This window comes from Chryseobacterium sp. ERMR1:04 (genome assembly GCF_001297705.1).
Lineage (GTDB): Bacteria > Bacteroidota > Bacteroidia > Flavobacteriales > Weeksellaceae > Chryseobacterium.
Genome location: NZ_LIRF01000009.1, coordinates 1 through 57,671 on the forward strand (window position 1 = coordinate 1; position 57,671 = coordinate 57,671).

Below are 57,671 nucleotides of genomic sequence, written 5' to 3' on the forward strand. Positions count from 1 at the left end.
TGCAGGACTTAACCTAACACCTCACGGCACGAGCTGACGACAACCATGCAGCACCTTGAAAATTGTCCGAAGAAAAGTCTATTTCTAAACCTGTCAATTCCCATTTAAGCCTTGGTAAGGTTCCTCGCGTATCATCGAATTAAACCACATAATCCACCGCTTGTGCGGGCCCCCGTCAATTCCTTTGAGTTTCATTCTTGCGAACGTACTCCCCAGGTGGCTAACTTATCACTTTCGCTTAGTCTCTGAAGCTTAAAGCCCCAAAAACGAGTTAGCATCGTTTACGGCGTGGACTACCAGGGTATCTAATCCTGTTCGCTCCCCACGCTTTCGTCCATCAGCGTCAGTTAAGACATGGTAACCTGCCTTCGCAATTGGTGTTCTAAGTAATATCTATGCATTTCACCGCTACACTACTTATTCCAGCTACCTCTACCTTACTCAAGGCTCGCAGTATCAATGGCAGTTTCATAGTTAAGCTATGAGATTTCACCACTGACTTACGAGCCCGCCTACGGACCCTTTAAACCCAATAAATCCGGATAACGCTTGCACCCTCCGTATTACCGCGGCTGCTGGCACGGAGTTAGCCGGTGCTTATTCGTATAGTACCTTCAGCTTTCCACACGTGGAAAGGTTTATCCCTATACAAAAGAAGTTTACAACCCATAGGGCCGTCGTCCTTCACGCGGGATGGCTGGATCAGGCTCTCACCCATTGTCCAATATTCCTCACTGCTGCCTCCCGTAGGAGTCTGGTCCGTGTCTCAGTACCAGTGTGGGGGATCACCCTCTCAGGCCCCCTAAAGATCATTGACTTGGTGAGCCGTTACCTCACCAACTATCTAATCTTGCGCGTGCCCATCTCTATCCACCGGAGTTTTCAATATCAAGTGATGCCACTTAATATGTTATGGGGTATTAATCTTCCTTTCGAAAGGCTATCCCCCAGATAAAGGCAGGTTGCACACGTGTTCCGCACCCGTACGCCGCTCTCTCTGTCCCGAAAGACAAATACCGCTCGGCTTGCATGTGTTAGGCCTCCCGCTAGCGTTCATCCTGAGCCAGGATCAAACTCTCCATTGTATGTTTGTCTGACTCACTCAAAGTTATTAACGTTCTAGTCTTTTCCTTACTTGGTTGTTATATCTATTTTTCAATGATCTTCTTATATCTTACGCTTTTTACTATACCTAATTTTCTGTCGTTTTCAGTATAGATTTGCGTGTGCAAAAGTAAAACTTTATTTCTAATTGACAAAGCGTTTTCTAACTTAATTTAGTGTCTTGTAAATAACCCTAACCTCGTTTTCAACACTCCTTATCTTCTACTCCTCTGCTCCCGTTTTACCGGACTGCAAAGATACAAATCTTTTTAACTTTTACAACTCTTTCTAAGAAAAAGTTTAAGTTATTTTTTGATTCGTTTTTGTTGTGTAGATTTTGTCTTACTGTCTTCTGCGCTACCGATCAACATATCGTTTTTCAGTGGGGCAAAAGTACTCTCTTTTTACCCACCATTCCAAACTTTATTAACTTAATGTGGAGATAATTGGTTTTTTGTGGAGAAGTAAGTGAGCTAAATAATTGATTTTATTTACTTTACATAGTACGTGGTAGTTATCCACATTGTTCGATTGGGGTTTTGAATATGTTATAAGACTGCTTTAGACTGCTTAAAATGTATTTGGGAAGTGTTCCTATTATATATAAGGTATAAAAAACCTCATAGGTTTTTGAAACCTATGAGGTTTGGGTTGGGGCTTAGATGTGAGGCCTCAAGGAATTACTGTTTTTTGTTTCCCACAGATTTTCGCAGATTGACACAGATGTTTGGTTAAGTATTGAATAGATTGAGCATAGACAATAGTGGATGGATGAAATGTTGATTTTTTTACTCTTAAAGCAAACCTAACAGGTTTTTGAAACCTGTTAGGTTGAGAGGCGATGAGAATTACCAATAAATAATCCTCGGGCAGACCTTGAGGTATTCTCTTCGAATAAATAGTTTTCTTATTTTATCTCTGAATATTTTATGTATCTGCCATTCTGAATGGAATGCAGTGGAGGGAAGAATCTCTACCCTTTTTTTGAATTGCGTTATTGAGATCCTTACAGGATGACAAACTTTATGGTGATAGTGACTGTTGAAAAGAACGACCAATACCCTAGCCCAGATAGAAGCGACATCCTTTTTTGTTGCGGCCGAAGCAAAGCGGAGGCCGTAACAAAAAAGATACAGCGGATAGCTGGATGAAGCTCCTGATAAAAATTGAGATGGAAGGATCGTGGGTTTGAGAGTTGGAGAGTATGAGAAGGGTTATATTTTTGAGATTACTTTACTTATATAGGCTCACTCCATTCCTCGCGATGACAATCAAAAAGTTATTATCTTTGCATCATTCAAAATAAAATTATGAGTATTCACATTAGTGCAAAAAAAGGTGAAATTGCTAAAGTTGTATTGCAGCCGGGAGATCCGCTTCGTGCACAGTATATTGCAGAAAACTTTTTAGAAAACGCAAAATTAGTAAGTAAAACAAGAGGTATTTTTTATTATACCGGTCTTTATAAAGGTAAAGAAATCACTGTGGGAGCAAGTGGAATGGGATTTCCAAGTATTGGAATTTATTCTTTTGAACTGTACACAGAATATGAAGTGGAGACGATCATTAGAATTGGAACTTGCGGCGCTTATACTACAGACTTGAAAACTTTTGATATTTTAAATGTTGAAAATGCAGCAAGTGAAAGTACGTATGCTAAATATGCATGGGAAATTGAAGAGGAAATTCTTTCTCATGAAGGAAGTATTTTTGACACGATTAATGCTACTGCGGAAGAATTATCTTTAAAAACAAAAGCAATCAATGTGCACAGTAGTGATATTTTCTACAGAAAAGATCAGGCTGTTCCTGCAATTGCTACAAAATATAACTGCCCGGCAGTGGAAATGGAAGCATTTGGATTGTATGCCAACGCAAGACATTTAGGAAAAAATGCAGCGACGATTCTTACGGTAACGGATATTATTCCTACTCACGAAAAGATTTCGGCTGATCAAAGAGAAACTGCTTTGAAACCAATGATCGAACTGGCATTGGAAGCTGCTTGGAAAAGCATCTAAACAAAAAGCAATCTTATAAAACAAAAAGAGCTTTACATGAATCTGTAGAGCTCTTTTTTATATTCTGAAAAATTTTCTGGCGACTTCTGTAGTTTCGTTCGCTACTTCGGAAATGCTTATTTTCTTTAAATGTGCTATTGTTTGTGCAACGTACGGCAGAAAGGATGGTTCGTTTCGGCGGTTTTGTGTTCTCGACCTATTTTTCGGAAGCATGAAAGGCGCATCTGTTTCAATCATCATTCTATCTAAAGGGACATACTTTATGACGTCTTCTAAATGTTTAAATCTATTATCATCGCTAATCGCTCCCGTAAATCCTAAGTAAAACCCTTTATTCAAATACACTTTCGCTTCATCCAACGTTCCTGTAAAACAATGAACAACCGCTTCAGGTAGCTTTGAAAGATATTCGTCTGTAATTTCATTGAACCTTTTAAACGCTGATCTTTCATGAAGAAAAAGGGGTTTGCTAACCTCAACAGCTAATTCTAATTGAGCTCGATAACATTTTTCCTGAATGGCTCTTGGTGAAAAATCACGGTCAAAATCTAATCCGCATTCTCCGACTGAGATGACGTGATCTTGTTTTAATAATTTTCGAAGTTCATCGATGCTTTCATTGTTAAAAGATTTAGCATCATGAGGGTGAATTCCTGCTGTTGAAAATAAAATTTCAGGATAATCTTCTGCCATTTCAGCAGATTCTTTACTTCCACGAATGCTTGTTCCTGTGAGGATCATTTGCTCTACTCCATTATCCAGCGCTCTGTTGATAATTTCTTCGTGTTCGTTGTTAAATTGTTTATTGGTCAGGTTAATGCCAATGTCTATAAATGTGTTCATTTGTTTTTGTTATTATTTTGTTCATTATATATAGTAAAGTATCTTATGACATGAGGACTTGTAATGGCACTTTTGAATGATTTTTCTTTCGCATATTTTCTAAAATCAGAATATTTTGTTCCATTAATTTCTTTTGTGATTTTCACCCAGATCATTTTTTGTTTTTTCTTTCTTGCTTTTCTAAATTTTACTTCTTCATTTAAATGATCTTCAATTTCAGATTTTGCAGTTCTTCTCCATTTCTTATTTCCATACTTTTTTAAATATGGTGGGATTTTTCCATATTCATGAGATCGGAAAGTTCCTTTATTGTAAAGATTTTTCATAAAGTTTTAAAAAGGGAAACAAGCAAGATTTGAACTTGCAACTCCTCTGGGTTTGAGGCATTTTTCCATTTAAACTATTGCTTCCATTTGGGAGATAAGCAAGATTCGAACTTGCAACTCGTCTTAGCAGGACGTATTTTTCCGTTATTACTATTATCTCCATTTTTGGGAGTACAGCAGGACTCGAACCTGCAACCTCGGCCGTGTAATGACCACGTTCTTCTCTATTGAACTATGTACTCCTGCGAAACGTGTGGGACTCGAACCCACGACCTCCGGCGTGACAGGCCGGCATTCTTCCAGCTGAACTAACGTTTCTTTTATTTTACCAAGTATGAATTTTATAATTTTTCAACAAAACTCCACTAAAATAATTTCCTTTAATACCTTCTATAATAGGCTGCAAAATTCTAGCAGCTCCATCCACAGAATCCAGTGGAGGAATATATCCCTGCTCAAATTGTTTCTTTCTTAAACTTTCCTTTGCTCCTGTAGAAATCCAGCCAACATCTACAGCACTCATATAAATCTCATCTTTTTCAAATTCTTTTGCAGAAGTGAGTGTCATCATATTTAAGGCGGCTTTCGTCATATTTGTATGTGGATGAAAAATTGTTTTATTTTCATAACTAAAGATACCTTCGGAAGAAGTCACATTAATAATAAATTTTTCTTTGAATAAAGAGTTTCTCATTAATGGTTTTAATTCTTTAATTAAAAAATAAGGAGCAATATGATTAATGAGGTTAACTTCTACCAATTCATACATTGAAACTTCTTCCAAAGTAGAATTCCAACTGGTTTTATCTCGGTTGTCAACAGGTTGCCCGAAGCGGGTCAAAGCAACTGTGGTTTCTTCATTTTGAGCATATTCTAATTTCCCGATCTCATTTGAAATTTGCGTTTGATTGGGAATTAAATTCTGAATATTTTTAAACTCAACCAGCATTTCATTTTCACGTTTTACAATCGGAAGGTAATATTCATCGGGATATTTGATAGTTTGTGCTGCATTATTGATGAGAATATCAAGGGTTTCAAAATTTGCTTTATAAAAATTGATGAATTCTTGAATTGCCTTTAAATTTCTAAGATCCAATCCGTATACCCAAAGCTTATCTTTCCAATCATTATAATCTTCTTCCTGCTGCAATTGCTCCAAAGCAAGTGCAGGAAAACGGGTGGTCAAAACCAAATTAGCGCCATTTCTCAATATCTTTAAAGCTGTGGCTAAACCTACTTTTACCCTTCCTCCTGTAAGAATAACATTTCGTCCTGTCAAATCTGCCGATTCAAAGCGTTTTTCATAATTCTGTTCTGCACATTTAGGGCACAATCTTGTGTAAAAAGAATGGGCATATGCATAACTCTGATTGCAACAGTAACAGTTTTTAGGAATCTGAAGTTTTGTGAGTTTTGTTTCATCTTTTTGATCATCATAAAAAGCAGAAACTCCGGCTAAAGCTTTTTTCAGCAGTACAGATTCTGAATTGATTTCCAAATCCTGAGTTTTCATCTGGAAATAGCTTTCCTGACGGCTTTGCTTTTTAGCATTTTTATGAATTTTTGTAATCAATCCTGAAAAAGTTTTATTATCAGGGTTTTGAAAAGGTTCATCTTTCAAGGCATTCAATACCTTAAGACATACTTCCCATTCTTTTTCTGAAAATTTTTGATTAGAAAAATCCATTGTTTTAATTTTATGATGACAAAAGTACCGGTCTTATACGCAATCTTTTTACGCAGTAAAAAATATTTATGAAATTTTAATAATTTATTTTAAGCCATTCTAATCAAATTCACAGAAAGCTTTTCTTGCTGAATTAAATAATCAATCAGGTTAAACCATTTTGTGCAATGATCTAAGATCCAAGCATCTGAGGACGCTGTAATTTCTGCATTTTCTGCTAAAAATTTATCCGGATTAAATTCTAATTCAACTTCCCAATTGAGTTGAGTTTCCGCGGCAAATTCAAGAATAATCTGTTTGATTCTTCCGCTATTGGAAACGGGTTTATCGAAAATCCAAATCAATTTTTGAAGCTTGGCTTCTTGGAAAAACTGAGAGACCAATTCTATTGATCTTTGTGTTTGGTTGACTCTTTTATACGTTCCGTGAACCCCGGAAAGGTCACGGTAACAACCATCAATTCCTTGAAAAATGTACGCTTCTGAAAGTAAACTTTCCAACAAAATCAAAATATTAAAACCATCCAAATAGATTGTTCTATCTTTTAAATCTGATATTTCAATCTGTTTTGATTTTCTAATTTCAATCTGAGTTTCTGAAGCAGACGCAGCGCGAATCGCCTGAATTTGTCGGGTCTTTAGTTTATATCTATTTCCTACCAGCTCAGAGCTCGCTCTTTCAGCATATCCTCTACTCAATAAATAGTGTATATCCTGAACGGCAATCCTCAGTTTATCAATTTGCTTATCAGAACCAAATAGAACGTCATCACCTGTATTTTTCCCACGATTCCTGTTATTCATAATTCAAAAATATATTATTTGGGAGAATATTTAACCCTAAATATATGATCATCTCTTTTATTCAATACAGTTGATTGATAAAATTTAATAACAAACTCCAGTTTTTGGGAGTGCATATTTTCATAATAATACACTGAATATTTGACTAATCTTAAAACAGCAATAAAAAAATAGAATATAAAATCGTGTTACCTAAACAAATAACAAATTACTTATCATCAAAATTTAATTATTCACAAAAATATCTCATCTATTATCTAAAATTATTACATTTAAAGCCTTACAATTATTATAATTGAATAATATTTAAAATAATGATAGCGTAAGCTTATTTAATAATAAAGTATTACTCTTGAAAATGCAATCGATTGCTCTTTTTGAAATTAAAAAACTAAAACGAATACAACCTATGCAAATAATAGATAACGGTCCGAAATATTCTTCAGGAACAAAGGCACAAATCAATATGGTTTATGTGACCATGCTTACCTTAGTGGCTACGCTAGGCGGTCTACTGTTTGGTTATGATACCGCAGTGATCTCTGGAGCAGAAAAATCGATTCAGGAATATTTAATCATTCCATTAGGATTAAGTTCATTGGCCCACGGAGCAACAATTTCCAGTGCTTTAATTGGCTGCATCATCGGAGGTGCGGTTTCAGGATATTTTTCAACCAAATTAGGAAGAAAAAGATCATTGATGCTGGCGGCATTTTTGTTTTTTATCAGTGCGTTGGGAGCAGCATATCCGGAGTTTTTATTTTTCAAGCATGGGGAACATTCAATGGGCGTTTTATTGGCTTTTAATTTTTATAGAATTATTGGTGGAATCGGAGTCGGTTTGGCTTCAGCCGTTTGTCCCATGTATATTGGGGAAATTGCTCCTGCTGAAGTACGAGGAAGATTGGTTTCTCTCAATCAATTTGCTATTATTTTTGGAATGCTGGTGGTCTATTTTGTCAACTGGGGAATTGCCGACGGAAAAAGTATGGAGTGGATCAACCAAATCGGATGGAGATATATGTTTTTATCATTAACCATTCCCGCCGCTCTGTTTGGAATTTTATTATTCTTTGTTCCTGAAACACCACGTTATCTGACTTTAATGAAAAAGGACGATGAAGCATTGAAAATCTTATCTAAAATAAACGGTGAAGCTCGTGGAAAAGAAATTTTCACAGAAATAAAAGGCACGATTGCGGAACATAAAAGTGAAATTTTCGCATTCGGAAAAACAGTCATTGTTATCGGGATTTTACTTTCTGTTTTCCAACAATTTGTAGGAATTAACGTCGCATTATATTATGCTCCCAGAATTTTCGAAAGCATGGGCGTTCACAAAGATGCATCGATGCTGCAAACTGTGGTGATGGGATTAGTAAATGTGGTTTTCACCGTTGTCGCTATTTTCACGGTTGATAAATGGGGAAGAAAACCACTTCTCATCGTGGGTTCATTGGGTATGGCCATCGGAATGTTTGCCATTGCCATTTTCTCCTATTATCATATTATCGGGATTGCCACTTTGGTCTTTATTATTATGTATACCGCTTCTTTTATGATGTCTTGGGGACCGATTTGTTGGGTTCTTATTTCAGAGATTTTTCCTAATAAAATACGAGGAAGTGCCATTGCCATTGCTGTTGCCGCACAATGGGCAGCCAATTATTTAATCTCCTCAACCTATCCTTTTATGATGGAATTCAGTGGTACCTTTACTTATGGGTTTTACGGAGTCATGAGTGTCTTATCATTGATTTTTGTTTGGAAAATGGTTCCCGAAACGAAAGGTAAATCCTTAGAAGAAATAGAAAAGATCTGGAAAAAATAAAAACTTCATACAGTTAGTTAATTGAGGGCATCGATTTCGGTGTCCTTTTTGGTTAAATGAAATAGAGCTTCCACTCATTTAAATTCATCATTAAACACCAATTTATACCATAAATACATCTTATTTTAAGTGAATATCAACTTTTATCCAACGTGAAATTTAACCTTAAAACAAAGAGAACGAATCATTTAAACACATTTAACTTATCATTTAAATGTAATCCTGCATAAACTGATATAAAATACATATTATTTCCTTTTTAATAGTCATATTTTGATTAAATTTACGTCAATAACGTATATCCATTTGATGTACAAAAACAAGCTAGAAAAAACATTTATGAATAAGAAAGGGGCCACGATATATGATATTTCAAAGAAAATTAATGTAAGTGTGGCTACTGTTTCCAGAGCACTTAATGATCATCCGAGAATCAGCCAGGCAACAAAAGATTTGGTAAAGAAAACTGCTAAGGAAATGAACTATAAGCAGAATAATCTTGCGAAAGCTCTTAAAAGCGGTGAAACAAAAAACGTAGGAATTATTGTTCCTTTTGTGAATACCAATTTCTTCTCCTCCGTTATCCGTGGAATTGAAGAAGAACTTTCTCCGCACGGCTATCACGTTATTATCTGCCAGAGTCATGAAGATGTTATGATTGAAAAAAGGCATCTTAATACGTTATTAAATGCTCAGGTAGACGGGATTTTCATGTCGGTTTCAAAAACAACGATTGATACTGAACATATTCAAAGTATTTTAGATACCACCAATACTCCGATTATCTTTTTCGATAGAAAGAAAGATATTCCGGGAATTAGTACCGTTGTGATTGATGATTACAAAGGAGGATATATTGCAACCGAGCATCTTATTCAAGAAGGTTACAAGAATATTTGCCATTTTGCAGGAGATCTTAATCTTGAAATCTATCAAAATCGTCTTAATGGTTACAAACAAGCATTAATCGATCATAACTTTCAGGTAAAAGAAGATAATATTATTGTAACGGGAAGTTCAATTGATGAAGGAATTGATGCCGTTAGAAAACTTTGGGATAAAAAATCGATCCCTGATGCTATTTTTTCCTCAAGTGATTTTGCAGCGCTGGGTGCTTGCCAGGAATTAAAAAAACGGAAAATAAAAATACCTCAGGAAGTAGCCGTTATCGGTTTCTCCAACGAACCGTTTACTCAATTTATGGAACTCCCAATGAGTTCTGTAGACCAAACTCCTGTTATCATGGGAAAAATGGCCGGACAGGTATTTATTGAAAGTATAAAAGAGAATGGTTCCGGGGTTTCTATTGAGAAAAAAGTGGTGTTGGCACCGCAACTTTATATTAGAAAGTCTTCGAAAAGGAAATAAATTTCTTTTGTCTTGAAATCGAAGATTCAACGTAGTCAAACAAAAGAAACAAAAATTGCCTCCATAAAGTCGGCGAATGTTATTTCAAGACTTGTCATTCTGAAAGAATCTAAACTCAGCTTTTGCATTTAAGTTTTGGCTAAAGCCAATCGGATTGTACATTTATTATTAAACGGACTAAAGTCCGTTCCTATTGATACAGCTTCGTGTTTATTCGTGAATAGCAGCTTTTATTTTTACACATCCGCTAGCAACTTCTAAAATAAATTCTAGCAATTCTACTGTTTTTTCATCAATCATTTTTTCACCTGAAATCGAGGATTTAACGTTTAAATAGGAATTAAAATTCTTATTTTTCTTATATTTATCTGCAACTAAATTCAAATGCAATATGAAAAATATTAAAACAGCAGGAATCTTGGTGATTCTCTTTCTTGGAACTGGTACTGCTTTTTCTCAATCCAGAAAAACAGAATCCATCAAAGGTGTAGAAAAAACAGACAGCGATAAAAAAATACATGTTGAAGGTATAGATCATCAACTGAACTATACCCTTAACGGAGGCATTGTAGAAGTGGAAGGAGGTGATAATACCATCACCATCAAAGGAAGTGCTAAAAAAATATCCGTTTCAGGAACAGGGAATAAAGTATACATTGATAAAGTAGATAAGATAGTAATGGAAGGAGGTAATAATACCATATTCTATAAGACTTCAGGTACAAAAAGTGGAAAACCAGACACTTCACTTACAGGAGTAGGAAATAAAGTGGTAAAGCAATAACTGGCAGTCGAAATTTCAGTAATATCAACACTTAAAAATATACCTAATATCTTAAATTTATAATCCGTGACGCTTCCGAAAGTAATAAGTACGGATTGTAAATCTATGCTAATACATCAAAAAGAAAATACTTCCCACACAAAGTAGAAAGCATTTTCAATCCTAATAATTATATAATTATATAATTATAAACTATATCTATAAAGAAACTCCCCTTCTCCAAGGGATAAAATCGTTCTGATTTAAAATAGCGGCTTTTGTTTTTACTTCTCCGCTTGCGACTTCAATGATGAATTCTAACAATTCTTCTGCCTTTTCGTCTATTGATTTTTCACCGGTAATCACATCTCCCGTATTGAAATCGATGATATCAGGCATTCTTTCAGATAAAGAAGTGTTAGATGATATTTTGACTACAGGAACAACAGGATTTCCTGTCGGCGTTCCCAAACCTGTCGTGAATAAAACTACATTTGAACCTGAGCCCACTAAAGCCGTTGTACATTCCACGTCATTTCCGGGAGTACACAGTAAATTTAGGCCCGGTTCTTTGATATATTCTGTAAAATCCAGTACATCATTTATCGGCGACGAACCGCCTTTTTTAGCCGCTCCTGCAGATTTCATGGCATCGGTTATTAATCCATCTTTAATATTCCCCGGCGACGGATTCATATCAAAACCAGATCCTGCAGCAACGACTGAATCTTCAAAGTCTTTCATTAATTTCAAGAACCTTTTAGCATCTTCTTCATTCACACAACGGTTCACCAACTCCTGCTCTACTCCACATAATTCAGGGAATTCAGAAAGAATAGTTGAACCGCCGATTCCAGCCATTAAATCTGATAATTGTCCTAAAACCGGATTGGCAGAAATTCCAGAAAAACCGTCTGAGCCTCCACATTCCAATCCCAAAACTAACTTAGAAATTGGGGCCGGCTTTCTTTCGATTTCATTGACTTGTTTGATGGCTTCATAAGAATCTTTAATGATTCCGTTGAGCATTTCATCCACCGTTCCTGATTTTTGCTGTTCGTAAACGATGATTGGTTTTTTATTGTTTGGACTGATCTTTTCTAACGCATCTGTAAAAATCTGAACCTGTAAATTCTGACAACCCAAGCTCAAAACTGTTGCTCCCGCTACATTCGGATTATTAACATATCCTGCCAATAACCTTCCCAATGCTTCCGCATCCTGACGAATTCCGCCACAACCGCCTTGGTGCGTGATAAATTTTACGTCAATATTTTTAAAAACCCGAGAATCATGATCTTCTTCAACAAAACTTTCTGTTTCAGAATTATTGATTAATGATCTTAATAATAATTGATGCTTGGTTGCTTTTTCAAACAACAATTCCTTTTCAAAGACATCTTTTAAAATCTCTACATTTCTATTTTCACAAAAAACCAATGGAAAAAACAACCAAACGTTTTCTGTTCCAACCTGTCCGTCTTCACGGTGGTAGCCCATGAAGGTTTTATCTTTCCATTTGTCAACGTTTGGGGCAGTCCATGAATTCGTTTCTGTTTTACCTTCTACTTTTGCACTTTGGTGTTTTACGTTTTCAGTCGTAATCACCTCTCCTTTTTGGATGGGTTGATTCGCTTTTCCCACCAAAACTCCGTACATGATGATAGAATCACCAAGGGCAAGATCTTCAGTCACGAATTTATGTTTCGCCTTCGTATCCTTTATAAGATCATAAGTAAGATCACCTAAAGTAACAGTTTCCCCTTGCTTCAGATCTACCAATGCCACTGCTACATTATCTTTGGGATTTACTTTCAGTACTTTCTTTTGCATCATTTTTTAAGAATAAAATTGGATAAAGTTGTGATAGGCCGTTTCCATATCGTGATGATCAATTTCCGACAATGCTTTTGCTACTGCCGATGTTAAACCATCAATTTCAGTAAGATCCGTATCCCAGAAAGTCGTTTCGCTTAAAGCCAATTCTGCTACTTTCTCATACTCTTCATTTTTCCAAATTTCTTTGAATCTGTTGATGATTGATTCTTCGTCATTCAATGGTAATGTTTTCTCTCCAAAGCTTCCCTGATAGAATCTGATTAAACTTGCCAAAGAGAAGGTTAAATTCAATGGTAATTTTTTGTTGATTTCAACATAACCCAACAAACTCGGAAGAATTCTCACTTTAAATTTAGAAACAAAATACAACGCGATGCTTGCCTGATAATGCTTGATAAAAGGATTTCTAAACCTATCGAAAACTTCTTCAGCAAAATCTTTCAATTCATTTTCATCTAAACCTAGCGTTGGATTCACTTCATTGAAAATCGTTTCATTTAAAAACTGACCGATAAATTGGTCATCAATAGATTCTTTTACCGTTTCTTTTCCTGATAAAATTGCAGGAGCCAGCATCAATGTATGACCACCATTTAAAATTCTCACTTTTCTTAAGCGATAGGGCTTAATATCATCAACCACCAAAATCTGTTCGTTGATCTTATCGAAAGGAATTCTCTCTTTTAAATTGGCCACATCCTGAATCACAAAAAGCAAGAACGTTTCGGAAACAACCATCATCTGATCTTCGTAATCCAATTGGTCTTCATAGGATTCTACATCATCTTTTGGATACCCCGGAACAATCCTGTCAACCAGTGTATTGTGGAAATAATTACATTGTTCAATCCATTGCGCAAAATCATCTTCTAAATTCCAAAGTTGTGCATATTGTAAGATGATTTTCTTTAAAGTAAAAGCATTGTCTTCAATCAATTCACAAGGAATAATTCTTAATCCTTTGTCTTTTGCTCCGTTGAAATGTTTGAATCTTTCGTGTAATAAAACCGTTAGTTTCGCAGGGAAATTTTTGTGAGGTCCTGTGTAATCATTCTCCGATTGATCATAAGCAATTCCTGTTTCTGTAGTGTTGGAGAAGATAAACTCTAATTCCTCTTCTTTTGCCAACGCTAAGAATTCATCGTAATTTGTATAAGGATTAATCGATTTTTGAATCGCCGAGATCACCTGTTTTGTATCAATGATCTCTCCTTTTTTAATTCCTCTTGAAAAAAGCGTGTATAAATTATCCTGCTCTTCCAATTTGTGAACAGAACCGCCTGCTGTAGGCTGAACGTTTACAATTCCTGCATTAAATCCTGCTTCTTTATTTAATTTATAAATCACATAATCTGTGAATCCTCTCATGAAATTTCCACCTCCAAACTGTACAATTTTTATGGGAAGCTTTTCCTGAGAACCGTTTAATTCACGATTTAATTTTTGTTTTATCTGATTTTCCATCTTTTTTAACTCGATGATTTTGTTGTTTTTTAATGCAAAGGGCGCAAATATTTTTTGACTACTAACTGCTTTTAAGTTCGCAAAGGCGTTTCACTCAGCTAAGACCGCTATAAATCTTTGAATCTATTTTTGTTTAATCAAACCTTGAAGGTTTAGATAGATATAATTATTTACTTATCACTTTATATTTTGGAACCAATGCTTTCATGACACTCCATGCAATTAGATACGCCACCGCACACGCTGAAAAAATAATCATGTATCCTTTATCAATTCCGTCTGAAATCACAGCTCCTGATTTTTCCAATTGCTCAAAAAATCCTTCCGGCAAACGTTCGTTGATGTATTGAGGATATTTTTCCAATAAAGGCGTTCCGTCCACTGTTGTCCATGCTTTATGAGCGTGATCGAATAATACTCCCGAAGATTTATTAATGATAAAAGAACCAATTCCTCCCGCCATTCCACCAATTCCTGTGATGGTTGCAATGGCTTTTTTAGGAAACATATCGCCAACTGTCGAGAAAATATTCGCCGACCAAGCCTGATGCGCTGCTCCTGCAATTCCGATGATGATAACCGGAAGCCAATACGTAATTGAGCCTAACGGTTGTGCAAATAATGCTAACAAAGGGAAAAATGCAAAAATCAACATTGCTTTCATTCTTCCTGTATAAGCGTTCATTCCTTTTTTTTCCACAAAATATTTTGGAAGCCATCCGCCAATGATCGATAATAAAGTGATCATGTAAAGAACGAATAATGGCAATGCACTTTGCGTGGAATCCATTTTATAGACTGAGCTTAAATAAGCCGGTGTCCAGAATAAAAAGAACCACCAAATCCCGTCTGTCATAAATTTCCCAAAAGCAAAAGCCCAAGTTTGTCTGTAGCTAAAACATTCTTTGAAAGTGAATTTTTTCTCAGGAATGCTAGAATCCGTATTGGGAATATCATCTTGATCTTGTTGAATATAGGTTAATTCATGTTCATTTACTTTATGATGTTCATGAGGTTTTTTGTAATAAAATACCCAAAGTCCCATCCAAACAAATCCTAATGCTCCGATGATAATAAATGCCCATTCCCATCCCATTGATTTTGCAATAAAAGGAATCGTAAGCGGTGCCGCCAAAGCGCCAACCGTTGCTCCTGCATTAAAAATACTGGTAGCCAACGCTCTGTCTTTTTTAGGGAAATATTCTGCTGTTGTTTTAATTGCGGCCGGAAAATTTCCTGCTTCCCCTACTGCCAATACAAAACGGGCGAAAATGAACAATGTTACACTCGTACTGATAACCATTGAAACATTATCAACTTTACCAATCAACACCTTAGATTCATGGAAACCTACCATCCAGTTTCCGGTAAGAACTCCTGCTGTAGCAATTCCACAAAAAGCATGTAAAACAGCTCCTACAGACCAAATCGCGATTGCCCAAAGGAACCCTTTTTTGGTATCCATCCAATCCACAAATTTCCCTGCGAAAAGCATACTTATCGCATAGAAAATAGAAAATAATGCGGTGATATTCCCGTAATCATTATTATTCCAGTGAAATTCCGGTGCAATGAAATCTTTCCACGTAAGGGACAAAACCTGCCGATCCATATAATTAATGGTCGTGGCAATGAACAGCAAGAAGCATATCGTCCATCTAAATTTACTCGGTTTCGAGGATATTTCTTTTTTCATATCAATCTTTAAGCGTATTGATTTTTTCTTGGTTTTGAATATAATTTGGGCTGTAAATCCCCTATTCTAAGCTATTTTAGCAAAGAAAAATATGTTATTAAGAATTGTTTTTAATTAATTTCTAGTTGTTTTTTAACGCAAAGATTTATTCTCTTTTATTCTTATTTTTGAGTGAGCAAAGGTGAAATCAATCAATTAATTTTTATGAAGCGGACGAATTAAAATCAGTGTAATCAGTGACTTTTCCGCTACTCTTTGCTTTCTTAAAATAATGAATTATTAGCTATTAAAACTTTGCATTTACATTTATCTTTAGTTAAAAACAATTACCTTAATTCTTCAATAATCTGAATTGAATTTGTGACAGTTTCTGTAATTTTTTCGTAATCATACTCACCATTTTCATTTTTCACAAATAACTGTGAACCTAAGCCTACGCAATATGCTCCTGCAGAAATCCATTGTGAAATATTTTCTTTGGTGGGTAACACTCCGCCTGTAGGCATTATGTTTGACCATGGCATAGGGCCTTTTACCGCTTTAATAAATTCCGGTCCGCCAACTTGTGTAGCAGGGAAAATCTTAACAATTTCAGCGCCTAATTCTTCTGCGTAAGAAATTTCAGAAACCGATCCGCAACCCGGCATCCATGAGATTTTTCTTCTGTTGCAAACCTTTGCTACATCAGGATTTAATGAAGGCGCAACAATGAAATTGGTTCCGTTTTGAATATATAAAGAAGCAGTTCCGGCATCAACTACAGAACCTATTCCCAAGATCATTTCAGGAAGTTCTTTCGCTGAATATTTTACCAGTTCTGAAAAAACTTCATGTGCGAAATCTCCTCTGTTGGTAAATTCAAAAACACGGGCACCGCCGTCGTAGCAAGCTTTTAAAATTCTCTTGCCAATCTCTGCATCGGCGTGATAAAATACAGGAACAATGCCTGTTTCTTTCACTTTTAATGCAACTTCTATACGCGTAAATCTTGCCATAATTATCTTTTTATTCTTCCTCCTGAATTTCCATTCATGACTTCCAAAATATCTTCTGCGCTGCTGTAATTAATGTCACCCAAAATAGTGTGTTTTATCGCACAAGCTGCATTGGCGAATTTCAATGCTTTTTCATCATCGAAATTCATTAAACCATATATCAAACCTGCTGCAAAAGCATCACCTGTACCGATTCTGTCGACCACAGGATTTACTTCCAATACTTCAGTTTCAAAATAATTATCATCTACTAAAGCTCGTCCCTGCGTTTGCTGAGAACTTGCCGTAACGCCAATTCTTATCTTGTCGAAAATCTTATGAATAGAAGGAATTTGTTGTTTTAATTCTTTACAGGCTTCCATGAAACCTTCTTTATCTGATTGAAACTGTGTTCCAATAATCTCATTAATTTCATTCACGCCACCGATAAAAATCGTTGAGTACGAAACCAATTCTTTCAATACCTCATTTCCGTTTTTGCCGTATTTCCAAAGGTTGGAACGGTAAGCGGGATCGGTTGTAATTTCAATTCCCAGTTCACGAGCAATTTGCAACCCTTTTTTTAACGTTTCATACGCCGATTCGGAAATCCCCGGACTAATGCCTGTCCAGTGGAAATATTTACAACCTTCGAATGCTTTTTTCCAGTCGATTTGTTCAGATTTAATATTTGCAAAAGAACCATTTAATCTGTTGTACGCAATTCTGCTGGCACGAACTGATGAACCTACTTCCAAAAAGTACAATCCTAAAGGATGCTCATTTTTATTGATGAAAGTCGTGTCAATTCCCAAACTTTTAATAAAAGAAACTGCGGATTCACCTACAAAATCATTCGAAACACTGCTGATATGTCTCACGTCACATCCCATTGTTGCCAATGAAGATGCTACATTCAACTCAGTTCCACCGAAAAAAAATTCCATTTCGTGGCTTTGCTTCATGGTTCTGTTTCCGGGAGGTGAAAGTCGCATGATGACTTCTCCGAATGTGACTATTTTGTTGCTCATTTTTTTAATTAACGGTCATTATTTAACTACAAAAGATCCAAAAGTTTTTGACACTTTAGTAATTTTGAAGTTTAATACATTGAAAATAAAAGATCAAATAGAACTTGTTTAAACTTTTTATTTTGACCACAAAAGTTACAAAAGATTAACACTTGAGCTATATAAGTTCATCATAAAGTACAAACAAGAACACATAAGTAAAAAATCTTTGATTTTTATTCTTTTGTAAGCTTTATTTTTTTTTAAATAGCTGAACTTTAAATGATTCAAAAATAGCTTTTGTGCCTTTTGTGGTTTAATTTTTTAATTAGTTTAAAATCTTCGATTTATATTCTTAATGATTCTTAACTTCTCTATTTATCTTAATAGTTATATTTTTTTTTATCTCTCGCAGATTTCGCAAATCTTGCAGATGATTAGGCTTAAATAAATCTGCTAAATCTGCGAAAAAATTTATGGCATTTGAAATTTAAAAATCAAAATAATTTTTAGCATTATGATAACAAATATCTGAAATTGTTTTACCAATCAGTTCAATATCATCAGGTAATTCGCCATTTTTCATTTCTTGACCGAAAAGATTACACAACACTCTTCTGAAGTATTCGTGTCTCGGGAAAGAAAGGAAACTTCTGGAATCCGTCAGCATTCCAACAAAACAGCTGATCAATCCCATATTGGAAAGAGCATTCATTTGCTTAATCATTCCATCTTTCTGATCTAGAAACCACCATCCTGAACCAAACTGCACTTTTCCTTTGATACTCCCGTCGTTGAAATTCCCGATCATTGTTGCGAAAATCTCGTTGTCGGCGGGATTTAAATTATATAAAATGGTCTTTGTTAATTTATCTTTTCCGTCTAAGGTGTTTAATAATTTAGACAACGTTTCAGCTTGAACGAAGTCACCGATAGAATCCCAACCCGTATCCGGACCTAGAATCCTGTGCATTCTTTCGTTATTATTTCTCAATGCGCCCAAGTGGAATTGCTGAACCCAACCAAATTTGTGATAAGCTTCGCCTAAGAATAATAAAATCGCTGTTTTGAATTGATTTACCTGCTTTTCAGCAATCACTTTTCCTGATAATTTATCATTGAAGATTGTGTTGACTTCTGCATCAGTCGCTTCTTCGAAAGAAATATTGTTTAATCCGTGGTCGCACAATCTGCATCCGTTTTCGTGGAAATATTCAATTCTTTTAATTAAAGCATCACACAAAGTCTGGTAAGAATTAATTTCAATTCCGGCTGATTCGCCTAGTTTAGAGATATAATCTGCGAAGTTGTGGTTTTCAATTAAAATGGCTTTATCCGGACGGAAAGCCGTACTTACTTTAATATCAAAATCGCTTTTCGCCAAATCCTGATGGTAATTTAAAATGTCTGTAGGGTCTTCCGTTGTACACAGAGATTCTACATTCATCATTTTTAATAATCCTCTTGTCGATTTTTCAGGCGTCTGAAGTTGGGAGGTAATATTTTCGTAAATTTCTGATGCATTATCTGCATTTAACAATTCATCAATACCGAAGTAACGCTTCAATTCTAAATGTGTCCAATGATACAAAGGATTTCTCAATGTATAAGGAACCGTTTTAGCCCAAGCTTCAAATTTTTCTTTATCTGAAGAATCTCCGGTGATGAATTTTTCGTTCACTCCCAGCGTACGCATCGCTCTCCATTTGTAATGGTCGCCTGCAATCCAAACCTTTGAGATATTTTCGAAAATGGTGTCTTCTGCAATATCTTTAGGAATCAAATGATTATGATAATCAATGATAGGTTGTTTTTCTGCATACTTGAAGTATAATTCTTCAGCGTATTTATTTTGTAATAAAAAGTTATCTGTAATAAAAGGTTTCATTCTAGTCTAATTCTGTTGTTACTCATTAGCAGGCTTCCCGATGGTTGCCAAAATTCCGCCATCAACGTAAATAATTTGTCCGTTGATAAATTTGCTTGCGTCGGAAGCCAGGAAAATAGCTGTTCCTGCAAGATCTTCTGGATTTCCCCATCTTCCTTCCGGAGTTCTGTTAATGATAAAATCGTTGAAAGGATGTCCATCTACTCTAATTGGTTCTGTCTGAGAAGTCGCAAAATATCCGGGACCGATTCCGTTCACCTGAATATTGTATTTTGCCCATTCTGTCGCCAGATTTTTGGTAAGCATTTTCAGTCCGCCTTTTGCAGATGCATACGCCACCACATTATCACGACCCAACTCACTCATCATTGAGCAGATGTTGATGATCTTTCCGGATTTTCTTTTGATCATGTATTTTCCGATTAATTTCGACATGATAAAAGGTCCTGTAAGATCCACATCAATTACTTTTCTAAAGTCTTCGACCTCCATCTCAATAGCGGGAACACGTTTGATGATTCCTGCATTGTTGACAAGGATGTCTATTTTTCCATGGGTAGCTTCCATTAAAGCTACTTTCTGAGCGGCTTCCAATTCGTCCGTTACATCAAAAAGATATCCTGTTGCACTATATCCTTTTCCACGATAATAGTCTAAAGCAGCCTCTAATTTTGATGGCATTGTACTTGTAATAGCCAGTTCAGCACCTGCAGCGGCAAGCCCTTCGGCCATTGCCATTCCTAATCCGTGAGTACCGCCAGTTACAACGGCTACTTTACCGGATAAATCAAATAAATTCATTAGAAAAATTACTTTAGTTCGTTAGTTTTGATACCGTCCATATCGCCGTAGTCCATATTTTCTCCGGCCATACCCCAGATAAAAGTATAATTAGAAGTTCCGACTCCTGAGTGGATAGACCATTCCGGAGACAGCACAGCTTCGTGGTTTTTCATAAAAATATGACGCGTTTCCTGAGGCTGTCCTAAGAAATGGCTGATCGCCTGTCCTTCTTCCAAATCAAAATAGAAATAGGCTTCCATTCTTCTGGTGTGGGTATGGGAAGGCATGGTGTTCCAAACACTTCCCGGGTGAAGCTCTGTCATTCCCATTTGAAGCTGACATGTTTCTAGAACACTGTTCACAATCAGTTTGTTGATCGTACGCTTGTTGGCATATTTCTCTTCGCCCAGTTCTACAATTTCGGCTTCGTTCTTCGTGATCTTCTTTGTTGGATAATTATGATGCGCGGGAGCTGAATTGATATAAAAATACGGCTGTTCATTACCCGCCTTTTCAAAAATTACTTCTTTTACTCCTTTACCAATATATAAAGCTTCTTTATTTCCAAGCTCATATACTTCACCGTCTACCGTTACTTTTCCGGCACCACCAACGTTGATGATTCCCAACTCTCTCCTGTCAAGGAAATGTTCGGCTTTCAAATCATCTGTCGGCTCCAGTTTCAAAGCTTGTGTTGAAGGCATGATACCTCCTACAATTAGCCTGTCGTACATAGAATAGACTAGTTTTATCTTATCTTCATTAAATAAATCATTGATTAGAAACTCCCTCCTAAGATCTTCAGTGGTATACTTTTTTGCATCTTCAGGATGATGGGCGTAACGAAATTCTGACTGTGTCATACTACTTGATTTTTATACTTTTATTTTATGGTTTTCTCAAACCTTTTCAACTTTGCGTAATCGATTGCATTAATTACACTAAAATATGATAGAATTACTGTTGGGATAAATATATAATTATTCTTTAATTAGTTAACAAAAAATTAATTTTAATTTTTAAATCGCTGAAAAACAGATTGATAATTTTAAAATATGAAAATAAATGGAGCAGTTTTAATGAAATACGCTCCCTATTTTTTAACCGAAAGTGAATCCCAAGTCTTGATTTTAAATAAAATCATGCCAAAACAAAACAGTAAAACACGAGTTGTAAAATCCCTAACAATAATCTTGTTTACCTATATATATGATGCGTATTAAGTTTAATCATTAACATTAAAGAAAATAAGTTAAAAATATTAACCCGGAAAGATGACAAAAATCAGTAAAACCGTTAAAATTTTGTTCTTGAGCCCTTGATTTGGGAATTTTTAAGACAAAAAAACAGTCAATTTTTAAGGATTTTTTAAGTTTTAAATTTTAAACAGGAAAATTTATCATGAATTTTAAAATTATTTTAGCAATAGCTAACAAATCAATAAGTAATTAATTATCAATAAATTAAAGAACATAGATAATCAAATGTTTTTTAAAACTTAACAACTTAAACAATCAAATTAATGAATAAATAATATTTTTTTCTTTGTGTATTGAAAAATAATATTAGTTTAGGAGCCAAGATATTTTTTACGAAAAATTACGCAATCGATTGCACTTTGAATAAAGCGTGAAATTTTTAAAATATTAACCACTAGAAAGAATAGAATACTTACTGAATCCAAAAAAACAAAGATTGAAAAAAAGCTTTCAACCAAGAATTAAAACTATAAGGATACAATAATGGATAAAAGAGTACAATCAGTAAAGTGGTTATATTTAACGGTCTTTCTAATTCCTGTCCTTGCAATGGCTCAAGAAAAAGATAAGAACAAAGAAAAAGAAACTAAGATCGACGAAGTGGTTTTAGTAGGATATTCTAAGGTTTCTAAAAAAGACGTTACAAACGCAGTAGGCTCAGTAAAAGCTGAAGATATGAAAGATATGCCTGTGAATAGTGCAGCAGAGGCCATCCAGGGAAGAGTGGCCGGTGTACAGATCACTGCCAGTGAAGGATCACCAGGAGCTGAAGTAGAAATCAAAGTAAGAGGGGGAACTTCCATTACCCAAAGTAATGCGCCTTTATATATCGTAGACGGAATCCAGATGGATAACGCATTATCAGTTTTATCTCCAAAAGAAATTGAGTCTATTGAAGTCTTAAAAGATGCCGCTTCTACTTCTATCTATGGAGCAAGAGGTGCCAATGGGGTTATTATAATTACCACAAAAGGAGGACGCAAGAAAGCAGCAACATCTATTAATTACAACGGATATACCGGAGTAAGAAAAATCATGAATACGCTTCCGGTTTTAAGTCCTCTTGAATTTGTGAACTATCAGTACGAACTTTACTACAAAGCCGATCTTCAGAGTGATAAAGATATCTTTGTAGCAAGATACGGTGACCCTGCCCTTATCAATGAAAATTATGGTAACATTAAGAAAAGGGATTGGCAAAAAGAACTTTTTGGAAAAGAAGCTTTCAATTTCACACACAACGTAAGCATTACAGGAGGCTCTGATAAGTCTTCATTTTCATTGACTTTAAACCATGTGGAAGAAGATGGGATCATGATTGGTTCAGGATTCAAAAGAAGCATGGCCAACTTTAAGTATGACTTTGATGTCAGTAAAAAATTAAAGATGGGGATTAATGCAAGATATGGAAGACAAGTGATTACCGGAGCGGGAACTTCTGCATCTGGTTCACAAGGAACCAATAGATTAAGAAACGCAGTAAGATACCAACCTTTTGAAGGAGGAAGTAATGTTCCTGTTGATGATTTTGATCCAGATTACGCAACAAACACCAACTTGGTTAACCCTCTTCTACTAAACAACAATGAAGTAAGGGATAATAAAACCAATGATTTATTATTAAATGCTTATTTAAATTATAACATTACCAAAGATCTTACCTTTAGATCTGTAATCGGTTATGTACAAAAAGACAATGCTGTCAACCAATTTTGGGGAGCAATCACCAGTGATGCAAGAGCCAACAACAACCAGCCAATTGTACAATTAACAAGATCACAGACAAGAAGAATCACCAATACCAATACCTTAAATTATACCAAAAAATTTGGAAGACATAAACTCGATCTATTATTAGGAGAAGAAACTGTGCAAACAGACGGAGAGTCTTCAAGCACTTATGTAAAATGGTTACCGGTTTCTATTAAACCTGAGGAAGCATTTGCAAGTATCCAATCCGCAATTCCTCCAGCAGGAATGATTCAGGATGCTCCTAGAACTGCAGCGCTTCCACCAGACAGACTTGCCTCATTCTTTGCAAGAGCCAACTATATTTTTGATAATAAATATATCGCCACACTATCTGTAAGAAAAGATGGAACCAATGTTTTCGCACAAGGAAACAGATGGGGAACCTTCCCTGCTGTTTCATTAGCCTGGAAACTGAAGCAAGAAAATTTCCTGAAAGATAAAGAATGGCTGGAAGAGCTTAAACTACGTTTTGGATATGGGTTAGCTGGAAACAACAGAATTCCCGCTTACTTATATGATACATTCTTCACCACGTCTACCGATTACGGATATACTTTCGGAAGCGGTGTAACTCCAGGAGCTACAACGGGAAATATTATGAAAAACCCGAACGTAACATGGGAAGCTACTGTATCTAAAAACCTAGGTATTGATTTCGGATTCTTTAATGGAAGATTGTATGGTAGCATAGACGGATATATTACAGATACAAAGGATCTTTTGGTTTTAGCTAAAATCCCTCAAACTTCTGGGTATGAATATCAATATCAAAACTCTGGGAAAACTCAGAACAAAGGGCTTGAATTTACTTTAGGAGGACTTATCATAAACAAAGAAAACTTTACCTGGAAAGCAGATTTCAACATCTCTGCCAACAGAAATATGATCAAAAGTTTAGGAGGTTCCAATGCTTCTGCAAGCAGTAATTATTACCTTGCCGCTTCAGGATGGGTAAACAGTTTATATGATTTCGTTGTAAAAGTTGGAAACCCTATCGGAACCTATTATGGATATGTAACGGAAGGAAGATATGAGGTAAGTGACTTTAATTATAACCCAACTACTCAAGCTTACACTTTAAAAGATGGAATTCCAAATGCGAGTGCTATTACTTTAGGTTCAAAAGCTATTCAGCCCGGAGATCTAAAGCTAAAAGATGTAAACGGAGACGGAAAAATCACCGTTGAAGATCAAACTGAATTAGGAAGCGCTCAGCCAAAATTCTTCGGAGGATTTAGCCAGACTTTCCGTTATAAGAGTTGGGATATGAGCTTATTCTTTAATTTCTCGGTAGGGAATAAAGTATATAACGCCAATAAAGTAGAATTTACCACCCAATACCAATACAGAGATAACAACATGTTGGGAGAAGTTGCCGACAGATGGAAATCTTTTGGACCTGACGGAGTGAGAGTAACCGACCCAACCGCATTAGCAGCATTAAATGCCAATACAACCATGTGGACACCACCAAGCGGAAACTACATCTTACATTCTTATGCTATTGAAGACGGTTCTTTCTTACGACTCAACAATCTAACAATTGGGTATACCCTTCCAAAAGGTGCTTTAGAAAGTGCTTTCGTTAAAAACTTAAGAATATACGCTACCGTGAACAATGTGTTTACAATCACAAAATATTCAGGATATGATCCTGAGGCAAGTACAAGAAGAAATCCTCTTACTCCGGGTGTAGATTACGCTGCTTATCCTCGTAGTAGGTTTATTTTAACAGGAATTGACATTACCTTTTAATTGAAATAGAAATGAAAAAAACAATCATAATTTTAAGCTGCATCGTTTCTTCCATTACATTTAATTCATGTGATAGCTTTTTAGACGCGGAAAACCTTTCAAGCGTATCTGAAGCGCAGCAATTTGACAGCACACCAGATGCATTTACCGCATTAGTTGGGGTATATAGCCAATTGGCCGGTGATGACGGATACGGACAAAGATTAGCTTTAATTTATCCTCATTCCAGTGACGATTTCAGAACTTCCGGAGACTATAACTGTAATGACAGAAGAGGAATTGCAACCTTCGGATCATGTTCTACCAACTCAGAACTAAACAAACCGTTTCTAAAATTATATTCAGGAATTGAAAGAGCAAATCTTTGTATTAAAAACATTCCCCTTTCTCCGGTATATAAAACAGGATCTGATGCCGATAAAAAATTAATGGATCGCTACCTTGGTGAAGCATTAACATTAAGAGCTCAATTCTACTATGAATTGATCAGAAACTGGGGCGATGTTCCTTTTCAGGATAAACCATCGGCAGATATGGAAACCATTTATCTGGCTAAAACAGACAGAGACGTTATCTATGACAGATTGATTGATGATCTTGCCACCGCAGGAAATTTAGTGCCATGGAGATCAGAAGGAAACACGCCTTCAGCAAGAATTTCTAAGGGAGCTGTAAAAGGGCTTAGAGCAAGAATAGCATTGGCAAGAGCAGGATACTCTTTAAGAAGAAGTCCACAACTGATGGCCCAAGGATCTAACCCTCAGAAATACTATCAGATCGCCCTTGATGAATGTAAAGAAATCATGAATCATGCTTCAGAGCATAGTTTAAACCCAAGTTATCAGGCCGTTTTCAAAGCTTTGCATACGAATGCGCAAGATGCTACTAATGAAGTTATTTTTGCAGTAGGAGCTTTTGGTGGTAACGCAAGAACAGACAGTAAAATTGGATATTACAACGGGCTTAAACATGATGATAATTCCTCTTGGAAAGGTGGCGGCGGTGTGAATGCACTTCCAACATACTTCTACGAATTCAGCAAATATGATCTGAGAAGAGACATGAATGTGGGTGTTTTTAAAGTGAATAACACCAATCAGGCAGAATTGGTATCGGCTATTACCTTTACAGATTCGAAATTCAGAAAATCATGGACAACCGTTACCGGACCTTCTCAAAACCTTGCGATCGACTGGCCTTTAATTCGTTTTTCAGATGTATTGTTAATGTTTGCAGAAGCAGATAATGAAATTCATGGAGCCCCTTCACAAGATGCAATCAATGCAGTGAAATTAGTAAGAAATAGAGCTTATACAGGAAACCTGGGACAAGTGGGAACAATTCCTACCGATAAAGTTGGATTCTTCAATTTTGTTGCTCAGGAAAGATTATTGGAATTAGGTGGTGAGGGAATCAGAAAATATGACCTTATCCGTTGGAATTTATTAGATGCGAAGATTACAGAAACAAGACAGAAACTGACCGCTTTTGCTAATGGAACAGGTCAATACGCAAACGTTCCTTTAAATCTTTACTTTAAAAAGTCGGTCTACGATCCTACGAAAACAGCGCAGCAAAATATCACTGATATTGATATTTTCACGACACTTACAGATAAATCTCAGGTATTTTATACGCCTTCCCAAGACGCAACACCTTCAGGGTATACAAAGATTGCCTGGAGAGCAGCAGTTTTACCAACTTATGTGAGTGATCCGGTAAAAGGTTTTGCACAATATTTCCAACCTAATAAAAGAGAATTATTACCTATTTATAGCGATATAATCCAGTCTAACTACAATCTTACCCAAGATTACGGTTACTAGGAATATAAAAATACATTCATATTTAGTTTAAATACAGACTTACTCTGTCACAGGAGATAAGTCTGTATTTTAAAAAAATCCAAAATTAAATTCAATGAAAGATTCCTCTTTTCATAAAAATTTCATTCTGTTTTCTGTTTTTGCTGTAGTACTTTTAAGCCTCCTTTCTTTCAAAGCTCATGATAAAACAATCGTAGTTTCGAAAGACGGAAAAGGCAACTTCACCACCATACAGCAAGCCATTGACGCAGTTGAAAACGAAACCTCTAGCAGAACAAAAATTTTAATAAAAGCCGGAGTTTACAAAGAAAAGATCATCATTCCCGAAACAAAAGGAGTGATTCTAATGGAAGGTGAAAATCCTGAAAACACCATCATCACGTACGATGATTTTGCTTCAAAAAAGAACCCAAAAGGAAAAGAGATAGGAACAACCAATTCATCTACGATTTTTATTTATTCAAATGATTTTACAGCGAAAAATATTTCATTTGAAAACAGCTCAGGAAGAGTGGGGCAAGCTGTTGCAGTTTTGACTTCAGGTGACAGAATTGCTTTTGAAAATTGCAGATTCTTAGGAAACCAAGATACTTTATATTTAAAAGGAGTACAGGATCTAGCAGACAAAACAAAGCCTTCAAGAAATTATTTTAAAAACTGTTACATCGAAGGAACCACTGATTATATTTTCGGAGCCGGAACAGCCATTTTTGAAAACTGCACCATTTATTCCAAAGAAGGCGCAAGCTATGTGACTGCCGCTTCTACTCCACAGGAAAATGCATTTGGATTTGTTTTTATTCAATCTAAAATTATCGGAAATGCTAAAGAAAACTCTGTGTATTTGGGAAGACCTTGGAGACCTTTTGCAAAAACTGTTTACATTAATTGTGAAATCAATTCAACCATAAAACCTGAAGGATGGCATAATTGGAGCAAACCCGATGCAGAAAAGACAACATTCTATGCTGAATCAAATTCAAAAGGAACAGGAGGAAATATTTCTAAAAGAGTTTCGTGGTCACATCAATTAACCAAAGAAGAAAGAAAAAAATATTCTACAGAAAATATTCTCAAAGGAAACGATAACTGGAACCCTAAAAAGAGTTTCAACTAATTTCAGTCCAATACTCAATACCAAAGATTTTCAATCATGAAAAAGTATTTCACCACCTTATTCACAACAGCCATTCTATGCGGAATCTCAACTTTCGTTGAGGCTCAAAATGTGGTAAGTTTCCCCGGTGCAGAAGGCTTTGGCAGATATACAACAGGTGGACGTGGTGGAAAGGTTTATGCTGTCACCAAATTAACAGACGATGGCTCAGAAGGAACGTTGAGGTTTGCTTTACACCAAAAAGGACCGAGATACATTGTTTTTAAAACAGGCGGAACCATTTATTTGGAATCACCGTTGAAAATACAGGAAGGCAATGTGACCATTGCTGGACAAACCGCTCCCGGAGACGGAATTACCATAGCCAATTACGAAACTTTTGTAGCAGCAGATAATGTGATTATCCGTTATGTGAGATTCAGAATGGGTGATCAAAAAAAATTTGAAGGAGACGCTTTGGGCGCAAGGTTTATCAAAAATTTAATCGTAGATCATTGTTCAATGAGCTGGTCAACAGATGAGACGGTTTCCATTTATGTGAACGAAAATACAACGCTTCAATGGTGTGTGATTGCAGAAAGTTTAAGAAATTCTTTTCATCAAAAAGGAGCCCACGGATATGGCGGAATTGCCGGAGGAAAATTGGCCTCTTTCCATCATAATATATATGCTCATCACGACAGCAGGAATCCAAGATTGGGGGAATATGCAGGAAGTAAATTTGCATTAACAGACCTTACCGATTTTAGGAATAATGTGATTTACAATTGGGGACACAATAATGTATATGGAGGTGAAGGAATGAACGTGAACCTCATCAATAATTATTACAAACCCGGACCGGCTACGATCACAAAACAAAGAATTGTTGCCATTGATAAAAATGAAAAACCTCAAGCTGAGGTCTACAATATTTGGGGGAAATATTACATCAACGGAAATGTAGTGGAAGGAAGCCCGGAAGTAACGAAAGACAATTGGACAGAAGGCGTTTTCAGTCAAATGAAATCTTCTTATCATCTGACGGATAAAGATAAAAACGAGATCAAAATCAATCAGCCTCATGATATTCAGAATAATGTAAAAACACATTCTGCAAAAGAAGCCTACGAAAAAATCTTACAGATCGGAGGTGCAAGTTTGGTGAGAGATGTAGTCGATGCACATGTATTGAAAGATGTTAAAAACGGAAGTTTCACTTACAAAGGTTCAAAAGGAAGTGCCAACGGAATCATTGATTCACAAAATGATGTTGGAGGATTCCCAAAATTGAACGACGGCAAACCGCTACTCGATTCAGACAACGACGGAATGCCTGACGAATGGGAAATCAAGCATCAATTAAATCCAAAAGTATCCAACACCAACGGAAGAGATTTAGATAAAAACTACGACAATATCGAAGTGTATTTCAATGATATTGTTAAGAAAATTACTGAAGGACAAAACTAATAACTAAGAAAACTTTTTAATGAACTTATTTAAACTTTTATTTTGACCACAAAAGAGACAAAAGATTAACATTTGAGCTATTTAAGTGCATCATAAAGTGCAAACAAGAACACATAAGTAAAAAAATCTTTGATTTTTATTCTTTTGCAAGCTTTATTTTTAAGATAGCTGAACTTTAAATGATTTAATAATAGCTTTTGCCTCTTTTGTGGTTTAATTTTTTAATTAGTTTAAACAGGCTTAAAACATCAATTATAATAAAAAGTAATATGTCAACATTAAAATTCAATTTATATAAAATATGGGTCGCGGGAGCGGTTATGAGTTCAACATTTAGTTTTGCTCAGACTTCTGTGATTGCTCAAATTAAAAAAAATCCGAAAGCTCCTTTTTCCTACGCAGAACTTTCTGTGAAAGAAGGAGGGAAATGGGAAGGCGACAAATACATTGGCGGAACTTTTAAAAATGTTCAGGGATTAACAATTCCCACAGATCACACCGACCATTCAACTTATATCAGATATGAAGGCATCGGGTTGGAAAACAATCAGATTGGTTATAGATTATATTTAGATTGGCGAAATGCCACCGATATTTTCGGTAAAAAAGTAAACACACTGGTTTTACCGGAAGTTGGACAAGACGGCTTTGAATCGTATCATCACGATGCTCCTTGGGGACAGGATGTGTTGAAATCTGGCCGTACCATCGGTGTTGGTTCTTATGGAAGATATGACGAGCAAAATGATTATGTTGAAACTTTTAAAATCGTAAAAAATACAATCGTAAAAGTAGTCAATGAAAAAGATCAATCTTCAGCAACCATCGATTACAAAAGATGGAAAACCTGGGGTGACGCAGTAGATCTACAATCAAAACTAACGATTTTCAACAAAGACCGTTTTGTAAAAGTAGATTTGAATTTGAGTAATACCCTATCCGGATTATGTACCGGAATTGTTGCTATTAAAAATATTCCATTAAAACAGGGAATCAGTAAAAATAAAAAATGGGCTTACATTGCCACCTACGGAAATCAAACCGAAACTAAAAAAGAGGACAATCTGGGAATGGCTGTCTTCTACCCTCTTGAAAGTTTTGATAAATATGTGAAAACAAAATCTACTCATACTGTAGTTTTTAAGAAAACGAAGAATGTTTCCTATTACTTTTTAGGAGCATGGTCTTTGGAACCTAATGGCTTGACAACAGAAGAATCTTTCTACCAAGATCTGGAGAAAAAGCTGGACATTTTAGATAAAAATAATCAACTTTAAAGTTTAAACTTATGAACTTTATCAACAATCATATTAAAATTTACGCACTCACGGCTTTATGTTCCGGAATCTTTTTTTCGTGTGCACAAAAGCCTTTGCATACCGCTTCAAAAGAAGTAAAATCGGAAGTAAAAGGAAAGATTTCAACAACACTTCCCTGGTCACAAAGAATGCTGCAATCTGAGATTAAACGTTTCCCTGAAGCCTGGATGTTAGATTACAACAAAAATCCAAAATGGAGTTATCCAACTGCTATCGTTTTAGAAGGTGCAGAAAAACTGTATGAAAAAACAGGCAATAAAGAGTATTACAACTACATCACCAAATTCGGCGACATGATGGTAAAGGAAGATGGAACCATTGTTTCCTATGATCTTTCAAAGTACAATATCGATATGTTGAATTGTGGAAATGTGCTTCTTTATCTCTACGAAAAAGAGAAAAAAGAGAAATATCTAAAAGCGTTACAAACACTTCGTTCACAAATTGACGGACAACCGAGAACTTCAGAAGGCGGTTTCTGGCATAAGAAAATCTATCCCAATCAAATGTGGTTAGATGGCCTTTATATGGGAGAACCGTTTTATGCCAATTACACCCACGAATTTTCAAAAGGAGCTGATGCAGAAAAAGCTTACAATGATATTGTTAATCAGTTTGATCTCATTCAAAAACATCTGTTAGATAAAAAAACAGGGTTGTTGTATCACGCTTGGGACGAAAGCAAGGAACAGGCTTGGGCCAATAAAGAAACCGGACTTTCACCTAATTTCTGGTCAAGAGCAATGGGTTGGTACGGAATGGCAATCGTCGATGTATTGGATTACTTACCCCAAAACCATCCCGGAAGAGCAAAGCTAATTTCATACTTAAAATCGTATACCGATGCGGTCATCAAAGTTCAGGACAAAGAAACCGGACTTTGGTATCAAGTGTTAGACAAAGGGGCAGACAAAGGAAATTATCTGGAAGCTACAGGTTCATCGATGTTTGTGTATGTGATGATGAAATCTGTCAACAAAGGATATTTGCCAACCTCTTATAAAACATATGCTAAAAAAGGTTATGACGGAATCATCAAAAATTTAATTTCTGTGGATGAAAACGGTGTTGTGAATTTAAATCAATGCTGCGCTGTGGCAGGTTTGGGTGGAACGCCTTACAGAAGCGGTTCTTATGAATATTATGTGAATGAAGAAATTCGTTCCAATGATCCAAAAGGAACCGGACCTTTTATTTTGGCAAGTTTAGAATTTGAAAAATAAATTATTACAGCGCTGTCATTCAGAACAAAGCGAAAGCGGAGTGAAGAATCTATAAAAAGTATAATAGATTTCTCCTAACGTCGAAATGACAACTGGTGGATCACTTTTAATCAATGGAACCGATTTTATGAAGACAAACAATATTTTCAACATAGCAGCAACCTTGGTACTGTCAATTGCTTCAACATATCTTAACGCACAGGAAAAAAATTACGTTTCTGAAGTATGGACGGCCGATCAGGGAAAGAACTTTAGAAATCCCATTTTATACGCAGATTATTCAGATCCCGACGCTATCCGTGTTGGAGATGATTATTATATGACCGCTTCAAGTTTCAATGAGGCTCCGGGATTGCCTATTCTTCATTCAAAAGATATGGTGAACTGGAAATTGGTGAACTACGCCATTCAGGACGTTCTTCCTAACGAACATTTTTCTACTCCCAAAAGAGGGGACGGAGTTTGGGCACCCAGCATCAGATTTCATAAAGGAGAGTTCTACATTTATTGGGGAGATCCCGATTTCGGAATTTATATGGTGAAAACCAAAGATCCGTTGGGAGCTTGGGAAAAACCAGTTTTGGTGATGGAAGGAAAAGGGTTAATAGATTCTTGTCCGTTTTGGGATGAAGATGGAACGGCCTATTTAGTTCATGGTTGGGCGGGAAGCCGTGCCGGAGTGAAAAGTATTTTATCCATCAATAGAATGAATCCTGAAGGAACTAAAGTCTTAGACAAAGGTGTTCATGTTTTTGATGGTCACGATCATCATCCGACCGTTGAAGGTCCTAAAATGTATAAAAGAAATGGCTACTACTATATTTTTGCTCCCGCAGGAGGAGTGGCCACAGGTTGGCAATTGGTCTTAAGATCAAAAAATATGTATGGTCCTTACGAGGAGAAAGTTGTGTTGGAGCAGGGTTCCACAAAAATCAACGGGCCACATCAGGGAGCCTGGGTAGATACGCCTTCGGGAGAAGATTGGTTCTACCATTTTCAGGATGTAGATGCCGGAGGAAGAATCGTTCACCTACAACCTATGAAATGGGAAAAAGATTGGCCCGTCATCGGAATCGACAATAATAAAAACGGAATCGGCGAACCGGTTTTAACTTATAAAAAGCCAAACGTTGGCAAATCCTACCCTATCGTTACTCCGCCAGAAACAGATGAATTTGATGGTGAAAAATTAGGTTTGCAATGGCAATGGAGTGCCAACGAAAATATCGTTTGGTCATCCAAACTTCCCGGACAAAAATTTCTAAGATTATTCTCTATGAAAGTTTCTGAAGGAGAAAAAAATCTTTGGAACGTTCCGAACCTATTAACTCAAAAATTCCCTGCTCCAAATTTTGCAGCATCAACAAAAGTTACATTAACTCCCGAAGATGCCAAAGAAGGAAAAGCAGCAGGACTTTTAGTCATGGGATTGGATCATGAATCGATTATCATTACCAATAAACCGGACGGATATTATCTTCAGTTAAGAAGAGCCGAAAAAGCAGACAAAGGCGGTGAAGAAAAGATTTTATTTGAAACTAAATTAAAAGGAAACGAAGCCTATTTAAAAGTAAACGTAAATGAACCGAATGGATTGTGTCAGTTCAGCTATAGTGAAAACGGAAAAAATTTCACAAAAGCAGGTGAAGTCTTTCAGGCAAAACCCGGAAAATGGATCGGTGCAAAAGTAGGTCTATATAGCATAAGCACAGCTAAGGCACCTCGCGGTGGATATGCAGATTTTGATTGGTTTAGAGTAACTAAAAATTAGAATTAGGGTTGGTAAATCGCAAAGACGCAAAGAAAATTTAAAGGTATATGCGTTAAGGCGCAAGGATTTTATCTTCGATAAAATTTAATACTTCAAAATTCATTGAAAATCTATGATTTTCTTGCGCCTTAAAACACGATCAAGTTTAAAAATTTTGCGCCTTTGCGATAACCAACAAGATATATTAGTCATGAAGAAAAAAATAAAGAAAATCGCTTCGTTTTTATTCAGCGTTTTGCTGTTGTCTGCGTGTCAATCCCAAAGTCATGCACAAAAGACAATGGCAAAACAGAATAAAAAAATCACCCATATTTACCTCATCGGAGATTCCACGATGGCAGATTATACGGGAGATTACGAGCCCGGAAAAGAGTATATGAAAGTTCGTTACCCAATTACAGGTTGGGGACAGGTTTTTCAACCGTTTTTTGTGAAAGATAGTTTGGCATCTTTACAACCTGCCATCACAACAGATTCTGTTGCAGTGATTGATAGGGCTCATGGCGGTAGAAGCACCCGAACTTTTTTTCAGGAAGGAAGATGGAGATATGTGTATGAACATATACAACCAAACGATTATGTGATTATGCAGTTCGGTCATAACGACGGTTCAGAAAAACATCCGGATCGTTATGTAAACATTCAGGGGTACAAAGAATTTTTAAGATTATTCGTTAGCCAAACCAGACAAAAAGGAGGAAACCCAATCATCTTAACCCCTGTCGCAAGAAATTATCCCTGGAAAGACGGGAAATTAGAAAATGTACATGGAGAATACTGGCAGGCTCCTATTGATATCGCTAAGGAAATGAAGGTTCCTTACATTGATTTAAACAAATTATCAATGGATTATTTCACCCAAAAAGGACAGGATTTCACCAGCAATCATTATTTCATGAATCTTCCTGAGAATGTATATGAAGCGTATCCTAAAGGTCAAAAAGACAATACACATTTTCAACCGGAAGGAGCAAAAGTTATAGCGTCTATGGTTTATCAAGAATTTAAAAAAGTAATTAAAACTCAAAAAAAATAAAATGAAGAAGTCTCTTAAAGTTATTGGTTTAGTAGCAGCAATGATGTTTTCAGGGCAAGTGTATGCTCAGAATGTGGATATTTATAAAAACATTGAGTTTAAAATGCCTCAGGTTACAGAAACTTCTTTTGCTGCCAACACCGTTTCTATCACTCAGTATGGAGGCGTTGCAGGCGGAAATGTAAAAAATACAGAAGCGTTTAAAAAAGCAATCGATGATCTTTCCAAAAAAGGAGGTGGAAAATTAGTTGTTCCTCGCGGAATGTGGCTTACAGGTCCTATCGAATTAAAAAGCAATATCAACCTTCATGTAGAAGAAGGTGCATTCATTATATTCAGCAAAGACAAAAAAGATTATCCTTTGGTTGATGTAAGTTTTGAAGGATTAAATACCATCCGTTGTCAATCTCCAATTTCAGCAAAAAATGCAAGCAATATTGCCATTACCGGAAAAGGAGTAATTGACGGAAGCGGTGATGCATGGAGAGCCATCAAAAAAAGCAAGGTAGCAGAATCTGAATGGAAAGAAATCGTTGCATCAGGTGGAATTTTATCTTCCGATGGCAAAAACTGGTATCCTTCAGAAAGTTATAAAAAAGGATTTGAAAGCAGTTCAAACTTCAATGTTCCTGATAAAATTTCTAAAGAAGAACTCTCAACCGTTAAAGATTTTCTTCGTCCGGTTATGGTAAGTTTGGTAGGTTGTAATAAAGTGTTGTTAGACGGACCAACTTTCCAAAACTCTCCCGCATGGAACCTTCATCCATTGATGTGTACAAACGTTATTTTAAGAAATCTTACAGTTAGAAATCCTTGGTTTTCTCAAAATGGTGACGGTGTAGATTTGGAATCGTGTAAAAACGTTTTGATCTACGACAATACGTTTGATGTTGGTGATGATGCCATTTGTATTAAATCAGGGAAAAATGAAGACGGTAGAAAAAGAGCCATGCCTACTGAAAATGTTATCATTAAAAATAATGTAGTCTATCATGGTCACGGAGGTTTTGTGGTAGGAAGTGAAATGTCTGGTGGTGCGAGAAATATCCAGGTTTCAGACTGTACGTTTATTGGAACAGACATCGGTCTTCGTTTTAAAACAACCCGCGGAAGAGGAGGAATTGTTGAAAATATTTACATTAAAAATATTGATATGATTAATATTCCAACGCAGACCATCGGTTTCAATATGTTCTATGAAGGCGCGTCTCCGGTATTGGAAGACGGACAGAAAAAAGAAGGAAATAAAGCCCCTGAAAAAACATATCCTGTCACAGAAGAAACACCTATTTTCAGAAATATTTTCTTTAAAAACATCAATGCGGTAAACTCTTATGAAGCGATTACCTTATTTGGTTTAGCAGAAATGAATCTTAAAAATATCGTCATTGAAGATTCTCAGTTTGACACAAAAAAAGCTTTAACCATCGTTGATGCAGACGGAATTACTTTGAAAAATGTAAAACTTAGATATACTGAAGGCACTGGCGCAACCATTTACAATAGTAAAAACATCAATCTTTCAACCGTGAAATTTGAATCTACAAATAAGCCATTGGTTAAAGTGTTAGGAAATAAAACGGGAGCTGTATTGTTACCCAAAGAAGTAACATCTGATAAAAATGCACTTTCTATCGGGACAGAAGTAACTAAAAATGCAGTTAAATAGTTGGTCATCGCAAAGGCGCAAAGTTTTTAAACTTGATCGTATTTTAAGGCGCAAGAAAATCGAATATTTTCAAAAAAATACAATCTAAAATTTTATCAAAGATAAAATCCTTGCGCCTTACAGTACAAACATAATAAGTATTCTTTGCGCCTTCGCGATTCGCCAACAAACTAAAACAGGTATCAAAAACAGCATTAAAAAATTCCACAAGCGAATGATTTTCAATAAAAAACTTTTTTATATTTCTATTTTTTGGGTAGGAGAAACATTAGCATTCGGGCAAGTTCCACGACCGAATGCTACTCCTTACACCAATGAAGTTACCTATGAAAAATTAAAGAAAAAATATCCTTTTATCACTCCAATTGACCGACCAATACCTCAAAATATTGGAATTGATAAAGAAGTAGAATACGCCAATATTAATGGACTTTCCTTAAAGGCTGATGTATATTACCCTCTCGATAACTCAAAAAAACATCCCGGAATTGCAATGGTTCACGGCGGTGGCTGGATTTCCGGAACTAAGGAAAATGAAAAATACATGGCCATGGAGCTTGCTTCAAAAGGATATGTTACCATTGCAGTCGGTTATCGATTAGCAGATGTCGCAAAATATCCTGCCGGAGTTGAAGATATTGAAACTGCAATCAAATGGTTAAAGAAAAACAGAAAAAAATATTCTTTAGATCAAGATAAAATAGCTGTATTGGGCGAATCGGCAGGCGCGCAAATGGCTACTTTGGTTGGAGTACGCTCAAAGAACAACATTAAGGCTATCGTGAATGTTGACGGAATTGTTTCGTTCATCCACCCAGAAGCTGAAGAAAGTACATACGCTGCGTATTGGCTGGATGGCGACAGAAATACCAATCTCAAAAACTGGACAGAAGCTTCACCATTGGAGTACGTGACTAAAAATACACCTCCTACCCTTTTCATCAACAGCTCCCAACCTCGATTTCATGCAGGAAGAGATGAAATGATGAAAAAATTAAAAGCGTATCATATTCCAACTGAGTTTCATGAAATTAAGGATACACCGCATTCTTTTTGGTCGGCAGAACCTTGGTTCATGGAAACATTACATTACACGGTTGGTTTTTTAGATAAAGTTTTGAAATAATCCTCTTTTAATTTTTAAAACAACATTTTGATTTAATACTTCTATCTCTCGCAGATTTTGCAAATTTCGCAGATGATTATGTTGAAAAAAATCTGCGTAATCTGCCAAATCTGCGAGAAAATTAATATCGTTTGCGTCAAAAATAGTATAGCCTATGAAAAACTTATTTTTAATTCTCTTCATTTCGATGACTCAATTTCTGTTTGCAGAAAATGAACCGTATATCAAAATTACCGTTGCTAAAGACGGAAGCGGAGATTTCACATCCATTCAGAAAGCAATAAATTCAGTAAGAGATTTAGGCCCTGCGGAAGCTTTAATTTTTATTAAATCAGGAACATATCATGAGAAGATTGTTATTCCCACTTCAAAACATAAAATCACGTTAGAAGGTGAAAATAAAGACAATACAATGATCATCAACAATGATTTTTCGGGAAAACCAGATTCGTTCAATGAAAAAATGACAACCTTCAATTCTTATACTGTATTGGTGATGGCTGATGATATTAAAATCAGTAATCTGACTATTCAAAACAGTTCATGCAATGAAGGGCAAGCTGTTTCTCTTCATGTGGAAGGTGACCGTTTTATTATTAAAAATTCTACTATTTTAGGTTGTCAGGACACCCTATATTCTGCAACGAATCATAGCAGACAATATTTCGAGAATTGTTATATCGAAGGAACGACAGATTTTATTTTCGGACAGGCAACCGTAGTTTTTAAAAACTGTACGATTAAAAGTTTAGCCGATTCTTACATCACTGCTGCTGCCACAGAAGCCGACAAACCATATGGTTTTGTTTTTATTGATTGTAAATTAATCGCGAAAGAAGGCATTACAAAAGTTTATTTAGGAAGGCCTTGGCGACCTTACGCTAAAACAGTTTTCATCAATACCGAAATGGGAAAACATATCATCCCTGAAGGCTGGAATCCCTGGAGAGGAGACAAAATGTTTCCTGATAAAGAAAAAACCGCTTACTATGCAGAATTCGGAAGCAAAGGTGAAGGAGGAAATATAGCAAAGCGTGTAAGCTGGTCACATCAATTAACAAAAAAGGATTTGAAAAAATATACATTAGAAAAAATATTTAATGGCTGGAACCCTTAAACATGGGTAATAAGTAATTGGTGATGAGTAATTACACCCATGTTTAAATTGACATAGGAAAATGGAGCGTTAAAAAAATTAATTCTGTGAACGTTAAAAAAATTCTACTGTTTGAGCGCAACACAAATATTGAACCGAAGAACAAATATCAAATTTGCGCGAGTTTTAGAATTTTTAGAGAACAGAAATAATTTTTAGCGGAAGTTTCCAAGTCTTGAACTTTTGGTGCTTTTGTTTCAAGACAAAAGAAATTTAATTAAAAAACTATTTACAATGAATAAAAAACTTGCATTACTATTTCTACTCTTATCCATAATAACATTTGCACAACAAAAACCAACCCTATTCCTTATTGGAGATTCCACAATGGCGAATAAGGAAAATCCGGATAAAAACCCGGAACATGGTTGGGGACAGATGCTTCCGCCATTAATGACGTCAGGAATTGAAATTCAGAATCATGCAACCAATGGAAGAAGTTCAAAAAGCTTCAGAACAGAAGGAAGATGGGATAAAGTAATGAAACAGCTTAAAAAAGGAGATTTCGTTATTATTCAATTTGGGCATAACGACCAAAAGCTGAATGATTCTGTACGTTTCACGAATCCTTATACTCAATACCGAGCGAACTTGGAAAGATATGTAAATGAAGCAAGGTCGAAAGGAGCGACTCCAATTTTAATGTCTTCCATTGTCAGAAGAAATTTCAATGAAAATGGAGTGTTGGTAGATACCCATAAAGAATATCCTCTCGTCGTAAGAATGGTTACGAATGAGCTGAAAGTTCCTTTTGTAGATTTACAGTTATTGACAGAGCAAATGGAAATTTCTTACGATCCTGAAAATTCGAAAAAGCTACATTTGCACTATAAAAAAGGAGATACAGATTATTATCCCGAAGGAAAAGATGACGATACCCATTTATCAAAATTAGGCGCGGAATCTATTGCTAAATTGGCGGTACAATCTTTGAAAACGTTGAAAACGGGCTTGGAGAAGTATATTAAATAGTTTTAAACGCAAAGACTCAAGGCATTCTTGAGTTTGTAAATATTCTTTAAGGCGCAAAGATTTTATCTGCGATAAAATTTCACACTGAATAACTGAAAATCTTTGATTTTCTTGCGCCCTAAAACAGAATTAAAATTAAAAACTTTTGCGCCATTGCGAATAACCAACAATAAAACATAGAAAAATGGAATTCAAAAAAGAACCCTTCTTTGACGGAAATTCTGAATGGGAAGATTTAGGAAATGGAGTTTGCAGACAATTTGTAGGATACAATTCTCAGGTTATGATGGTCATCGTAAAATTTGAGAAAGATGCGATTGGAACGTTGCATCAGCATTTTCATTCTCAAATTACGTATGTTGCTTCAGGAAAGTTTGAAGTAACCGTTAATGAGGAAGTGAAAATACTACAGAAAGGGGACGGGTTTTTCGCTCAGCCCAATATTTTTCATGGTGTGAAATGCTTAGAAGAAGGACAATTAATTTATGCATTCACCCCATTTAGAGAAGATTTCCTTACTCCATAATACGTTGGAAGAATAAACAATACACTAAATCTCTTTATATACATTGCTCTCCCGCAGGTTTTACAAATTAGTCAGATGTATTCTGTAAGATTGGTAAAATCTGCGGGAATTTTATATGCAAGCAACGATTATTCATCATTTTTAACACTACAACAAAATGCAACCGATTGAATTAATAAAATAAACAACATTATAATTATATAAATATTGATACGTTAAAATATAAAACAATTAATTATACATTTAATAATTTCACAACTCACCAAATCACAAAAATATTAAACTATGAAAACAAAAATCAAAGTTGCTTTATTGACGGTAACTTTAAGTTCAACTTTTGCCCTAATTGGTTGCGGACAAGACGACATCAAAAGTGAATTGAAAGAAAGCCCCAACACCATGAATCTAGGCGCATTAGAAACCAATGCCATTATTCCTCTCGCCAATTGCGTAGCTCCGGGATGGGCTTCACAAAATGGGGGAACTACAGGAGGTGGAACCGCTGCCGAAACTACAGTGACAACCTATGCACAATTAAAAGCTGCCCTAGAAAATACAGCGGTTAAAGTTGTGAAAATAACAGGAACCATTACGATTACCACGCGTTTATCGCTTCAGGATCAAACCGGAAAGACAGTTTATGGCGCAAGTGGTGCCAAATTGGTTTCTACGGACCAGACTGCAAGTGGCTCAGGAATTATCAACATTAAAAGATGTGACAATATCATCATCAGAAACCTCATCTTTGAAGGCCCGGGAGCTTATGATACAGACGGTTGGGACAATGCTATTTTAGATGATTGTAGAAATGTATGGATTGATCATTGTGAGTTTAGAGACGGTGTAGACGGAAACTTTGACATCAAAAATAAATCTGACTTTGTTACGGTTTCGTATACTAAATTCCATTATTTGAAAACACCAAAACCAGGAGGTTCAGGAGGAACAGACGATCACAGATTTTCGAATCTTATCGGATCAAGCGATGGAGCTACTGCCGATGCAGGAAAACTGAATGTAACGTTTGTTCGTTGCTGGTGGGCACCTGGGTGTAAAGAGCGTATGCCAAGAGTGAGATTTGGAAAAATACATATCATCAACAGCTATTTCAACAGTTCAGCGAGCAATAAATGTATTGCAGCTGGAGTTCAGGCAAATATTCTTGTGGACAGAAATGTTTTTGAAAACGTAAAAGAACCTATTAATTTAATGAGCGGATTTACTGCAGTTACTCAAACCGGAAGCATCTTTACCAACATAACAGGAAACACAGCCGGAAGCGGAACGGCATTTACACCGCCTTATTCAATTCCTGCTTTATCAGCTGCGGACGTAAAAGCTGATGTTACCGCCAATGCAGGTGCTACTTTAGGAGGCAATATTTGCAATACATTATAAGTTAAAATTAAAATTGTAGACGAAAATGACTGAGTGTAATGCTCAGTCATTTTCTATTTACATTAATTTTCATGTTTTATTTAGGAGCTTTTTCCCGCTTTCCATTGCAATCTTTTTTTTCAAAAAAGGATTTTCATTATAATCGGGGCTAGGGTTGAAGTCGTATTTTCAACCTATGCATTTCAACACCTATTTTGTCATCCTGAAAGGATCTAAGCATAGTATTAGAAATCTATTTAGGTTCATTATGAGAAGTATAGCTAGTCTCTGCTGAGCCTGTCAAAGTAAAGCAATCTTTTTTTGCTATCTTTTAAGATGGTATTTCAATCGTTGAGATCCTTCCAGGATGACAAACTTTGTGGATAACTGTGATGCTTACTATTATATATTGAGATTGCTTCGTCGCTCCGCTCCTCGCAATGACACCAAAAATACGACAACTCCACGACCCTAAAACCCTCTCACTCTCAAACCCTAAAACTCTCCAAGTCTTCAGCCCTAAAACATCACATTATTCTTCTGCGCCCATTTCGGGTATTCTTTATCAACCAGTTTTTCAGGGCTATCACCAAACCAGCTGTACCCGTTTCTCCTTTCTTCGGAAACATCGTTATAATTATATTTTACACTTCCGTCACGATCTCCGAACAACGGTTTATTGTTATGGATATCATAAAATCTAGCCCAAATGATAGAATTTTTATCTTCAGCCAAAATCCTAACCGCTTTCCCGTTTTGTTTGGTTACGTTATAACTGTACCCTTCAATTTTATTCATCTTAAACCAGTTTATTGCAGATTTAATTGATTTTTGAATTTCCGGAGTGGCAGGTTGCATCATTAAAAATTTTACAACATTGACCGATTCTCCAGTCGCCAAAGAAATAGGTTCAAAAGCTCGGGCTTTATCGGGCTGCATTGTGATTTCATTATATTGATCTCCCCAAATTGACGGAGTTCCTTTTTGCAACACCTGCGTTTTTAAAATACAGTCAATTCCTTTTTGAACAGCAGCCTTCGATTTTTCTTTTACCTTAGAATCCACAACATCAAAATCATTTTTACCTTCCGCCACATTATACAAAACCGTTAAAGCATTGATCATCGCGTTGTCATTATACGTAATCTGCTTTCTGTATAATCCTGTATTCGGATAATATTGAGGAAATCCACCATTTTGATACTGCATCGAAAGAAGATAGTTAATTCCTTTTTCTGCTGACTTGAGGTATTCGGGATTGTTTGTTGTTTTATATGACTTAATCAATGCATTGATCTCTCTGGAAGTTGCATTATTGTCAATCGTAGCGTGATCATCTCCCGTCGCTTTAATCTTCTTTAAAAGATTTTTATCGATGGGTAAATTATAGTTCACCACAGATTTATCGTTGAGTTGTTTTCCCCAACCGCCATTTGGAAGTTGATACAGCAACATTTTTTCGGCTAAGGTATCTTTTATCTGGGCTGAATAATGTACAGCCGCTAATCCAAGAATTAAGGTACAGATTTTTACATTCATTTTTATTTATTTAATCTTAATCAATAAAGGATTAGCAATGATCTTAGATTGTTTCTGCAACAGCGCTTCCCAATCTTTTTGTGTTTGAACCTGTCCGCTTTTTTGCCATGCAAATCCTGCGTAATACACGAGTTTTCGCTGAGGTTTGGTAACTACCAACAGATTACTCTGATCCGGAGTTTTAGACGTAAAGGCAATAGATTTTTCAACAATTTTAGGATCAACAACAATTCCTTCGCCTACAAAAGCATCATCAATTTTCTCCCAATGAAGGTAATATCCGCTTTTATCATTCAGTTTTGCTTCGCCTTCATTTTTATGTAATGTCACTCCGATGGTATAATTGGGAACTTGTTTTTCAGCCTCAAAAGTAGATTCAAACTTTGAGAAATTAGAACCCAGATCTAAAGAAATACGTTTGGTTTCTTTGATTCCATATTCACTCCATGGATTATAAGTTAATTCAAAAACCGTTCTTAACGGCCCTGTTGCAATGGTTTTGGAAGTCACAAAATTCTGAGAAACCTGAAGACTGTCGTTTTTCCAAATTCCTGTCCCTCCCGTTCCACGGCTGTCTCCCACATGATAAGGATCGTATCCCTCTCCTCTTGTATCTTTATGGTAATACATCGGATCCGTCATATATCCTTTATACCATTTATTGATGATGGGTTGATCTGTTCTTTTTAACCAAATATCAACACCACTGGAAAGTGTACTTCCATTAACGCCTGCTAACGCTTCCTTCTGCCCTTTTGGTCCGTATACCCGGAAAGCTATTTTATCATTTTCCCACGCATAATCGTCTACACGTTCCGGAACCAATCTTGAATAAGTGGTTAATTTACTTTCAGGAACGGGAGTTTTAGCATCTGCAACAATCGTATAAGAATTGGTTTTATTGCCTTCAATATTGGCTTGAAACAATAATTCGTCACTTTTGCCATCTCCATCATTATCGATCCATTGGATAGGAAGATATTTGTTCCCGTTATCTTTGATTCTAAGATCAGATTCTTTGTTTTTGTTTAAAAAAGATTGTAGGTTTGAAACAGGAATTGAAACGACTTCCGTTCTAGGAAAATCCAATGTATTTTTAATCTGAATGGAGTTTTGTGCTTGTAAAGAATTCGCACCAATGCAACCGATTGCACTCATCAATCCAAAAAGAGAAATTTTATTCATAAACATATTGAGTTGTTTCTCCAAAATTAGAAAATATTTTCAGTTTTGCATAAAAAATCCTTATCAAGGATAAGGATTTAACACTATTTTAGGAAAAATAATGCGCGTAAAATTTAATGAGTATTTTTTTAACCTCAACTATTCACTCCAAGGCGAATGAAGAATACAATCACAAAAGTTTTTTCTTTCGAAATTAGGAATCATAAAGGCGCAGACATCTGCCTTGATATTCCCGAAAGTAGTTTCTGTTTTGTTTTTAAAACCATCAAAAAAGGTTGGAATTATTTTATTCTTAAAGTCATTTCTAGGAAAAGCTTCGATAATTTCATTTCTGTTTTTTTCACTTAAATGTTCATATCCCTCTCCCATCACATCCAATCCAACTCCGGAATACATCAAAGCTACTTCGTTTTCTTTATGTTCTGCAATTCCGATTGTCGTATGAAGGGCAATTGTATCCCACACCAACTGTAATTTTTCTTTCGGGATTCCGTGGCTCTTCAGAAAATCTCTTGCTGCATTGGCTCCATCCACTTCAAATCTTAAATCTGAACTGCTGTAATGCGGAACCAATCCTAAATCATGAAATACAGAACTTACATATAACAGCTCTTCATCATATTCAAGGTTCTTTCTTTTACCATTTAGCGAAGAAAAAAGGAAAACCCGTAAAGAATGATTGTAGATAAATTCGGTACCGTGTTCTAATAATAATTCGGTGGCTTCTGTGGCAATTTTACTATCGGGAATGGTGATTCCTGCAATGCTTTGTAATCTTTGAACTGACATACTTTTTTAATTTTTATGATAACAAAAGTAGGTGCATTCAAGACTGAAAGGAATGTCAGAATCTTCACATTACCTGCCAATATTTACAAAGATCTTGCGGTAATCTAAAGGGGAAGTATTTGTATGTTTTTTGAAAAAATGACTGAACTGCTCCGGTGTGCTAAATGACAGTTCGTAAGCAATCTCTTTAATAGTTTTAGCTGAAAACTGAAGCAACCGTTTTGATTCTGCGATAATTTGTCCGGCAATAATTTCCTTCGCTCCTTTTCCGCTTTTCTTCTTAGCGATATCCGAAAGTTTTCGAGGTGTTAGTAAAAGCTTTTCTGCATAATACAATACATCGTGCATCTGATGATATTCTGTACTTACAAGCTCCAGAAACTTCCGGAAGATCTGATTATCAAAATCATCAATCCCTTCATGAAAAGAGGGAGCTAGATTGGCTAATTTAATCATCAGAATTTTTAAGTAAGCCGCCATTGCATCCAACTTGTTCGGATAATCATCGCTGAGATATTCTTTTAATACAATCTCACAAATGGGGTCCAATTCTAAAAAATCATTTTGATGTAAAGATAGCCGTTGATGAAGGGCAGCATCATTGAATAATAAAAGCTTGCAATTGGAAGCACTTGCAGGAGCCTTTTCCCAAAAGCAATCTCCAAAACTGATTTCAAATCCGGATAATTTTGTTTGTGGAGAAAATGAAAACATTTGCCCTTTTGAGATTAATAAGATCTCTTTATCTTGAAGTTCAAACTCTTTATCATCGATAATAACACTTCCCGCTCCTTCATGAATAATAAATACACGATTATAGGTCACGCTTATCGAAAATCCTTCATTCAATATAGAATGGTCTAATCTAGAAATCTGGAAAGAATCTTTTATTTCTCTGTCAAGTATAAGAGTATCAATTTGTAGCATTTAATTTCTAACGATTTAGTTTTTCAAATGTACCAATATCTGAATTTATACAGACTATCGTATTAATTTAATAAAATAGTAACGGCAAGTGATACTTTTTACAACAAAAGAGATATTTCATACAATCTTTTGATTTTGAGAACGAATATGTTTGTAAAGATTTAAAAATATAAATTATGAACACCCTGAAAAAATTATTTTACCTATTGACAGTTTTCATGTTAACTGCAACTACAGTATCTTGTTCAAACGATGATGATCATTTAATCATTGAAGAGCAATTGACCCCTTCACAGGTTTTATCTTCTACCCCTTGGGAAACAACTGAAGCAAAAGATAAAAACGGACAATCTGTTGCATTAACAGATCCCGCAGTAGCAGGATTTGTTGGATTCTCTTACTTTAATGGAGATGGTAAGTTTGCGATTTACGGACTTAATAATGTATTACGCTCCATGGGAACCTGGTCTGTAGATTCACAAGGAAAAACAAGAACCATTACCGCTCTTCGTCCTGACGGAACAACCATCTTTAGCCGTAATGTAGATATTCTTGAGCTGAACAGAAATGTTTTCACCTATAGAATTCATACCAACGCTAGTGATCCTTCGGTATATTATGATATTATCCATACGAAGGTAAATCATGCTGAACCAAGCAATGGTCAGAGAATTTTAGCTTCTACTCCTTGGGAAACGACAGGAGCGAAAGATAAAGACGGAAATGCGATGAGCTTAACCGACGCCAATGTAGCAAGCTATGTAGGATTTGCTTACTTCAGAGCTGGTGGAACATACGCTATTTATGGATTAAATAATGTGTTAAGAAACCAAGGAGACTGGTCTATTTCTGCCGATGGAAAAACAAGAACTCTTGTCGCTAAAGATCCTACTAGCGGAGCGGTTATTTTTACCCGTGATGTACAAATCCTTGAATTAACCAATGAAAAATTCACCTACAGAATTACTCCTAACACAAGTAATCCAACGGTATTTTATGATATTATCCACACAAAGGTCAGCCATTTGGAGCCTTAATGGATGTGTTAGTTTTTTAATAATGAAGGAAAGCCTGTTCTATCTAGAACAGGCTTTTTGTATGATACAATTTTCTTTTTTTAATTCAACAAACCTCATCTGCTAATACATGAGTTGCTTTTTATCATTGTTTCTCCATCCCGCCTGGCTATCATATTTTACAAAAAATATTTTTAAATCTGCCTGACTCGCATAGTCAACAAAATATATTTTCTTTTTGGCCTGACTTCCATATTCGGTAAAAAACCATTTGCCATCATTAGTTCCGGCCTGAATGTCATATTGCACTTTATATACTTTAAGATCAGCCTGACTTTCATATTCCACCACAAAAACTTTTACATCTGCCTGACTAGAATATTGAGTTGAAAATACTTTCTGGGCCTGCATTTTTACAGCTAACACTATAAACGAAATGATCAGTAGTATTTTCATAGGGTATTGTTTTAAAATCAAGTAAAAAGTTACTCAATAATATTGATATGAGCATCATTATTTTTTTTAATCAACTGATCATAAAGCGTTTTAAAAACCAATCACTTTGAGCTTTTCAGAAAGTGTATATTGAGCTTTTGAGAAATAGTACTTACCTTTATTATATTGAAATTTGCTGTAGACAAAACATCAGATATGGATATTATAAAAATAAGTACAGATTGGGCACGGGCAGAAATTTTCTCGGCAAAAATAGTATGGATATTCAGTTTCATAACCATCCTGAGTGCTATTGGGTTTTACTTTTTAGGAAAAACAACGATGGCAAAAGCCTTTGTTATTCCTTTAGCGATTACAGGTTTTCTGCTTACAACAATAGGAATAGGTCTGTATACTGCCAACAAACCAAGGGTCATCCAATTTGAAAAAGAATATCAAACCGACAGCTCAGCTTTTATACAAAAGGAAATTGAACGAACTTCTAAGTCTAACAGTGATTTCGCACTTGTTTTTAAAGTACTTCCCATCCTTGTTATGATTGGAGCTGCCCTAATTTTAGTAAGCAAATCTCCTAACTGGCAAGCGTCCGGTATTACCCTTGCTTTATTGGCTTCATTCCTTATGGCGGTAGATTCTAATACTGCAGCGAGAAATGAAACGTATCGTCAACAGCTTTTAACCCATCAATCATCATGAAAGAGATTACGCCACCCATCGAAAATTCATTCGTTTATTCCTGTAGTTCAGAAGAAAAATGGGGCTATGATCAATTTGTTCCGGATCATATTTTAGCCTTCCAAGTCTCAGGAGAAACCCATGTTTTTAATCAAAAAGGAACATTTGTATTGAAGAAAAACAGAATGCTGTTGGCTCATCGAAATCAATTTGCCAAAAGTCTGAAACTCCCTGCTGATGATAAAGAATACAAGGCCGTTTCTGTCATTTTCAAAACTGAAGACTTAAAAAAATATGCTGCATTACATTCCATCAATATTCATAAAAAATATGAAGGAAAGCTAACGGCTGTTATTCAACCCGATGTCTTTCTACAAAGCTATTTTCAATCGCTGATCCCTTATTTGGAAAACCCTGAAAAAAGTACCAATAATATGTCTTTTGCCAAGGTCTCAGAATGTATAGAACTCCTTTTAAATTATGATTGCGGATTGCGAGATTTCCTATTTGATTTCTCTGAACCTCATAAGATCAATTTAGCAGAATTTATGCAGAAGAACTTTCATTACAATGCACCTATAGAAAATTTCGCAAGATTAACAGGAAGAAGCTTGGCAGCTTTTAAAAGAGATTTTGTTCATATTTTTAATACTTCTCCCGCCAAATGGCTGAAAAACAAAAGACTTGAGGAAGCCCATGAATTAATTCATAAAAAGAATAAAAAATCGGCAGATATCTATCTGGATCTTGGCTTTGAAAACTTATCCCATTTTTATACCGCATTTAAACAAAAATACGGAGTCACTCCTACAGAAAGTTTAACCTTACAAAAATAAAATACAATGACTACAGAACAGAAAATTCAGGAAATTGAAGATCAGGCTGCTATTAGAAAATTAGTAGATAGCTATGCTTATTGTGCAGATACACGAAACGCCCAAGGGCAGATGTCTCTCTTTACCGAAGATACTCGTTTTGAAGTGTATTATGATCCAAAATCAGATACACCGTCCCAGGTTATTACCAACAGAGAAGATTTGTTTCCTGTATTCGATAATCTAAATACTTATGATAGCACAATGCATTTTAACGGACAAAACACCGTAACGATTGCCAACGATCATGCTACAGGAATTACGTATTGTATGGCACATCATCTTACGAAAGAAGAAGGTGGTCAAAAGTTCATGGTTGCTGCCATTAGATATGATGACCAATTTGTAAAACAAGATGGAAAATGGCTTTTCGCTGAAAGAAAACTGTTCGTCGACTGGATAGAAAACCGATAATTTTTCACCCTTATCATCTAAGCCATTCTGTTCCCAAAGACAGAATGGTTTTTCTTTTTACAGCAATTGATTATGAGCTTTTCAAAAACCTTTCTTTGAGCTTTTCAGCAATTAAAATAAGAGGAGACTTGCCCAACTTTGTTGTAGTAAAAAATTAAGTATACAATGAAAAAAATTGAAACAATTTATGTAAACGGAGCATTCATTATTCCCAACGGAACAGAAACTTTAGATCTTTTAAGTCCGGTTAATAATGAGAAAATAGCAACGGTAACTTTAGCCAATGAAATAGATACTCAACATGCCATTGCTGCTGCCCAAGAAGCGTTCAAAACATTCTCTTCCACTACAAAAGAAGAGCGCATCACTTATCTTGAAAAAATACGGGCTGCGGTGATCAGAAGACAACAAGACCTCATCGATGTTATGGTTGAAGAATATGGAGGTACGTACCAATTTTGTTCGATGGTAGTTCAGTTTGCGATTAATGATTTCACGGCAATGATTGAAGTGCTAAAAGATTTTCATTTTGAAAAAGTCACAGGAAATACCAACGTATTTCTTACTCCTGTTGGCGTGGCAGGAATCATCATCCCATGGAATATGAGCAACGGCTTTATCTGTACGAAATTATCAACAGTAATTGCCGCAGGTTGTACCGCAGTAGTAAAGCCCAGCGAACTGAGCGCTCAGCAGACCCAAATCATCGCCGAATGTTTTCACGAAGCAGGTTTACCAAAAGGAGTTGTAAATTTTGTTAACGGTTTGGGAGATGTTGTAGGTGCAGAAATCACTCGTAACACTGGAATTAATAAGATATCATTCACCGGATCTACCGCGGTTGGAAAAATCATAACCAAAGGCGCCGTAGATAGTATGAAGCGTATCACTCTTGAATTGGGTGGAAAATCTCCTAATATTATTCTGGATGACGCAGATCTTGAAAAAACAATTCCTGCTGCGATCACTGCTGCATTTCTAAACAGTGGGCAAGCTTGTGCCGCAGGTACGCGCCTTCTTGTTCCACAATCAAAACTGGAAGAAGTGAATACATTGGTAAAATCTTTTGTGGAAACGATAAAAGTCGGACTTCCTTCAGATCCAGATACAATGGTGGGTCCCATGGTGAGCCAGAAACAGTTTGAACGTGTTCAGGAATATATTAAAATCGGAGAGGAAGAAGGAGCTGAACTGCTTACAGGAGGAATTGGCCAACCCAAAGGACTCGAAGCCGGAAACTTTGTAAAAGCTACGGTCTTCACGAATGTAAAGAACTCCATGCGTATTGCACAGGAAGAAATCTTCGGACCTGTTTTATCCATTATTCCTTATACCGATGATAACGATGCGATAAGTATTGCTAATGATACACCCTATGGTTTGGCGGCCTATATTTTCTCATCAGACAGAAAAAGAGCGTTAGCCGTTGCCTCAAAAATAGATGCTGGCAGAATTAGCATCAACGGACTTTCCCATGATTCAAAAGCACCCTTTGGAGGATTTAAACAATCAGGTATCGGGAGAGAATATGGTATTTTCGGGCTTGAAGCCTATTTGGAGCCTAAAGCAATATTGGAATAAGGATAAGTATCAATAGATTATCTTACCGTGATAAATTGCTTTTATTTTAACCGCAAAAGATTAACACTTGAGTTATTTAAGTTAACTAAGGAGTGCAAACAAGAAAACATAAGTTTTTAAAAATGTCTCAAATGTTAATCACTTAACAATAGCTTTTGTGGTTAAGATTTCAATTGTTTATACTATTATACAAAAGAGACTGATTTTTCACAATCAGTCTCTTATTTTTTAGGTAGAATATATAAAAGCTTTATTAAAACTCAAACTCACCGATCAATATCCCATCTCGATCTCCTGTATCAGATTCATTTTTATTTTGAAAAACCACAATTTTTCTTTCCTGTTTTCCTGAGGCATAATTGATAAAAATTTCAGCCATAATTGCTGTTGGGCCGGCAATACTTACTTGATTTTCATTGAAAAAATTAGTTTCAATTTTATATTTTCCTTTGATCGCTTTTTTCAATAAAAACTGCTCAGGACCAAAACCTCCCGTAAAATCATCACTTAGTCTTCCGCCAATTCCCGTTGATTTATGAGAATACATACAACGCTCGCTGTTGGGATCTGTTACCCAAAGATCAATATCTGTATTGTCTTTGTTCCAGTTGATTACCACTCGGATATTCACAGGCAGATTTGCAATGATCTTAGGATTGATATTTTTAAGATCTAATTCACTTCTGTGATTGCTGATCAATTCATTGATCTCCATAATAATGGTTTCTTCAATTCCATTATCACGATTGGCCATTTCACGGGTGTAAGATTGGTTTAAAATTTTATATAAATTATCTAAAGCTCCCTGATAGTCTTTATTATCTTCTAAAGCCAGCGCATAATCTCTGTAACTTTGAGGATCGAAAGGTCGCCAATCCAATACTTTTTTACTGATCCAAAGTTCTTTATCGTATACCTCAGCCTGTTTTAATTTATAGGCTAATAATTTATAAAGTTCTTCATTTTCGATATCAAGATCAGCAATAGAACTCAATACTCTTAAACCTGTTTTTTTATCATCAATTTTGAAAAACAACTGAGCCACATCAAAATAATATTGCGGCGTTTCGGCATACTCTTTTCTGTGACTAAGATACAATTGATAGATTTCTTCTGATTTTTTAGATGACTCAAAAAACTTCATGTATTCTGCATCAGATTTCACATCTACTGTTGTGATTTTTCCTTTCTGGATAATATTTTCAGTCATCTTCTTATCCATAGCATAATCCCCTTTTGCATAGATTTCTACTCCTGCTACTCGCCCCTCAAGAGACTGCACAACATCAGCTTGTCTTGCTGGGGTTGCTACCGGAGATGAAACAACAACACTTGATGCACTAGCAATTGATTTATTTTCAGCTCGTGCTGAATATCCTCTCACTACAACCTCTTCAATCTGTGCATTACTTTCTCTTCTCATATCCTCTCTAGGAGAATACTGAGGATAGTTCGGTTGAGGATATTTTTTCTGCTTTTGTTTAAAATCTGTTTTCCACCATTTTTTTAAATTCTCGGTCATTGTTTCAGCTTTTGCCATGAGATCATTAACACGAACATCTTTTTGAGCCTGATTATTTTTTACAATCTGATTATATTCTTCACGCAGTTCAGAGGGCGGACTAATTTCATATCGCACATAATCCTGAACATTTTCCAACACCATTAAGCTCATATTATTGCTCACCAACCCAAATTGTCTGCTTATATTTTTGATCTCCTCTTTATTCTCTTTCTCAAAAATTTCCAGCTCATTCAGTTTTTTCTGAGCCCAAAATTGAGAGATTTCCCAATCTTTTACAGATTGTTTATTTACATCCAAAGAAACCGTTTTAGTTTCTGTCACTTCATTTCCATACCCAAATAAAACCTTTACGGTTGCTTGATTTCCTTTTAGAATACCTGTTAACACAAAATCCTGAGAAATGGTTTGTGACAGCGAAGGATAAACTTCTGTCAGTGAAAAATTGTTTTCAATTCCTATAAATCTTAAAGACTGATACAACAGTTTACGGACTTCTTTTTTAGGATCATTTTCACTGATGTTTAAAAACTCACCTCCTGTTTTATTACTGATAAATTTTAATTGATTAAAATTCGCATTATTAGATGACGAAATAGTGTAAACCGGTTTATTAATAGTCATTTTCAGATCTCCAAAAGAAGACAGTCCATCTGTGAAAAATAAAACTTCCTCTTCTTTTACTGATTTTAATTGTCCGAAATCGGTACCGCCATCATACGTAACCTGAGATAAATAAGATTTTAATTCATTCCAGTTTCCATTATTTATTGTAAAACTTTTACCTTCATCAAACGTATTATTAAGGAAATAAATTTTTACCGAAAGGCTTTTATTCACTTTAAAATATTCTTCCAGTAAAGTCCATTCTTTCGTATGATCTCTTTTTAATCCGCTTAACGAATTATCCCAAACAATCGCTAATTTATTAGGTAATTTCTTAGCTTTTTCTTTTGGATCAATTCCTAAATTAGCAAAAAAGTAAGAAGAATGATCTGATGCTTTCTGTATCAATACATTTTGACCTCCTTCAGTTTGTGGGAAATTGATCTTCAGATTTTGAGTTGGCTTATAATTTAATTTATGCGTTTCTGCAACCCAAACATTTCCATTTTTTACAAAATTAAAACTTCCATCAGGCTTTTCTTCCAATTCCGGGGAAACCGCATTCTGGAAAACACTTGTTTTTATATTGAACTCAGGAATTTGAGTGGAATAATTAAGCGGTAGAAAATATTGGTAATGATTCCCTTGCTTTTTCAGTTCATAATTGTAAGAAATCTGAACTGTTCTTTCCCCTCCATTTGCATTGATGGGATAAATTCTTGTACGGAAATTATTTCCTTCCACTTTTTCTAAAATTCCGGGATCTATATTTCTTTTTTGAATAGTTTCAAAAACTTCCTTAGCTTTTTCTTTTTCTACAGGAACGGCATTTCTTAGTTTTCCATTAATATCCAACGCATAGCCACTTACATTTACTCCTTCAGGAAGCGGAAAAGTTAATCGGCCTTCCATTAATCGGTTAGAATTATTTTTAAAAACCATGGTGATAACGTTCGTGGAAATTCCACCCGTAATTTTGGTTTCGATATTCAATTTCTGAAGAATAACCTTATTATTATTCTCAAATCCTCCTTTTGTATCTGGAGTCTCAATAATCGGTATTTGCGCCCAATATAACATCGGGAAAAACAGCAAAAGTTTCAGGCATATGTTCTTCATCTTATAATATGTTTGAGGTTAATAAATGGCTCTATCTATAAAGATGCTGGTTACCCACAAAAGGTTGGAAAGGATTTTATTTAAATTTAAAAATCATTAAAAATCAACACTATAAAAACAAAAAAACACTTACATTTCTGCAAGTGTCTATCTTTTTATTGAAGGTTATTTATAAAAAACTGATTTGAGTTTCTTAGTTCAATATCTCATTCATATGTGTTAAAATAATTGGTTTTCCATCGGTCACCACAATCGTATGTTCGTGTTGTGCCATATATCCTCCTTTATTCCCAACCATTGTCCAGCCATCATTCTGTTCTACTGCTAAATTTGAAGAGGTTGAAATAAATGTTTCAATGGCCACCACAGAATTTTTCTTGAAACGTCTGTTGTCAAAACGGTTTCTGTAATTTAATAATTCATCCGGCTCTTCGTGTAGGCTTCTTCCAATACCGTGACCACCCAGATTTTTAATAACTTTAAAACCTCTTTTCTTAGCTTCCGTTTCCATTAAAAATCCGATATCCGCTATTTTTACACCTCCTTTTATGTTATTGATCGCTTTCTCTAAAATATCTTTAGAAGCATCGACCAATTTTTGATGTTGGTTAATATCTTTTCCGATGATAAAAGAACCTCCGTTATCTGCCCAAAATCCGTTCAACTCTGCAGAAACATCGATATTAATTAAATCACCTTCTTTTAAAATTCGTTGATCTGTAGGAATACCGTGGCAAAATTCATTATCCACACTAATGCATGTCCAACCCGGAAACCCATAGGTTAAATAAGGAGCAGATTTTGCACCGAAGTCGGAAAGTATCTTTGCACCGTATTCATCAAGATCCTTTGTTGTCATGCCTGGCTGAGCATAATGAATCATTTCTTTTAAGGTATATGCAACCGCTTCACTCGCCTTCTGCATTCCTATTAATTCATGTTCATTTGTTATTGACATTGTTATATATTTTTTTTTACGTTTTCTTATTGCCAAATAAGTCTTGGAAATTACAAAGTTAAATATTTTAAATATTTTTAATTTAAAAACCTAACAAATAATGAATTCTAATTTTTAAGCCTTTCAATAGAAATGGTATCACAGCCCTCCCGAAGTAAAATGTTTTTTCAGTTTTTAGAAGAATGCTTTATGAATATTCCAATAATAATTCTTTTACTATTATAGAATGTGAAATTTGATTAAGTTGATTGCTTTTGTCATTCTCTTTACAAGAAGACACCAACAAAAGCACAATTGAAATATAAAATAGAGATTTTGTTTTTATTTTTAAAACAAAATTGCAACATCAACAGGGAAACTTCCATTGATTTTTGGAAGAAAAAAGTGTTGCTAAATGTCAATGGTATTATGTATTATTTGGTATAAAAGGAACCAGGAAAGGCGAAATCTGGAATAATATTTTTTATTTGAATTCTCTTTGTAAATACTTTATAAAATAATCCGTCCCAAAAATGAGACGGATTTGTTTTTATTCTGGTCAAAGAGCAAAACTCTTATCAACTAAAGGTATTTTCAATTTGGAAATAAATTTCTTAATAGAAGATTAACAATCTTTCTAGTTAAAAATGATTAACAAATATGAATTTTAAAGACACTCAAAATATCAGTCAAAACTCCACGCTTAATAAAAAAATAGACTATTGTAAATATCAAGGCAGAGATTGCAGCCTGCCAACCATTTACATCCATAAACCATGATAATATGGATTGTTTTTTCCTTTTTTTGGCATATCTTTTAAAATCAAAATCTTCCTTCCTAAATCTAAAATCTAACATCACATACATATAAAGGAAAATGATGATTAAGAAGATACTATTCTGAATTATATAATTACACATACAATATAATTTAGTCTAACCATTTTATAAATTTTCTATAAGCTTTTGTTTGTCGTACAGCAGGCAATTTCATTCCTCCTTTCATTATTATTCCTTGCCATATTTTATCATAATTACCTAGCTGGTAATTCCCATATGATTCTATTCCAAATCCACTCCACCAAAGACCTTCACCTCACTTTTGACAAGAAAATTAACAGGGATAAAAAAGGTACCCTTTTTTTGGGAAACTATGGGGAAACATGACGAATTAAAATATGTGTATTAAAACAAAAAAGCCCCTAAAATAGGGGCTTTAATAAATTTAGAAGAAATCTTATTCTTCATCGCTGTGGTCCCACCTGGGCTCGAACCAGGGACCACCTGATTATGAGTCAGGTGCTCTAACCAACTGAGCTATAGGACCTCAAAATTTGGTTAAATTTTGTGATTGCAAAAATAGTAAAATTTCCGTTACTACAAAACTTTTTAATGCTTTTCTTGACAAAGTTCTACCAACACGCCATTGGTGGATTTAGGGTGTAGGAACACAACCAATTTATTATCAGCACCTTCTTTAGGTTCTTCCGATATAAATTGAAACCCTTCTTTTTTTAATCTTTTTATCTCTTCAATGATATTTTCAACGCCAAAAGCCAAATGATGGATACCTTCCCCCTTCTTATCAATAAATTTTGAGATTGGACTTTCAGGATTACTGGCTTCCAAAAGCTCAATTTTACTTTCTCCGGTTTCATAAAAAGAAGTCACTACACCTTCCCTTTCTACAGATTCTTTTTTGTAAGATTCCTTACCTAATAGTTTCGTAAACAGTTCATCAGAAACGCCCAAAGATTTCACGGCAATACCAATATGTTCTAGCTTCATAAATAAAAATAAATATAATTAAGTGGTAAATTTGATAATGGTATCAAATTTCAAATAGCAATTCAAACAAAAGTACTAAATTTGCACAACTTATGGAAAGTAACAGACAAAGAAAAGTAGCACAGATTATACAGGAAGATTTCGCAGAACTTTTCCGAAAACAAGCTGCAGAAAGCAAGCAAAGTTTTTTAGTATCCGTTTCGGATGTTAAAATAACTCCGGATTTGAGTATTGCCAAAATTTATTTAAGCATATTCCCTCAGGAATTCAGAACTTCTATCATGAAGGAAATTGAGGAAAACAAAACTCAGTACAGAAATTTTATTGGTCAGAAAATGGGTAAGCAGGTGCGAATTATTCCGCAGCTTAGTTTCTATTTAGACACAGCCCTTGATGATGTTGAGAAACTTGAAAAAGAATTAAGAGGCGAAGGAGACAATCCCGTTTTATAAATTTTGAAAAACATTGCATTTTACATAGCTTCACGCTACCTTTTATCAAAA

46 protein-coding genes, 4 tRNA genes and 1 rRNA gene (1 of these 51 running past the window's edge) are annotated in these 57,671 nt (G+C 35.5%); 25 read left to right on the top strand and 26 right to left on the bottom strand.

Annotation, left to right across the window (positions count from 1 at the left end; genetic code table 11):
• Nucleotides 1-1,085 (bottom strand): 16S ribosomal RNA (locus tag AMQ68_RS22740); the annotation flags it as partial.
• A gap of 1,329 nt (nucleotides 1,086-2,414) precedes the next feature.
• Here AMQ68_RS22740 and deoD point away from each other — a divergent pair.
• On the top strand, nucleotides 2,415-3,125 hold the full coding sequence (deoD, locus tag AMQ68_RS22745; protein ID WP_054512908.1) for a purine-nucleoside phosphorylase: 711 nt from the start codon (nucleotides 2,415-2,417) through the stop codon (nucleotides 3,123-3,125).
• 57 nt (nucleotides 3,126-3,182) lie between these two features.
• Here deoD and AMQ68_RS22750 read toward each other — a convergent pair whose 3' ends face one another.
• The 7 genes from AMQ68_RS22750 to AMQ68_RS22775 form a co-directional block, all read right to left on the bottom strand.
• Nucleotides 3,183-3,968 carry a TatD family hydrolase gene (locus AMQ68_RS22750; RefSeq protein WP_054512909.1) on the bottom strand — a complete coding sequence of 262 codons (786 nt, stop codon included), beginning with the start codon at nucleotides 3,966-3,968 and terminating at the stop codon, nucleotides 3,183-3,185.
• On the bottom strand, nucleotides 3,965-4,294 hold the full coding sequence (locus AMQ68_RS22755) for a hypothetical protein (RefSeq protein ID WP_054512910.1): 330 nt from the start codon (nucleotides 4,292-4,294) through the stop codon (nucleotides 3,965-3,967). Before AMQ68_RS22755 ends, AMQ68_RS22750 begins: the two co-directional genes overlap by 4 nt.
• Nucleotides 4,295-4,308: 14 nt before the next feature.
• Nucleotides 4,309-4,378 (bottom strand) — tRNA-Val (locus AMQ68_RS25215).
• Nucleotides 4,379-4,462: 84 nt separating this feature from the next.
• Nucleotides 4,463-4,536: transfer RNA gene (locus tag AMQ68_RS22760), tRNA-Val, on the bottom strand.
• 3 nt (nucleotides 4,537-4,539) lie between these two features.
• Nucleotides 4,540-4,612, bottom strand: a tRNA-Asp gene (locus AMQ68_RS22765).
• 7 nt (nucleotides 4,613-4,619) lie between these two features.
• Nucleotides 4,620-5,984 (bottom strand): SDR family oxidoreductase, encoded by a 1,365-nt coding sequence (locus AMQ68_RS22770; protein WP_054512911.1) that lies wholly within the window; start codon nucleotides 5,982-5,984, stop codon nucleotides 4,620-4,622.
• An 89-nt stretch (nucleotides 5,985-6,073) separates the two neighbouring features.
• Nucleotides 6,074-6,787 (bottom strand): DUF434 domain-containing protein, encoded by a 714-nt coding sequence (locus tag AMQ68_RS22775; RefSeq protein ID WP_054512912.1) that lies wholly within the window; start codon nucleotides 6,785-6,787, stop codon nucleotides 6,074-6,076.
• Nucleotides 6,788-7,196: 409 nt separating this feature from the next.
• Here AMQ68_RS22775 and xylE point away from each other — a divergent pair, with 409 nt between their 5' ends.
• Both xylE and AMQ68_RS22785 read left to right on the top strand, forming a co-directional pair.
• Nucleotides 7,197-8,618, top strand: a complete 1,422-nt coding sequence (xylE, locus tag AMQ68_RS22780; protein ID WP_082384254.1) for a D-xylose transporter XylE — start codon at nucleotides 7,197-7,199, stop codon at nucleotides 8,616-8,618.
• Nucleotides 8,619-8,957: 339 nt separating this feature from the next.
• Nucleotides 8,958-9,986 (top strand): LacI family DNA-binding transcriptional regulator, encoded by a 1,029-nt coding sequence (locus AMQ68_RS22785; RefSeq protein ID WP_054513034.1) that lies wholly within the window; start codon nucleotides 8,958-8,960, stop codon nucleotides 9,984-9,986.
• 210 nt (nucleotides 9,987-10,196) lie between these two features.
• Here AMQ68_RS22785 and AMQ68_RS25220 read toward each other — a convergent pair whose 3' ends face one another.
• Nucleotides 10,197-10,370 (bottom strand): UxaA family hydrolase, encoded by a 174-nt coding sequence (locus AMQ68_RS25220; protein WP_148639072.1) that lies wholly within the window; start codon nucleotides 10,368-10,370, stop codon nucleotides 10,197-10,199.
• Between the two features lie 7 nt (nucleotides 10,371-10,377).
• On the opposite strand from AMQ68_RS25220, the gene AMQ68_RS22795 reads away from it, so the two are divergent.
• Complete coding sequence (locus AMQ68_RS22795; protein WP_054512914.1) at nucleotides 10,378-10,770, top strand: DUF3060 domain-containing protein; 393 nt, start codon at nucleotides 10,378-10,380, stop codon at nucleotides 10,768-10,770.
• Between the two features lie 198 nt (nucleotides 10,771-10,968).
• Here the strand turns inward: AMQ68_RS22795 and AMQ68_RS22800 are convergent, their stop codons facing one another.
• The 8 genes from AMQ68_RS22800 to kduI form a co-directional block, all read right to left on the bottom strand.
• On the bottom strand, nucleotides 10,969-12,582 hold the full coding sequence (locus AMQ68_RS22800; protein WP_054513035.1) for a UxaA family hydrolase: 1,614 nt from the start codon (nucleotides 12,580-12,582) through the stop codon (nucleotides 10,969-10,971).
• A gap of 6 nt (nucleotides 12,583-12,588) precedes the next feature.
• The gene (locus AMQ68_RS22805) at nucleotides 12,589-14,052 is read right to left on the bottom strand and encodes a tagaturonate reductase (RefSeq protein WP_054512915.1); all 1,464 of its coding nucleotides are present in this window, start codon (nucleotides 14,050-14,052) and stop codon (nucleotides 12,589-12,591) included.
• 166 nt (nucleotides 14,053-14,218) lie between these two features.
• Nucleotides 14,219-15,748 carry an MFS transporter gene (locus AMQ68_RS22810; protein ID WP_054512916.1) on the bottom strand — a complete coding sequence of 510 codons (1,530 nt, stop codon included), beginning with the start codon at nucleotides 15,746-15,748 and terminating at the stop codon, nucleotides 14,219-14,221.
• Nucleotides 15,749-16,074: 326 nt separating this feature from the next.
• Nucleotides 16,075-16,743, bottom strand: a complete 669-nt coding sequence (locus tag AMQ68_RS22815) for a bifunctional 4-hydroxy-2-oxoglutarate aldolase/2-dehydro-3-deoxy-phosphogluconate aldolase (protein WP_054512917.1) — start codon at nucleotides 16,741-16,743, stop codon at nucleotides 16,075-16,077.
• 2 nt (nucleotides 16,744-16,745) lie between these two features.
• A complete protein-coding gene (locus AMQ68_RS22820; protein WP_054512918.1) occupies nucleotides 16,746-17,753 on the bottom strand; it encodes a sugar kinase in 1,008 nt (335 codons plus the stop codon).
• A gap of 469 nt (nucleotides 17,754-18,222) precedes the next feature.
• Entirely contained in the window at nucleotides 18,223-19,620 is a 1,398-nt protein-coding gene (gene uxaC, locus AMQ68_RS22825) for a glucuronate isomerase (protein ID WP_054512919.1), read from the bottom strand.
• Between the two features lie 18 nt (nucleotides 19,621-19,638).
• Nucleotides 19,639-20,421, bottom strand: a complete 783-nt coding sequence (locus AMQ68_RS22830; protein WP_054512920.1) for a gluconate 5-dehydrogenase — start codon at nucleotides 20,419-20,421, stop codon at nucleotides 19,639-19,641.
• A gap of 8 nt (nucleotides 20,422-20,429) precedes the next feature.
• On the bottom strand, nucleotides 20,430-21,266 hold the full coding sequence (gene kduI / locus AMQ68_RS22835) for a 5-dehydro-4-deoxy-D-glucuronate isomerase (protein ID WP_054512921.1): 837 nt from the start codon (nucleotides 21,264-21,266) through the stop codon (nucleotides 20,430-20,432).
• Nucleotides 21,267-22,145: 879 nt separating this feature from the next.
• Between kduI and AMQ68_RS22840 the strand changes: the two genes are divergently transcribed.
• The 14 genes from AMQ68_RS22840 to AMQ68_RS22905 all read left to right on the top strand — a co-directional run bounded on the left by AMQ68_RS22840 (nucleotide 22,146) and on the right by AMQ68_RS22905 (nucleotide 41,760).
• Entirely contained in the window at nucleotides 22,146-25,169 is a 3,024-nt protein-coding gene (locus tag AMQ68_RS22840) for a TonB-dependent receptor (protein ID WP_054512922.1), read from the top strand.
• Nucleotides 25,170-25,180: 11 nt separating this feature from the next.
• A complete protein-coding gene (locus AMQ68_RS22845) occupies nucleotides 25,181-26,995 on the top strand; it encodes a RagB/SusD family nutrient uptake outer membrane protein (RefSeq protein WP_054512923.1) in 1,815 nt (604 codons plus the stop codon).
• Between the two features lie 94 nt (nucleotides 26,996-27,089).
• Nucleotides 27,090-28,112 (top strand): pectinesterase family protein, encoded by a 1,023-nt coding sequence (locus AMQ68_RS22850; protein ID WP_054512924.1) that lies wholly within the window; start codon nucleotides 27,090-27,092, stop codon nucleotides 28,110-28,112.
• A gap of 36 nt (nucleotides 28,113-28,148) precedes the next feature.
• Nucleotides 28,149-29,564: a polysaccharide lyase family 1 protein gene (locus AMQ68_RS22855; protein ID WP_054512925.1), complete on the top strand. Its 1,416-nt coding sequence runs from the start codon at nucleotides 28,149-28,151 to the stop codon at nucleotides 29,562-29,564.
• 269 nt (nucleotides 29,565-29,833) lie between these two features.
• The gene (locus tag AMQ68_RS22860) at nucleotides 29,834-30,841 is read left to right on the top strand and encodes a DUF4861 family protein (protein WP_082384257.1); all 1,008 of its coding nucleotides are present in this window, start codon (nucleotides 29,834-29,836) and stop codon (nucleotides 30,839-30,841) included.
• 11 nt (nucleotides 30,842-30,852) lie between these two features.
• Nucleotides 30,853-32,106 carry a glycoside hydrolase family 105 protein gene (locus AMQ68_RS22865; protein WP_054512926.1) on the top strand — a complete coding sequence of 418 codons (1,254 nt, stop codon included), beginning with the start codon at nucleotides 30,853-30,855 and terminating at the stop codon, nucleotides 32,104-32,106.
• Nucleotides 32,107-32,233: 127 nt separating this feature from the next.
• The gene (locus tag AMQ68_RS22870; protein ID WP_054513037.1) at nucleotides 32,234-33,877 is read left to right on the top strand and encodes a glycoside hydrolase 43 family protein; all 1,644 of its coding nucleotides are present in this window, start codon (nucleotides 32,234-32,236) and stop codon (nucleotides 33,875-33,877) included.
• A 190-nt stretch (nucleotides 33,878-34,067) separates the two neighbouring features.
• The gene (locus AMQ68_RS22875) at nucleotides 34,068-34,913 is read left to right on the top strand and encodes a rhamnogalacturonan acetylesterase (protein WP_054512927.1); all 846 of its coding nucleotides are present in this window, start codon (nucleotides 34,068-34,070) and stop codon (nucleotides 34,911-34,913) included.
• Between the two features lies 1 nt (nucleotide 34,914).
• Entirely contained in the window at nucleotides 34,915-36,582 is a 1,668-nt protein-coding gene (locus AMQ68_RS22880) for a glycoside hydrolase family 28 protein (RefSeq protein ID WP_054512928.1), read from the top strand.
• Nucleotides 36,583-36,796: 214 nt separating this feature from the next.
• Nucleotides 36,797-37,708, top strand: a complete 912-nt coding sequence (locus AMQ68_RS22885; RefSeq protein WP_054512929.1) for an alpha/beta hydrolase — start codon at nucleotides 36,797-36,799, stop codon at nucleotides 37,706-37,708.
• A 154-nt stretch (nucleotides 37,709-37,862) separates the two neighbouring features.
• On the top strand, nucleotides 37,863-38,825 hold the full coding sequence (locus AMQ68_RS22890; RefSeq protein WP_054512930.1) for a pectinesterase family protein: 963 nt from the start codon (nucleotides 37,863-37,865) through the stop codon (nucleotides 38,823-38,825).
• 273 nt (nucleotides 38,826-39,098) lie between these two features.
• Nucleotides 39,099-39,836: a rhamnogalacturonan acetylesterase gene (locus AMQ68_RS22895; RefSeq protein ID WP_054512931.1), complete on the top strand. Its 738-nt coding sequence runs from the start codon at nucleotides 39,099-39,101 to the stop codon at nucleotides 39,834-39,836.
• 184 nt (nucleotides 39,837-40,020) lie between these two features.
• The gene (locus AMQ68_RS22900) at nucleotides 40,021-40,362 is read left to right on the top strand and encodes a cupin domain-containing protein (RefSeq protein WP_054512932.1); all 342 of its coding nucleotides are present in this window, start codon (nucleotides 40,021-40,023) and stop codon (nucleotides 40,360-40,362) included.
• A 285-nt stretch (nucleotides 40,363-40,647) separates the two neighbouring features.
• Nucleotides 40,648-41,760, top strand: coding sequence for a polysaccharide lyase family 1 protein (locus AMQ68_RS22905; protein WP_054512933.1), 1,113 nt, complete (start codon nucleotides 40,648-40,650; stop codon nucleotides 41,758-41,760).
• A 498-nt stretch (nucleotides 41,761-42,258) separates the two neighbouring features.
• Here AMQ68_RS22905 and pelA read toward each other — a convergent pair whose 3' ends face one another.
• The 4 genes from pelA to AMQ68_RS22925 all read right to left on the bottom strand — a co-directional run bounded on the left by pelA (nucleotide 42,259) and on the right by AMQ68_RS22925 (nucleotide 46,179).
• A complete protein-coding gene (gene pelA / locus AMQ68_RS22910) occupies nucleotides 42,259-43,278 on the bottom strand; it encodes a pectate lyase (RefSeq protein ID WP_123905771.1) in 1,020 nt (339 codons plus the stop codon).
• 6 nt (nucleotides 43,279-43,284) lie between these two features.
• A complete protein-coding gene (locus tag AMQ68_RS22915; RefSeq protein ID WP_054512935.1) occupies nucleotides 43,285-44,463 on the bottom strand; it encodes a DUF4861 domain-containing protein in 1,179 nt (392 codons plus the stop codon).
• A 138-nt stretch (nucleotides 44,464-44,601) separates the two neighbouring features.
• On the bottom strand, nucleotides 44,602-45,252 hold the full coding sequence (locus AMQ68_RS22920) for an HD domain-containing protein (protein WP_054512936.1): 651 nt from the start codon (nucleotides 45,250-45,252) through the stop codon (nucleotides 44,602-44,604).
• 69 nt (nucleotides 45,253-45,321) lie between these two features.
• Complete coding sequence (locus AMQ68_RS22925; RefSeq protein ID WP_054512937.1) at nucleotides 45,322-46,179, bottom strand: helix-turn-helix domain-containing protein; 858 nt, start codon at nucleotides 46,177-46,179, stop codon at nucleotides 45,322-45,324.
• Between the two features lie 176 nt (nucleotides 46,180-46,355).
• On the opposite strand from AMQ68_RS22925, the gene AMQ68_RS25455 reads away from it, so the two are divergent.
• Nucleotides 46,356-47,216 (top strand): DUF4822 domain-containing protein, encoded by an 861-nt coding sequence (locus AMQ68_RS25455; RefSeq protein WP_198408898.1) that lies wholly within the window; start codon nucleotides 46,356-46,358, stop codon nucleotides 47,214-47,216.
• Nucleotides 47,217-47,318: 102 nt separating this feature from the next.
• Here AMQ68_RS25455 and AMQ68_RS22935 read toward each other — a convergent pair whose 3' ends face one another.
• Complete coding sequence (locus tag AMQ68_RS22935; protein WP_054512938.1) at nucleotides 47,319-47,651, bottom strand: DUF6150 family protein; 333 nt, start codon at nucleotides 47,649-47,651, stop codon at nucleotides 47,319-47,321.
• A 195-nt stretch (nucleotides 47,652-47,846) separates the two neighbouring features.
• Here AMQ68_RS22935 and AMQ68_RS22940 point away from each other — a divergent pair, with 195 nt between their 5' ends.
• From AMQ68_RS22940 to AMQ68_RS22955, 4 genes are all read left to right on the top strand, one after another.
• A complete protein-coding gene (locus tag AMQ68_RS22940; protein ID WP_054513038.1) occupies nucleotides 47,847-48,347 on the top strand; it encodes a hypothetical protein in 501 nt (166 codons plus the stop codon).
• Entirely contained in the window at nucleotides 48,344-49,162 is an 819-nt protein-coding gene (locus tag AMQ68_RS22945) for an AraC family transcriptional regulator (protein ID WP_054512939.1), read from the top strand. Before AMQ68_RS22940 ends, AMQ68_RS22945 begins: the two co-directional genes overlap by 4 nt.
• 6 nt (nucleotides 49,163-49,168) lie before the next feature.
• Nucleotides 49,169-49,615 (top strand): nuclear transport factor 2 family protein, encoded by a 447-nt coding sequence (locus tag AMQ68_RS22950; protein WP_054512940.1) that lies wholly within the window; start codon nucleotides 49,169-49,171, stop codon nucleotides 49,613-49,615.
• A 165-nt stretch (nucleotides 49,616-49,780) separates the two neighbouring features.
• Nucleotides 49,781-51,196 carry an aldehyde dehydrogenase family protein gene (locus tag AMQ68_RS22955; protein ID WP_054512941.1) on the top strand — a complete coding sequence of 472 codons (1,416 nt, stop codon included), beginning with the start codon at nucleotides 49,781-49,783 and terminating at the stop codon, nucleotides 51,194-51,196.
• A 253-nt stretch (nucleotides 51,197-51,449) separates the two neighbouring features.
• Here the strand turns inward: AMQ68_RS22955 and AMQ68_RS22960 are convergent, their stop codons facing one another.
• The 4 genes from AMQ68_RS22960 to mce all read right to left on the bottom strand — a co-directional run bounded on the left by AMQ68_RS22960 (nucleotide 51,450) and on the right by mce (nucleotide 57,168).
• Nucleotides 51,450-54,443, bottom strand: a complete 2,994-nt coding sequence (locus tag AMQ68_RS22960; protein ID WP_054512942.1) for a VIT domain-containing protein — start codon at nucleotides 54,441-54,443, stop codon at nucleotides 51,450-51,452.
• A 193-nt stretch (nucleotides 54,444-54,636) separates the two neighbouring features.
• Nucleotides 54,637-55,401 (bottom strand): type I methionyl aminopeptidase, encoded by a 765-nt coding sequence (gene map / locus AMQ68_RS22965; RefSeq protein ID WP_054512943.1) that lies wholly within the window; start codon nucleotides 55,399-55,401, stop codon nucleotides 54,637-54,639.
• A gap of 1,232 nt (nucleotides 55,402-56,633) precedes the next feature.
• A tRNA-Ile gene (locus AMQ68_RS22975) sits at nucleotides 56,634-56,707 on the bottom strand.
• Between the two features lie 62 nt (nucleotides 56,708-56,769).
• Nucleotides 56,770-57,168, bottom strand: a complete 399-nt coding sequence (mce, locus tag AMQ68_RS22980; RefSeq protein ID WP_054512945.1) for a methylmalonyl-CoA epimerase — start codon at nucleotides 57,166-57,168, stop codon at nucleotides 56,770-56,772.
• Between the two features lie 92 nt (nucleotides 57,169-57,260).
• Between mce and rbfA the strand changes: the two genes are divergently transcribed.
• Nucleotides 57,261-57,620, top strand: a complete 360-nt coding sequence (gene rbfA / locus AMQ68_RS22985) for a 30S ribosome-binding factor RbfA (RefSeq protein WP_054512946.1) — start codon at nucleotides 57,261-57,263, stop codon at nucleotides 57,618-57,620.
• Between the two features lie 3 nt (nucleotides 57,621-57,623).
• Nucleotides 57,624-57,671 carry the 5' end (the start) of an ABC transporter permease gene (locus AMQ68_RS22990; RefSeq protein ID WP_054512947.1) on the top strand. It continues 1,158 nt past the right edge of the window, so the window shows 48 of its 1,206 coding nt (coding positions 1-48); the start codon lies at nucleotides 57,624-57,626; its stop codon lies off the right edge, out of view.

What these genes read in the sequence shown, in the direction of transcription:
- deoD (WP_054512908.1), top strand. Translation starts at nt 2,415, where the DNA reads ATGAGTATTCACATTAGTGCAAAAAAAGGTGAAATTGCTAAAGTTGTA.
- AMQ68_RS22750 (WP_054512909.1), bottom strand. Translation starts at nt 3,968, where the DNA reads ATGAACACATTTATAGACATTGGCATTAACCTGACCAATAAACAATTT.
- AMQ68_RS22755 (WP_054512910.1), bottom strand. Translation starts at nt 4,294, where the DNA reads ATGAAAAATCTTTACAATAAAGGAACTTTCCGATCTCATGAATATGGA.
- AMQ68_RS22770 (WP_054512911.1), bottom strand. Translation starts at nt 5,984, where the DNA reads ATGGATTTTTCTAATCAAAAATTTTCAGAAAAAGAATGGGAAGTATGT.
- AMQ68_RS22775 (WP_054512912.1), bottom strand. Translation starts at nt 6,787, where the DNA reads ATGAATAACAGGAATCGTGGGAAAAATACAGGTGATGACGTTCTATTT.
- xylE (WP_082384254.1), top strand. Translation starts at nt 7,197, where the DNA reads ATGCAAATAATAGATAACGGTCCGAAATATTCTTCAGGAACAAAGGCA.
- AMQ68_RS22785 (WP_054513034.1), top strand. Translation starts at nt 8,958, where the DNA reads ATGAATAAGAAAGGGGCCACGATATATGATATTTCAAAGAAAATTAAT.
- AMQ68_RS22795 (WP_054512914.1), top strand. Translation starts at nt 10,378, where the DNA reads ATGAAAAATATTAAAACAGCAGGAATCTTGGTGATTCTCTTTCTTGGA.
- AMQ68_RS22800 (WP_054513035.1), bottom strand. Translation starts at nt 12,582, where the DNA reads ATGCAAAAGAAAGTACTGAAAGTAAATCCCAAAGATAATGTAGCAGTG.
- AMQ68_RS22805 (WP_054512915.1), bottom strand. Translation starts at nt 14,052, where the DNA reads ATGGAAAATCAGATAAAACAAAAATTAAATCGTGAATTAAACGGTTCT.
- AMQ68_RS22810 (WP_054512916.1), bottom strand. Translation starts at nt 15,748, where the DNA reads ATGAAAAAAGAAATATCCTCGAAACCGAGTAAATTTAGATGGACGATA.
- AMQ68_RS22815 (WP_054512917.1), bottom strand. Translation starts at nt 16,743, where the DNA reads ATGGCAAGATTTACGCGTATAGAAGTTGCATTAAAAGTGAAAGAAACA.
- AMQ68_RS22820 (WP_054512918.1), bottom strand. Translation starts at nt 17,753, where the DNA reads ATGAGCAACAAAATAGTCACATTCGGAGAAGTCATCATGCGACTTTCA.
- uxaC (WP_054512919.1), bottom strand. Translation starts at nt 19,620, where the DNA reads ATGAAACCTTTTATTACAGATAACTTTTTATTACAAAATAAATACGCT.
- AMQ68_RS22830 (WP_054512920.1), bottom strand. Translation starts at nt 20,421, where the DNA reads ATGAATTTATTTGATTTATCCGGTAAAGTAGCCGTTGTAACTGGCGGT.
- kduI (WP_054512921.1), bottom strand. Translation starts at nt 21,266, where the DNA reads ATGACACAGTCAGAATTTCGTTACGCCCATCATCCTGAAGATGCAAAA.
- AMQ68_RS22840 (WP_054512922.1), top strand. Translation starts at nt 22,146, where the DNA reads ATGGATAAAAGAGTACAATCAGTAAAGTGGTTATATTTAACGGTCTTT.
- AMQ68_RS22845 (WP_054512923.1), top strand. Translation starts at nt 25,181, where the DNA reads ATGAAAAAAACAATCATAATTTTAAGCTGCATCGTTTCTTCCATTACA.
- AMQ68_RS22850 (WP_054512924.1), top strand. Translation starts at nt 27,090, where the DNA reads ATGAAAGATTCCTCTTTTCATAAAAATTTCATTCTGTTTTCTGTTTTT.
- AMQ68_RS22855 (WP_054512925.1), top strand. Translation starts at nt 28,149, where the DNA reads ATGAAAAAGTATTTCACCACCTTATTCACAACAGCCATTCTATGCGGA.
- AMQ68_RS22860 (WP_082384257.1), top strand. Translation starts at nt 29,834, where the DNA reads ATGTCAACATTAAAATTCAATTTATATAAAATATGGGTCGCGGGAGCG.
- AMQ68_RS22865 (WP_054512926.1), top strand. Translation starts at nt 30,853, where the DNA reads ATGAACTTTATCAACAATCATATTAAAATTTACGCACTCACGGCTTTA.
- AMQ68_RS22870 (WP_054513037.1), top strand. Translation starts at nt 32,234, where the DNA reads ATGAAGACAAACAATATTTTCAACATAGCAGCAACCTTGGTACTGTCA.
- AMQ68_RS22875 (WP_054512927.1), top strand. Translation starts at nt 34,068, where the DNA reads ATGAAGAAAAAAATAAAGAAAATCGCTTCGTTTTTATTCAGCGTTTTG.
- AMQ68_RS22880 (WP_054512928.1), top strand. Translation starts at nt 34,915, where the DNA reads ATGAAGAAGTCTCTTAAAGTTATTGGTTTAGTAGCAGCAATGATGTTT.
- AMQ68_RS22885 (WP_054512929.1), top strand. Translation starts at nt 36,797, where the DNA reads ATGATTTTCAATAAAAAACTTTTTTATATTTCTATTTTTTGGGTAGGA.
- AMQ68_RS22890 (WP_054512930.1), top strand. Translation starts at nt 37,863, where the DNA reads ATGAAAAACTTATTTTTAATTCTCTTCATTTCGATGACTCAATTTCTG.
- AMQ68_RS22895 (WP_054512931.1), top strand. Translation starts at nt 39,099, where the DNA reads ATGAATAAAAAACTTGCATTACTATTTCTACTCTTATCCATAATAACA.
- AMQ68_RS22900 (WP_054512932.1), top strand. Translation starts at nt 40,021, where the DNA reads ATGGAATTCAAAAAAGAACCCTTCTTTGACGGAAATTCTGAATGGGAA.
- AMQ68_RS22905 (WP_054512933.1), top strand. Translation starts at nt 40,648, where the DNA reads ATGAAAACAAAAATCAAAGTTGCTTTATTGACGGTAACTTTAAGTTCA.
- pelA (WP_123905771.1), bottom strand. Translation starts at nt 43,278, where the DNA reads ATGAATGTAAAAATCTGTACCTTAATTCTTGGATTAGCGGCTGTACAT.
- AMQ68_RS22915 (WP_054512935.1), bottom strand. Translation starts at nt 44,463, where the DNA reads ATGAATAAAATTTCTCTTTTTGGATTGATGAGTGCAATCGGTTGCATT.
- AMQ68_RS22920 (WP_054512936.1), bottom strand. Translation starts at nt 45,252, where the DNA reads ATGTCAGTTCAAAGATTACAAAGCATTGCAGGAATCACCATTCCCGAT.
- AMQ68_RS22925 (WP_054512937.1), bottom strand. Translation starts at nt 46,179, where the DNA reads ATGCTACAAATTGATACTCTTATACTTGACAGAGAAATAAAAGATTCT.
- AMQ68_RS25455 (WP_198408898.1), top strand. Translation starts at nt 46,356, where the DNA reads ATGAACACCCTGAAAAAATTATTTTACCTATTGACAGTTTTCATGTTA.
- AMQ68_RS22935 (WP_054512938.1), bottom strand. Translation starts at nt 47,651, where the DNA reads ATGAAAATACTACTGATCATTTCGTTTATAGTGTTAGCTGTAAAAATG.
- AMQ68_RS22940 (WP_054513038.1), top strand. Translation starts at nt 47,847, where the DNA reads ATGGATATTATAAAAATAAGTACAGATTGGGCACGGGCAGAAATTTTC.
- AMQ68_RS22945 (WP_054512939.1), top strand. Translation starts at nt 48,344, where the DNA reads ATGAAAGAGATTACGCCACCCATCGAAAATTCATTCGTTTATTCCTGT.
- AMQ68_RS22950 (WP_054512940.1), top strand. Translation starts at nt 49,169, where the DNA reads ATGACTACAGAACAGAAAATTCAGGAAATTGAAGATCAGGCTGCTATT.
- AMQ68_RS22955 (WP_054512941.1), top strand. Translation starts at nt 49,781, where the DNA reads ATGAAAAAAATTGAAACAATTTATGTAAACGGAGCATTCATTATTCCC.
- AMQ68_RS22960 (WP_054512942.1), bottom strand. Translation starts at nt 54,443, where the DNA reads ATGAAGAACATATGCCTGAAACTTTTGCTGTTTTTCCCGATGTTATAT.
- map (WP_054512943.1), bottom strand. Translation starts at nt 55,401, where the DNA reads ATGTCAATAACAAATGAACATGAATTAATAGGAATGCAGAAGGCGAGT.
- mce (WP_054512945.1), bottom strand. Translation starts at nt 57,168, where the DNA reads ATGAAGCTAGAACATATTGGTATTGCCGTGAAATCTTTGGGCGTTTCT.
- rbfA (WP_054512946.1), top strand. Translation starts at nt 57,261, where the DNA reads ATGGAAAGTAACAGACAAAGAAAAGTAGCACAGATTATACAGGAAGAT.